The sequence below is a fragment of the Spirosoma migulaei genome (assembly GCF_054776855.1).
Genome location: NZ_BAAHBG010000038.1, coordinates 57672 through 115342 on the forward strand (window position 1 = coordinate 57672; position 57671 = coordinate 115342).

A 57671-nucleotide genomic window follows, 5' to 3' on the forward strand; every position below is an offset into this window, starting at 1 on the left:
CGGACGATTGGGGCCTTTTCTACTAATACGCCCGCCCGCTTAATTGGACTTATTTGTTGCTAAATAACCCGTTCAGCCCGCTACTTCTATTTAACGTTCCACACGATAAATTGTGTGCTGCCAAGCTATAATACTTGGCTAGCGGCTTAGGTTTCGTACTTGATCAGACTATCTTTGTTTGTTAGCTATGACCACCTAAGTATGAACAATTATTTACATTTTCAGTACTGGTTTTTAGTAAATACTGGTAAGAAGCTTGGCTTTACGTTAGTCGGGTTGATGGGTTTTCTAGTGACCACCTGGGCTGCTGATCCTGGTACTCTTGCTGCACCTGCCGATCTAACGCTAACGGTGAGTTCGGCAGCCACTACTGCAACTGTTTGTTCAGGAACAAGTGTAACGCTTACCGCTTCTGGTTGCCCAACTACAGGGGCTCTTCGGTGGTCTACAACGCAGACGGGAAATGTAATTGCCGTTACACCAAAACAAACCACAACTTACACCGCAATCTGCGAAGTAACCAGTACTTCTGCTGTCAGTTCCACGGCTACCAGCTCCACGACTACCAGTTCAACCGCTACCAGCTCTACAGGTATCGTTACAACCATAACGACAACAACTGCCGCGGCTACGGTTCAGGTTTATAGCCCTATCTTAGTCACCCCCGACACGCAATCTCCGTTATGTAATGCTGGAAACGATGGCGTAATATACATGAATAGCACTGGAGGGGTGGGGGCATTGCAGTACCAGATTGGGAATGAGCCATTTAAAGCGCTTAATGTTTTTGGCAATCTGAAGGCGGGGACTTATTTAATGACTGTAAAAGATACAAAAGGGTGTACTGTTCAAACGAATGTCGAGCTAAAACAGCCGCCGGAGATCATAGTTAGTACAACGGTTATTGGTACCAAATGTGTTGGAGGGGGCGATGGTGCGTTGATTGCTTCGGCTATAGGTGGTGTAGGTGATTTTCGTTACTCAATCCTTAATCTGGCAAGCCCTCAGACCAGCGGTACATTTATTAATCTGGTTGCCAACACCACGTACACTGTCATGGTGTCAGACAAAAATAATTGTGTCGTTTTTCAATCGGTAAATATTGGGCAACCAGCTCCCTTTGCCATTAAATTAACGCCTGTTCCAACTCGGTGCGTCGGTACGTCAGATGGAAGCGTATCGGTTAGCGCTACGGGTGGAACGGGGACTTATCAATACCAACTTGGGACTGGGCCATTTCAGACAGGAGCTCAGTTTACTGGCCTGGCTGCCAACACCTACGAGATTACAGTGAAGGATGGGCTAGGCTGTACAGGTAAACAAACCACAACGGTTGGGCAACCGGCTGCTCTTACGCTAACGGCAACCTCAAAGCCCGTTGGTTGCCTTAGTCCGACCAGTGGAGCTATCATCATGACCCCTACGGGTGGTACGGGAGCTGTAACCTATCAGATTACGGCTGGGGCAACACCCCAAAGCAGCAGCCTACTTAGTGGACTAGGTGTTGGTAATTATACTGTGATCGGAATGGATGCCAACGGGTGCACAAGCCTTGCTTCTGTAACAATCGGGAAAGTTGATCCATTAAAAGCCCAGGCAACAGCTATTCCGGCTACCTGCTGTTCATGCCCGACAGGAGCAGTCAGTTTGACAACTACAGGTGGTACAGGCACAGGGCTGCAATTCCAGGTTATCGGGCAAGCGGCCCAGACAACGAATCAGATTACCAAATTAACCCCCAATACATATCGCCTGCGTGTACTGGATGATGGGGGATGTGCTGACTCTACTGTAGCTATCGTGACGGATAAGAATGCGCTTACACTATCCGTTGGTACCATCAAAAATGTTTCCTGCGCAGGTGGCAAGGATGGTCAGGCAACAGTTCAGGTAGCTGGCGGGGCCAAACCATTCACCTATTTCTGGCAAACTGAACGCAAGGATACGCTTAAACCCTTTGTCGCTTCCCAGTCTGCTCTTAGTGAAGGTACTTACACTGTGAGTGTTCGGGATAGCAATCGGTGCACTACATCTACCGTGTTTGTATCGCTGACTGCTACCAATCCTACGCCACCCAAACCAACTGTTAGTCAGGTTGCCAATAGCACTTTAACGGTTAATCAAACGACCGGAGTTCAATGGTATGTTAGCACAGGTACCAGTTCTGCAACGGCGGTTCCGAATGCAACGGGGGCTACATTAGTCCCTTTTGCCAGCGGCCAATATTATGCGGTAGTAACCGTAAATGGATGTCCGTCTCCTCCGTCGGACGCGATAAATTTTATCCTCACCGCTCTTTCCGAACCTATTGCATTATTGTCGGCGCGGGTTGTACCGAACCCGATCGTAGACCGATTACGGGTGGAGATCGAACAACCCGAACGGTCTGCTGTGCAGCTTTACTTACTGGATGCATCGGGTCGAGTCGTAAGAACCTATCAACTACCCGCATTCATCGGTAAAAAACAGGCAGAATGGCCAATAGAAGGCATTTCAACAGGAACCTACCTGCTAAAATTAACCGCCGAATCGCGCCAGTCCGTGTTGCGGGTGGCAGTGGAATGAGGGATGTAAGATGTGTAATATAAGATGTGGCTGGCGCAACAGCAATACATCTTACATTACACATCTTACATCTTACAACCGTTCCTCAAACAGTTTCAAGATTCGCTTGTATTCATCCGTCCAACTGGATGGTTCCACAAAACCGTGATCTTCCATTGGATAGGCGGCAAGCTCCCAATTGTCTTTCTTAAGTTCGATAAGGCGTTGAATCAACCGGACGGTGTCCTGGAAATGAACGTTTACATCGACCATACCGTGGCAGATGAGCAGATAATTCTTTAACCCTTCCGCAAAGTAGATCGGCGATGAACGACGGTAAGATAATGAGTCCAGTTGAGGTTCGTTCAGAATGTTGGCCGTGTAGGGGTGGTTGTAGGCAGCCCAGTCAGTAACGGGGCGAAGGGCAGCGCCGGCTTTGAAGACATCAGGCGTGGTGAATAATGCCATCAACGTAATGAATCCGCCGTAAGAGCCACCGTAAATACCAATCCGTTTTTCATCGACACCCTGGGTTTGCACAAGCCACTTAGCTGCATCCACATGATCCTCTAAATCCTTGCCGCCCATGTAGCGATAGATCCCCGTACGCCAATCTCGACCATACCCTGCACTGGCGCGGTAGTCGATGTCAAGTACAGTATACCCTTTATCGACCAACAGGTTATTGAACATGTACTCACGGGTATATGAACTCCACCATTTGTGAGCATTCTGCAAATAGCCCGCACCATGTACAAACACGACGGATTTACCCGAAGGTCGTTCTGGTTTGTACAGGCGGGCATAAATTAGTTGACCGTCGCGGGCCGGAATCGTGACCATCGTGGGCTCTCGCCAGGGGTAACTCCTGAAGTTTTCGGTTTGAGAATCGGTGAGTTTAAGTGGGGTCAGGCTGGCGGTCTGTGAGGATACAGACTGAGGAGAAGACTTCTTGCTGGCAACTAAGAATGGTTGGTTAATGTCTGCCACATACAGTTCCCACGGCTGATTGCTGGACGAGTAACGAATGGCCATTCGCGTTTCGTTGGGCGCGAGGGTCACATCGTTAGCACCGGTCATATTCGTCAGGCGAACGCGTTCTCCACCTGTAACGGCCATCCGGTAAAAATGCTGCTCGCCAGGATGGACTTCATTCGTTTGAATGAAAAAATGGGTTTTATCTCTTGACAGTTGCACCTGTTGTACCTCAAATTTCCCCGAAGTCAGTTGTTTCTTTTCGCCAGTCAGTACATTAACGGTATAGATGTGCGAGTAGCCATCGGCTTCCGACTGAAACCAGAGTGTCTGATTATCGGCCAGAAAATTCATATTGCCCGAGGCTGTACCCATACCCTGCCAGTTAATGCCGGGTCCGCCAACCCAGGCATCATCGTGTTGCCGATCGAGGGAGGAAAGCTTCAGGGTTTCAGGCTCAAAGCGCATAATCCAGCGATCCTTATTGTCGAGTGATCGCACCACAACAACGCACAACTTACCATCGTCAGACCAGATGGGACCATTGATAACAACCGGACGCGTTTTTTTTGATGTATCCGGCTTTGCACTGGCCACCGATTTTAGATAGGCCGGTTGATCAGAAATGCCCGGAATACTTTTGGTACTCACAGCCCGGACGGTGTCTTTAACGGTATCGTACACAAAAAACTCCTGTGCAGCTGCCGGTGCGCCAACTTTGGTACGAGCCGCAATCTCTTCGGTATAACCCGACTCCGTCACATAATTTGGTACCTGCGTAGTTTTGGAATTGGGCGCACTTTTACTCAGCCGATAGGTGATAAAGCGGCCATCGGGGCTGACTTGCGGATTGAGCAGTTGCTTGTCATCAAGATAAATCTCCTTTGGGCGTTTAGGTCGATCGGCTTTGCTAATGCGCTCGCCTTCATCCTTCTTATCCTTCCGTTCTTTCAGGATTATGGACAAGCGTAACTGATCCTGCTTCAGAAATTTTTCTTCGTCACTCAGCTTCGGATCAGGTTTCTTGGCACCCGCCCGAAAGTCGGTCAGTTGGGTAAGTTCGCCCGATTGAAGATCAATACTGAATAGATTAGCCCCAGCGCCACTTCGCCGGAATACAACCTGTTGTTCATCGCCCGAAAAAACAGGGTCGGCCTCCACCTCCACCGTATTCGTGAGTTGTCGGATTTTACCGGATTTTACATCAATCAGGAATAAGTCACCCTGCCGATCAAAAAGCCGTTTGGTATACGTTTTGTTGTAGGCTGCAACGGGTGCCGTGGGCAGTGCCCGACGCTCTCCGGGTGTTACTTTTACCGGCTTCGAAGGGATCGCTACTTTTCCTTTTGCCGGTACCGAAAAGCTTACTTTATAGAGTGAATCCCCTTTTGCTTTTTCGGGGTTCCAGCTAAAATAAAGGGTTTGAGAATCGTCGGACCAAAATGGGTTAGATGGCGATGTGCCGACCCATACTTTTTGGTCCTGCATAATAGTTTCGACGGTGAGTTGGGGCCGAGCAGTTGTGCCAGTGGGTTTCGGAGCAGGCTGGGCAAACGCCGAGGTGGCAAGCAAAGCCAGCGGCCAGCAGGAAATGTAGTTCATAGAGGAAGAAGTGGTTGTATACAGGAAAAGCCTTAAATTAGGAAGAAAAGGCCGAAACGCTTACTTTTCGGCGTGAAAACGCCCATCAATCCGGAAATAGAGCCCATTATTCGGGAGTTTAAAGAGACGCTGCATAGTCTGTATGGGGATCGTTTACGCAATGTGGTACTCTTCGGTTCCTACGCGCGGGGTGATTACAATGAAGACTCTGACATTGATCTTATGATCGTGCTAAATGATGAGAAGGTTAATACGTATGCTGAGTTATTTCGATTAAGCGAGTTTACAATGGATTTTATCCTTCGCTATGGCAAAGCTGTTTCTGTTTTACCAACATCGGCTCAACGCTATCAACAATCATTTGGTCCAGTTTATCAAAATGCCCGACGAGAAGGACTGCTACTATGAAGGAGCAAATCAACCGGTTTTTAGAGCATGCTGCCGATGCGTTGGATGATGCTAGCTTTCTGCATCAGGACGGAAGAGTACTTGCATTGGCTAACAGATCGTATTATGCTGTTTTTTACTGCGCGTGTGCCTTATTGCTAACAGAAGGGGTAACAACAAAAAAGCATGAAGGTGCACGGGTTAAATTTCACGAACTGTTTATAAAAACCGGCCGATTTACACGGGAAGCGGGCAAGATTATGGAGAGAAATTTTGAAGCTCGTCAGTCTGCTGATTACGATATGGAAGCAGAGCTGGGTGAAGCAGAAGCTATATTGTTACTTGAAGGAGCTAGAACTTTCTATTCACTAACAGTCGCTTTTTTTTTGCAAAATCCAGTAGCCTAAGTATTAGCTAAAAAATGAAATAGGTATCTTGTTAACTAAAATCTCGAATTAGATTCATGCAGTATATCATCCATGCATACGACCATACCGACTCTGATGCTCTTGCCCGACGCATGGCTGCCCGGCCTGCGCACTTTGCCTATGTAAGTGAGTTAAAAGCCAAAGGCCAGTTTGTGCTGGGAGGAGCCTTGCTTGATCCGGATGGGAAGATGATTGGCTCGATGCTCCTGTTGACGATGGAAACCGAAGATCAATTAAATGAGTATCTCAAAAACGACCCGTATATTGTGCAGGGCGTATGGAATACTATTGACGTGAAACCTTTCCGCCAAGCCAGTGTATGACATTGAACCATACAGAAATGAGTGATACTACTGTACGCTTCAGGTATCTCGCAGGTGCTTGCTTACTGATTTTTCTGGTTTCACTTTCCTCATGCGGAGACGCTAATAAAACGAAAACAGCCACAGCTACCGTCGATACAACTGTTGTCGACGATGACACCCTTGAAGTCAATGACGTGCCCACCGTGAAACCGACTGAGCATGCCCGTTGAGTCGGGAATTCAAAAACCAATTGAATACAAACTTGATACACGCAGCAATATTTGATATGGATGGCCTCCTTGTGGACTCAGAACCCCATTGGCGGGCTATGGAGCGGGAGGTATTTGCAACGGTTGGCCTATTTCTGACCGATGATGAATGTAAGCAAACCACCGGAATGCCAATTCTGGATGTAGTTCGTTATTGGTTCGCGCGCGCTCCCTGGATCGATCCGGAGTCGCCGGGTCGTACTGTCCAGGAACTTGCCGATGCTATTACGCACGGGGTTCACGAGCGAATTGCCCATTTGGCCGAACCAATGCCGGGCGCGCTGGAGGCTATTGCCTTTTTTGGTGATCGGGGTATCCCAACGGCCATTGCCTCCGCTTCGCCCATGAGCTTAATTGAGGTCGTTATTGATCGGCTCGGTATCCGCAAGTCGCTGACACTCTGGCATTCGGCAACGCTGGAAGCCCGGAATAAACCAGCCCCGGATGTGTACCTGGGTACGGCTCGTAAACTAGGCGTACTGCCTGCTAATTGTCTGGCATTTGAGGATTCAGGTAGCGGGCTCCGATCTGCCTATGACGCCGGTATGCGAACGGTGGCTGTACCTGGCGCTTTTGAGTACAACGATCCTAAATTTTCGATTGCCGATTGCATCCTGCCTTCTCTTTCCGAATTCTCAGCGGCCCTGATTGATACATTACAAGCAACAGAATACGAGTCCTAACTTCCTAACAGTGCCTTGGCACACCCTTAACTCTCATGCGTATTTATCAACTCGATGCGTTTACCGATCGATTGTTTGCCGGAAATCCAGCTGCTGTTGTTCCCCTAACAGAATGGCTACCGGACGAACAGATGCAGCTGATAGCCTCAGAAAATAACCTGGCTGAAACAGCTTTCTATGTAAAAACCGAGGGAGATGCTACCTATCACATTCGCTGGTTTACGCCAACTATTGAAGTTGACTTATGTGGCCATGCGACCTTAGCTACTGGTCATGTGGTGTTTTATCTGGAAAATAAGCCGGAGGGTGAAGAGACGGCTATTCCTAACGACGAGATTTTTTTTAATTCACGCAGTGGTTTATTAAAAGTTTGCCGGGGCGAAAACGGTTGGTTGACCCTCGATTTTCCCGCCGACACAGTACACAAATCCAATTTGCAACCTCCTGCTTTAGTGGCTAGTGTGGGCGAAAAACCCCTGGCTATTTATAAAGGAAAAACAGATTTCATGCTCGTGTATGAAACGCAGGCGCAGATTGAAGCCTTAGATCCAGATTTCCGGGAAATGAGCACTGTACCGGCACGGGGTATTATCGTTACCGCACCGGGTAATAATACAGGGGACCAGGAGTCGGTTGACTTTGTGTCCCGATTTTTTGGGCCACAAACAGGCATTGATGAAGATCCGGTTACGGGGTCGGCTCATACAACGCTCATTCCCTACTGGGCTGAGAAACTGGGCAAAACGGAATTAACTGCCCGGCAACTTTCTAAACGGGGTGGCTACCTTCGCTGCAAGCTCAACGACGACGGCACCAATCCGCCCCGCGTTGATATTTCGGGCCAGGTACAACTGTATTTAATTGGGGAGGTGAGACTTTAACTTGACAGAAATAGCTGCCTGCCGTGGCATCAGATGTAAGCATCTGATGCCACGGGAACTATTACAGAATGGTTTTAAGGAAAAGACTTTGAATTTATAGATGAGAATTAGTTGATTCAATAATTTGTAATTAATCTAAACAAGCTACCTTTGTTATACAAAACAACAGGTATCAATGAATTCTGATTTTCTCGTTTCAGACGGCTTTGTGTCAACTAATGACAGTAGACCACTTCATCAATCTAGTCCGTTTTTGAGCAATGAGTGTGTGTTGAAGAAGTGCTGCAAAAAATATAAGAAGGGTAAACGCTGCAAGAAATGCCCTGATTGATCGATTAATTTTCGGGAACATACCAGAAGGGTATCTGGCAGTAAGGCGTTGGCTTATTGGTTGAATCGGGAACGGTTAGCTTAAGCATATTTCGGCCTGTTTTAAGATTTGCCGTTATTAGCACGGTTGTCAGCCCGCGCTGGCCGGTATCAACGTGTTGGGTAAACAGAAAGCCCGGCGCTTTGTAGAGTGAGTCATTCAGGTATACCCCGAAATACGTTTCAAATACGCTCAGGTACCAACTGGCCCGTTTTTCGCGTCGTTCTTGTCGGGAAAGACTCACTGGCCAGTTGGGCTCCTGAAATCGCTTGCTTAATTCTGCATCCAATAATTTTGGATAGCTCACAAACAGCCGCAGATAGGGTTCCCGGATTACATCGGCCTGAATACTCGCTTTATCCACCAATTCGCCGGGATTACGTAAATTGTCGAATGAATTGGCATTTGCGGTTTTAGTGGGTGCACGCAGGATCATAAAGGAGCGGCTGTCCAGTACATCAGATGCCCCCAGGCCTTGCACCAGATCTATTACCATAAATGAAAATTCAGCAAGAAAAAAGATCGTTAAAATCCCAATCAATCGCCGTTTTATTACCTGTTTCGGAATTTGACTAAAGAATGTGTAGGCAATATACTGGATGGGCTTCAATGAAAATGCCTTTGTATACTGGAACGTTATTGGCGCAAACCTTGGGTTATCACGAAACTTGGGCAAATTCAATATGGTAGCTGTAAGGCTAATTCCAGTGAGTACAATACCCAAAATCCAGGCCACCAGTTCTCGGACCGTGTTATACAGGGAGGGAGGCAGGAGAACCTGTAGAATAGTTTCCAGAAGAATAAATAGAATATAAGAAGTAGCTATGACCAGCAAGAACAGAACCAGGCTAAATGCCAGGGCGAAAATTATATTGCACCGACGATCTAGTCGAATGATATAATCCTGTAGTGAGCCCATCTCCTGGGCAAACCGTTTCCGGGCGTACTGACTTAGGTTATAGATCTGATCGTAGCGTATACCATCTGGATAAACCGCCAGCAGGCCTACGAGTCCGGCCCAAAAGGCCCGCATGATAAAATGGGCCAGAAATGCACCAAATAAAAAGTAAGATCCCCCCTTTATTAATGCCATCGTCTGCGTTGGTAAGGCTTCATGAATAAAATCTGTATCCGTCATGAGGTTATAGCGATAATAGGCGAGCAGACTATCCAGGAAATCGGGCAGACTCAGCGTTGCAAATAAGGCTGCGCCCGAAATAAGCAACTCCAGATTCCAGCTTTGACTGGTGAGATCGCTAAGTTGATGGGGCTCATTTGCTGTCTCAGTGGGTGGTGTTTCTGGTAAAAATGGTTCAGGGAGGTCCATGCTATAGGAAGGTTGAACTGCAAAATAGTGGTTTTCCCTGTATTTTTACTGCATGGATGTTCGCTATGAAATGATTGACGGATTGCCCCCCGAACCTAAACTTACTGCTCTAATTGATCAACTGGTCATGCTATTCGGCAATCAATCCCGCGCTGCCTTACTTGCCGATCTTACCTATCAACAAGAGCGTACGGGGTTACAACTGGTACTGGCTGTTGAAAACGAACACGTTGTGGGCTGTAAACTTGGCTATGAACGAAAGCCAGGTCATTTTTACAGTTGGCTGGGTGGCGTTCATCCAGACTACAGAGGGCAGGGCATCGCATCCGAACTGATGCGCCAACAGCATGACTGGTGTCGTCAGAATAAGTATCATACTATTCGAACACAGACCTACAACCAGTGGCGTTCCATGCTGATCCTCAACCTCCGCTTTGGTTTCGATATTATTGGTACTGTGCAGGGTACGTATGGACTCATGATTGTTCTGGAGAAAAAGTTATAGAGGGAGGAAAGGGAGGAAGGAGGAGAGGGACGAAAGGGAATAGGTGATAGACGCGTTTCCGAAACACTTACTTTTTCCCTCTCCTCCTTCCTCCCTTTCCTCCCTTTTCTTCTCCCCATTAAACCTATCTCCCCACTTTGTTGTCAATAGGGCAAATGCACCTTTATATACATATACCATTCTGCAAGCAGGCCTGCCATTACTGCGACTTCCATTTTAGTACGAGCATGGGGCAGAAATCGGCTTTGGTGGATGCGCTCTGTACCGAAATACGGATGCAGCAGTCGTATCTGCCGACCCCTGTTCTCGAAACTATTTACTTCGGTGGGGGGACACCCTCCCTGTTAACCGAGGCTGAGTTAGCGCAGATTTTTGAGATCATTCATACCTATTTTACGGTATCTCCTTCGGCTGAAATTACCCTCGAAGCCAATCCGGATGATCTGAGTGCCGAGAAATTGCGGATGCTGCGCCAGTACGTGAACCGCCTGAGTATCGGAATCCAAACTTTCGATGAAGCGACGCTCCACTGGATGAACCGGGCGCACACGGCAACCGAAGCCGAAAACTGTGTCAGGTTGGCACGGGAGGCAGGTTTTGAGAATTTGAGCGTCGATCTGATTTACGGGATCCCCAACCGTGACCAATCTCGCTGGCAACTCGATTTGCAGAAAATCCGTGCGCTGGACGTACCGCACCTCTCCGCTTACGCACTGACCATTGAACCCGACACCGCTTTTGGCCGGTGGCAGCAGAAAGGAAAGCTACCGCCCGCCGATGAAGCGATAGCCGCCGAGCAGTTTGAGGAGCTAACGCAGGCGTTAACACAAGCGGGCTATGCCCATTACGAAATCTCGAATTTTGCCCGAAGCGGACAGGATCAAACAGTTCAATACGCCCGTCATAACACCGCGTACTGGCAACGAAAACCCTACCTCGGGATTGGCCCAAGTGCCCACTCGTATAATGGTCATTCGCGGCAATACAATATTGCCAATAATGTACGTTATATCGCAGATATTCGGCAGGGGAAACTACCCGCTGAAGTAGAGGAATTGACGATTGCTGACCAGGTAAACGACTATTTGCTGACGGGGTTACGGACACAGTGGGGATGCTCACTGACCGAACTGAACGGGTTGCTGAGAACTGATTTTGAGAACCAGCAGGCCTCAGACCTCGCAGCGATGTACGCATCGGGCTGGCTCATCCGCGAAGGCGACCGTCTGCGTTTGACCAATGCAGGTAAGCTGTTTGCCGATCGTGTCGCTGCAACCTTATTTGTGGAGTAGGAAACGAGCGTGTTGTACCGTAGGGCCCCGCTTTTTTCGGGGATTTTAGCTAAAAAGCGGGTTTACATCGACCTTACTATTATTTTCGCGGAATGCTCCTACACCTATGAATCCGCAGCGCCCAGTCAACACATTTCGTACGAGTCCCCCTCAGCAACCACGCCCAAAAGCACCACAGGCGTTTACCCAGCGGGAATCTAAGGTTGGAGGCCGTACTTCCAGCCGACCAGAGCCGTCGCGCTTTCAAAAAGTTCGGCGGTTTATGCGTGAGCAACCTTTGCTGGAAAGCGTTTATGGCTTTTGTGTGAAAGCTTTCCTCTGGCTATTTTTTGGTTCTCTCGTGTATGTAATCGCGCTGAAATATGTTCCCGTTTTAGTAACGCCTTTAGTAGTCTCGCGATGGGTCGATACCATCGGGACGGAGGAGAGCGGTCACGTATACAAAAAATGGCGCTCTTACGATAACATCAGCAAAGAAGCAGCCCTTGCTGTTGTAGCTTCAGAAGATCAGGCATTTCCAACGCACTGGGGGTTTGATTTCGACGAAATTCAGGATGCCATCAAAGAAAATCAGATTGGTAAACGATCACGGGGGGCCAGCACTATTTCGCAGCAGGTAGCTAAAAACGTCTTTCTCTGGAGTGGACACAGTTACGTCCGTAAGGGGTTGGAGGTCTACTTCACCATGCTGATTGAGTTGATCTGGGGCAAAAAGCGCATCCTGGAAGTATACCTGAACGTTGCTGAAACCGGCCCAATGACCTTTGGGGTCGAAGCGGCTGCACAGCGCTATTATGGGCATTCGGCGGCTTCCCTCTCACGGAATGAGGCTGCACGGATAGCGGCAGTACTCCCAAACCCACGCCAGTTTTCAATTAAAAACCCATCGAATTACATCCAGCGACGAACCACTCAAATTGCCCGGCAAATGCGCTACCTGGGCGGACAGAAATACATTCGGAATTTGTGAACAATAGGACGCTGATTTTTATGATTGTTAAGATTTACGCGGATTTATGGGAGATTTTATCCGCGTAAATCTTAACAATCATACGAATCAGCGTTCTATTTACTTCACTGAAAGCTTATACACCGTTGTGCTTTTATACGTCTCATTGGGGCGTAGTACGGTAGTCGGAAAATCCGGGTGGTTCGGCGAATCCGGGAAGTGCTGGGTTTCCAGGCAAACGCCGAAACGCTTACTCAGCGCCACGCCATCCTTATTCATCAGCTTGCCATTCAGGTTATTGGCCGTGTAAACCTGTACAGCTGGTTCGGTCGTGTACATTTCCATAAAACGGCCAGTGGTCGGTTCATACACTGTAGCGCCTAATTTCAGTGTCTTCGCCGGATTGGTAAATACCCAACAGTGGTCGTAGCCTTTGCCATACCGAATTTGCGTATCGGTAGTGTCGTTAATGTGGGTACCGATGGCCGTTGGTTTCGTAAAATCGAATGGAGTGCCAGCAACGGAGACTAGTTCGCCGGTTGGAATCTGTTTGGGATCGGTTGCCAGGTACTTATTGGCATTTACCATCAAAACATGGTTCATGACGTCCTGCTTCATCCCACTCAAATTGAAATAAGTATGATTGGTCAGGTTGATTATGGTCGGCTTATCGGTGGTTGCTTTGTAGTCGATGCGAAGCGCGTTATCTTTTTGAAGTGTGTAGGTTACCTCTACGGTTAAATTGCCGGGAAAGCCCTGGTCACCATCTTTCGATAAATACGTTAACACGACTGCCGGTTCGTTACCGTCTTTGGGCGTGGCTGTCCATAGTTGCTTGTCGAAACCTATTGGGCCGCCGTGAATGTGGTTACCATTATTATTCTGCGCCAGCGTGTATTCTTTCCCATCGATCGTGAATTTTCCGTTGGCAATCCGGTTGCCAAAACGCCCGATAATGGGGCCTAAACTGGGTGTTCCTTTTACATAATCGTCGAAGGTAGGCACGTTCAGGACTATATCTTCCTGTTTACCAGCCTTGTCTGGAGCCGTAAAGGAAACGATATAGCCACCGTAGTTCGTGATTTTTACGACCATCCCTTTGGCATTCCGAAGCGTAAACAGATCGGCTACGCGGCCATCGGGGAATGTTCCATAGTGTGTTTTTTCAATACCTGCTTTGGGCTCAGTGGCTGATTCGTCGGTATCAGATTTATGCATCATACTAGTTAAAAAAAACAGTCCAGATAAGGTAATGATAAGGAGTTTCATACGGTGAACCAATTTAGATAAGGGAGATAATGGCCCTATAAACTCCAATAAGGCCATGAAGCTCCTATTTTACCCCAACTGGCAATCATGAATCTTACGTTATTAACCACAGAGGCACAGAGAACACAGAGTAGTTGACTCACTATTCTCCTGTTTGTGGTTACTGATTTTTGATAAGTGGCTTCGTTTAAGTCGTTGAGCAGTCAATTCTATGTCCTTTTCCAACTGTGGGCACTTGTTTTAATAGCCGATGATAATATCCTATACATTGCCGAAAAAATGATATAGATATTGCCCTATTTTTTAGCCTTATTTTGATGTTAATATACGATCTGAGCAGAAGCTGCCAGCGGAAGATCAAACTGCCTTAAATGAGTCGATACAGCATTCACTCAACAGAAACCCTGTCCAATGAAAAAACTTAGTAGTTCCATTTTACTTTTTGCGGCCCTAGTACTAGGTCAGCAGACTGTTTTTGCCCAGTACCCGACCATTCCGGCGGATGTACAGAAGGAAAGTGATGACCTACTGAACGAATCCCGACGACAGTCGGACATTGCATGGTTAAAAGCCTTGCCAATCATTAAAAAAGAAGCACAGGAAGGCAAACCCTATGTACCCTGGGCTGCTCGCCCCGTTGATCTGCCACAAGCTCATATCCCGGCTTTCCCCGGTGCTGAGGGGGGCGGTGCCTATACATTTGGTGGTCGGGGTGGTAAGGTGATTGTTGTAACCAGTCTGGACGATCGCGGGCCCGGCACCTTGCGTGATGCTTGTGAGCAGGGAGGAGCCCGTACCATTGTTTTTAATGTTGCCGGGATTATTCGCCTGAAAACGCCCTTGATTATCCGAGCGCCTTATATTACGATTGCCGGTCAGACAGCACCGGGCGATGGTGTTTGTGTAGCGGGTGAATCGGTCTGGATCAATACGCACGATGTGATTATCCGTTATATGCGTTTCCGTCGGGGCGAAACCAACGTAGGCCGTCGCGACGATTCCATTGGGGGTAACCCGATTGGTAATATTATGATCGACCACGTGTCGGCAAGCTGGGGGCTGGACGAAAATATGTCGATGTACCGCCATATGTATAACGACAGCACGGGCAAACCGCTGGAAGAGAAGCTCCCAACGGTCAACATCACGATTCAGAATTCGATTTTCTCTGAAGCCCTGGATACCTGGAATCACGCCTTTGGTAGCACACTAGGGGGCGAAAATTGTACGTTCATGCGCAACCTCTGGGCCGATAACGCGGGCCGGAACCCATCAATCGGCTGGAATGGAATCTTCAACTTCACGAACAACGTAATCTTCAACTGGGTGCATCGGTCAACGGATGGTGGCGACTACACCGCGATGTACAACATCATCAATAACTATTATAAGCCGGGTCCTCAAACGCCAAAAGATTCACCAATTGGCTACCGGATTCTAAAACCTGAATCGGGACGTAGTAAATTGGATCATCGGGAGTATGGGCGTGCTTACGTCAATGGCAACATTGTGGAAGGACATGACAAGGTGACGAAAGATAACTGGGATGGGGGTGTTCAGGTGGAAGAGATGCCCAATGCGGGTCAATATACGGCCAGCATTAAATGGAAAGAGCCGCTTCCAATGCCTAAACTCACTATACTGTCGGCGCAACAGGCGTATGACTATGTATTGGCCAACGCAGGCGCTACCTTGCCTAAACGTGATCCTGTCGATGCACGCGTCGTAGAGCAGGTACGTACCGGGAAGATTGCTTACAAAGAAGGTGTTAAATTACCTGAAACCCAGTTTAAGCATCGTCGGCTACCCATTGATTCGTATAAAAATGGCATCATTACCGATCCTAGCCAGGTTGGTGGTTATCCTGACTACAAAGGCACCCCTTACGTTGATTCCGATAAAGATGGTATGCCGGACGCCTGGGAAGCGAAAAATGGCCTCAATCCCAAGGATGCCTCGGATGCCAGTCAGGATAAAAATAAGGATGGGTATACCAATATTGAGGAGTACCTGAACAGTGTTGTTCCCGTTCAACAGGTAAGACCGAGAACGTAGTAGTCAAAAATTCTGCCTGAAACCATGCTCAAACCCAACCGGTTTATTCTCCTGCTCTGTCTGCTGATCGCCATTGGACGTATTGGTGCGGTATGCGCGCAGGGGAATAAGCCGGTTAAAAAGCAACCCGTAGCGCTTGGTCAGGAGGGGCATTTAATCTATACGCCAGACGAGTTGGGTAACCGTATTCCTGATTTTTCATATTGCGGCTATAAAGCGGGCGAACAAGCCATTCCGAACGTGGCCATCAAGATTGTTGTACCCGCTCGGAAGGGGGATGCTACCCGTCGAATTCAGGCGGCCATTGACTATGTGGCCTCGTTGCCGATCAATAATGATGGGTTTCGGGGAGCCGTTCTGCTCGAAAAGGGCGTGTATGAAGTAGCGGGAAGTTTGAAACTAGACGCTTCGGGCGTTGTACTACGGGGCAGTGGAATACAGGCAACAACCCTTCTCGGAACGGGTTTTAGTCGCGACAATCTGATTACAATCTCTGGGAAAAACGACCGACATCTGGCTTCTGGTAGTTCGATTGCCGATGGGTACATACCTGTCAATGCTCTGAAGATTCATGTGGCGAAATCAACAGACTTAAAAGCTGGTGATTTTGTTCAGATACGCAGGCCGTCGACCAGAGAATGGATTCAGAAACTAGGAACCGACCAGTTTGGTGGAGGTGTCTCGTCGCTGGGTTGGAAACCGGGCCAACGCGACATTATGTGGGATCGGCAGGTTACAGCCGTGAACGGCACCGAACTCACGCTGGATGCCCCGTTGACAACCGCTCTGGATTCTATTTACGGCGGGGGCACCATTGCTAAGTATACCTGGTCTGGGCGAATTGCTCAATCTGGGGTTGAAAATCTGAAACTGGAATCGTCGTACGATAAAGCCAATCCGAAAGATGAAGATCATCGCTGGATGGCCATTGTCCTCGAAAACGTTCAGGATGCCTGGGTGCGACAAGTGGTTTTTACCCATTTTGCGGGTTCGGCGGTAAATGTCCAGGAAACGGCAAAACGTGTTACAATTGAGGATTGCCAATCAATGGAGCCGATCTCCGAAATTGGTGGGGAGCGCCGTACTACGTTCCTGGTTCGGGGGCAGCAGGTGCTTTGTCAACGATTGTATGCTGAATTTGGCTACCATGATTTTGCCGTTGGCTATTGCAGTGCCGGTCCGAATGCCTTTGTGCAGTGCGAATCGCATCTACCCTTTAGCTTTAGTGGTGCCATTGATAGCTGGGCGTCGGGCATATTGTTTGATATCGTCAATATTGACGGGAATGCGTTACGTTTTACCAATCTCGGCCAGGATGGGCAAGGGGCTGGCTGGAGCGCTGCCAACAGTGTTTTCTGGCAATGTACCGCTGCCCGTGTTGAAAATTATCAGCCACCAACCGCACAAAACTGGGCGTTTGGTACCTGGGCACAGTTTGCCGGGGATGGGTATTGGGATATGTCCAACGAGCATATTCAGCCCCGAAGCTTGTATTACGCCCAACTAAAGGACCGATTAGGTGACAACATCACAGGTAGAACCATTCTATTACCCGTTGAATCCGAAGCGTCAAGTAGCCCGAAAGTTGAGGTAGCCGCAGCCTTAACCAGGGAATCCGTTCATCCAGCGCCAACATTATACGATTTTATCACGGCGGCTTCATCACGTCAAGCCATTCCAACAACCACAACGGCAAAGTCGATTGAGACAATTGGCTTGCCGAAAGAACTAACCCTACCAAAATCTGCGCCGATGCAGATTCAGCACGGAAAGCTGGTTCGGGGTAGTACGCTTGTGAGCGGTCGTCGCCAGGAAGTGCCCTGGTGGAACGGCAGCGCCCGGCCCTATGGGTTGAACAATGTCAAGCCGCACATCACCCGTTTTGTGCCGGGCATGACGGGGCAAGGGCTGACCGATAATCTGGACGAACTAACCGATTCGTTGACCGTCAGGAATATACAGGCCATTGACCATAACTACGGACTCTGGTACGAGCGTCGGCGGGATGACCATGAACGGATTCGTAGGATGGATGGCGAGGTATGGCCACCCTTTTATGAGCTTCCGTTTGCCCGAAGCGGCAAAGAAACAGCCTGGGACGGCCTGAGCAAATACGATCTGACAAAATACAACAACTGGTACTGGAATCGGCTAAAGCAGTTTGCTGACCTAGCCGACCAGAAAGGATTGACCCTCATTCACGAGAATTATTTCCAGCACAATATCATCGAAGCGGGTGCCCACTATGCCGATTTTCCCTGGCGTCCTGTCAACAACATCAACAATACAGGCTTTCCTGAACCCGTATCCTACGCTGGTGATAAACGGATTTTCATGGCGGAGCAGTTTTACGATGTGTCGCACCCGATCCGACGGGCCTTGCATCGGGCCTACATCCGCAAGTGCCTAACGAATTTCACAACTAACACGGGCGTCATTCAACTCATTGGCGCGGAGTTTACCGGGCCCTTGCATTTTGTCCAGTTCTGGATTGACACCATAAGCGAGTGGGAAAAGGAAACCGGCAAAAAGGTGCTTATTGGCTTAAGTACGACCAAAGATGTTCAGGATGCGATTCTGGCCGATGCCAAACGGGCTTCGGTTATTAATCTGATCGACATTCGGTTCTGGCATTATCAGGCTAATGGTTCGGCCTATGCGCCTGCTGGTGGACAAAATCTGGCTCCCCGCCAACATGCCCGGCTGGTTGCCCCTAAGAAGACATCGTTTGAGCAGGTCTATCGGGCAGTGAGCGAATACCGCCAAAAGTATCCAGATAAAGCCGTACTCTATGCCGCCGACAGTTTCGACTCAATGGGTTGGGCAGTGCTGATGGCGGGTGGATCAATGCCCAGTATTCCAGCGGTTAGAGACCCTCAATTTTTGGCCGATGCTGGCCAGATGCAACCGCTGGATTTGCCTCAGAAACCTACCCGTCAATGGGCAATGGGCGATGAAAAGACAGGCTATATTATTTACAGCGAGTCAACGGCACCCGTTCAACTTGATTTAAGCAAAGTAACGGGTTCTTATTCGGTTAGTTACGTAAACCCGAAAACGGGGCAGATTACAAAATCGAACGAGGTGGTGAAAGGAGGAAACGTAGTTAGCCTCGACAAGCAGCCAGAAAGTACGGAGGTGATCTGGGTGAAAAAGAATAAAGGATTATGAGCGTGGACATAAAGCAATTTCTCACTAGTGGCTTTACCCCTAAATCCCCTAAAGGGGACTTAGCTCGCATGTGGACAAAGTCCCCTTTAGGGGATTTAGGGGTTTTCATACTACTACTCTTCAACTGCTTCACCCAAACCTACGCGCAGGATACCGTCCGTTATAGCGGCCAGACACTCTCCAATGTCGATTATCATCACGGACAGTTAAGTCTGGCGGTGGGTGTGCATAACATCCAGGTCGTTCGGGCAAACCGCGAGCATCCCGAACTGGCGGGCGGCTCTAGCTGGACGTACAACCACGCGCCCATGCTGGCGTACTGGAATAATACGTTCTACCTGCAATACCTGAGTAATCCCGTTGGCGAACATGTGCCACCCGGCCAAACCTTGCTGGCAACTTCGAAAGATGGTTACACCTGGTCCAAGCCAACCATCATTTTCCCCCCCTACAAAATTCCTGATGGCTGGAAGAAAGTAGGTAGGCCGGAAGTGGCGAAGGACCTGTACGCGGTTATGCACCAGCGAATGGGCTTTTTCGTGGCAAAGAACAAGCGGCTCCTGACACTGGCTTTTTACGGCATCGTGATGGGCCCCAAAGACGACCCAAACGATGGGAACGGCATTGGGCGCGTGGTGCGCGAAATCTATCCAGATGGCAAGCATGGGCCGATTTACTTTATCCGGAATAACGCAACTTGGGATAGATCGAAGTCGACGTACCCCTTCTACACCAGTTCGAAAGATAAAGGCTTCGTAGAGGCTTGCGATGAATTGCTGGCCAATCCGCTCATGATGCAGCAATGGGTGGAAGAAGCGGACCGGAACGACCCGCTAATTTCACTCAAAAAGGATGTGAAAGCATTCACCTATTACCATCTTCCCGATAACCGAGTGGTCGGTTTGTGGAAACATGCCCTTACTACGATCAGTAAAGACGAGGGGAAAACCTGGTTGTACAATCCGCTTCGGGCACCGGGTTTTGTTAATAGCAATGCTAAAATCTGGGGGCAAAAAACCTCGGATGGGCAATACGCTACGGTGTATAATCCCTCCGAGTTTCGCTGGCCGCTAGCTGTTTCAACCGGCAAAGACGGACTCAATTACACTAATCTATTACTGGTTAATGGGGAAATCACCTCCATGCGCTACGGGGGTGCCTACAAATCTTATGGACCGCAATACGTCCGGGGTATTGAAGAGGGTAACGGTACACCACCCGATGGCAACCTGTGGGTCACCTACAGCGTGAACAAGGAAGACATTTGGGTAGCTAGTATTCCGGTTCCAATAACCGACGAGGTGAAAACACATCCGAACGAGGTATTTGCCCAACTCCCGGCAGGTGAAGAACTAAACTACTGGAATATCTACAGTCCAATTCAGGCTACGGCTCAACTAGAAACGATTTCCGGTGCCAAAGCATTGGTGCTCCGCGACAAAGACAAATTCGATTTTGCCAAAGCAGAGCGGGTAATTCCCGATTCGAAGAAGCTAACCGTCGAGTTCTCAATCGTACCGCAGCAGGCCAATAAGGGCGTTTTGCAAATTGAATTTCAGGATGCAAAGGGCAGCCCGGCTGTTCGACTGTTGTTCGATGCCGACAGTCTGCTGAAAGCCAAAGTGGGTTACCGGGATTCGGGCATCCAGAAATACGAGGCTGGTAAACAATACGACATTCGGATTGAGCTGGACCGCGACAAGCGAATGTTCGTTACTTATGTGAACGGACAATCCAAAGGTAATCGACTCTTTTTTGCGCCTGTGGCATCGTTCCGTCGGGTGGTTTTCCGCACGGGAAGCGTCCGTCGCTTTCCCGATGCCGATACCCCTACGGATCAGAGCTACGATTTGCCAAAACCGGGCGAGCAGGATGATGAAGCCGTTTTTGTGATCAAGTCATTTAAAACGAGTAGCGTACCAAGTCGAGTGGAGTAATTTTTAAACTACGCTCAACCCTCTAAAGGGGGCTTTGATTGACTTTGGAGAGAGCCCCCTTTAGGGGATTGGGGGTAGTTTAAAGCGAAACTATAACAGTTAATGAATAAGCATAACCTGTTCGCTATCACCTTACTTCTGCTTTCACTCCAATTGAAAGCAGAGATTGTGTTGCCCCGAATTTTAGGGCATAACATGGTGCTGCAACAGGGTAAACCAGTGGTTATCTGGGGTAAAGCGTCGGTAGGGGAAACAGTGAGCGTTCAGTTTGCTGGACAAAATCAGACGACATACACGGATGGAAAAGGCAAGTGGAGTGTAACTCTAAAGCCGCTCAAAGCCTCAGCAATCCCCTTGGAACTGGTTATTTCGGGCACCAATACTATTCGACTGCAAAACATTCTGGTGGGCGAAGTCTGGTTGTGTTCAGGCCAGTCGAATATGGAATACACGATGCGGAAGAATAGCAAAGTGAAGCGGTCGCTGGCCACTCAATTCATTAATGATCATAGTCCGGTCGATGAATTGGACTACGCCAACAATCCGCAGATACGTATCTTTTTGGTCAACCGAAAGGAATTGAGTAAGCCGGATTCGTTGCATCGGGGATGGAACGTGGCGCAGGATTCGGCCTTGCGCTCATTTTCGGCTCCAGCTTATTTTTTCGCGAAAGAACTCTACAAAAGCTTGAATGTACCGATCGGTGTCATCTCATCGGCCATACCAGGGAGTCGGATTGAACCCTGGATTTCGGAAGCAGCTTTTCGGGAGGATGCGTATTATAGTAATCAAAAAGTTGATGGTGAGCCGGGAAAATTCTATGAACCCATGATTCGACCACTGGCACCGTTTGCGCTGAAAGGCTTTCTGTGGTATCAGGGTGAATCGAACTGTTTTTTGAACGAAACGATAACGTATTCGCACAAACTCAAAACGCTCATTACAAGCTGGCGAAGCGCCTGGAATGACCCGAAACTGTCGGTTTATTACACTCAGCTAGCGCCGTTCCGGTATTCAGAATCGAAAGGGAAAGTTGCGCTGACGAAAGAAACACTGCCTGCATTTCGGGAAGCTCAGGAGGCCGTTTTGAGCCTCCCCCGAACGGGCATGATTACAACGACTGATCTGGCCGACGACTTGTCTGACATTCACCCGCCGTTCAAATGGGAAATTGGCCGTCGGCTGGCACTACTCGCCTTGGCCGCTGATTATGAAAAACCAGTTGTTTCTGAAGGGCCGGTTTACGAAAAAATGAAGGTCAGAGGGCGGGCCATTGAATTGCACTTCTCACAAATCGGAACGGGTTTAGTCAGCAAAGATGGGCAACCACTCACCGACTTTACAATTGCCGGTGCCGATGGGGTTTTTGTACCGGCCCAGGCCCGCATTGATGGAAAACACATACTCGTATCAGCGCCTGGTGTACAACGTCCGGTGGCGGTTCGTTTTGCCTGGGAAGAAGCGGCCCAACCGAATCTGGTCAATCAGGAAGGCTTGCCTGCCCGGCCCTTCCGGACGGATAACCCATTAAAAAAGCAACTCGCCGAAACTGGCAAAGCTGGCGAATCAACGCCGTTTGGCAGCTCTGCCATACGAAATTCAACCTCAAAATCGCTATGAAAAAGACCATTAACCGCTGTATAGTTGTGGCCGCTGTCCTGTTTGCATCTCCTGCTTTCTGTCAGGAACAGCCTGCTAAACAGACCACCGAAGTTGACGGAAAAGCCAAATCTGATGCCGAGCTGGAAAAGAAAGCAGCGGACTGGATTGCATCACTGAATCTGAACGATCCTGCCAAAGAAAAACGCCTGACCGACGTTGTGGCTACCCATCTGAAAACTACCCGTGATTGGCACAATGAGCATCCAGCCAGTACGGTTCCGGCGGGCATAAACCCTGTAACGGGGAAACCATTGTCTGACCTTGATCGGCAAGTTATTGCTGATTCGGCCATTCCTAAAACCGTTCACCAGGATCTGATGACTGGGCTACAGAAAGACCTCGATAAGAAACAGGTCGATGCCGTGCTTGACAAATACACAATTGGGAAAGTGGCATTCACGATGGCGGGTTATAAAGCCATTGTACCGAACCTAACTGCTCAGGAGGAAGAAACCATTCTGGGTTTTCTGGAACAGGCTCGTGAACAGGCCATCGACTACAAAAGCATGAAAGAGATCTCGGTCATTTTTGAGATCTACAAAACCAAATCGGAGCAGTATCTGAATGCCAACGGCCGAAACTGGCGGGAAATGTACAATGCCTACACCGCAGCCATCAAAGCCAAAAAAGCAGCTGATAAGAAGCAGGCAACAAATTGATCATGCCGTTTTCGCTTGGCAAAGTCAAGCGAAAACGAAGCAAGTAGGATTCAAAAAGAAACGACTAACCCAACGATGATAAAGCTTTTATACATAACCCTTTTCGCAAGCCTGACCCTAATCAACACGACCTATGCCCAATTGGCTAAATGGCAATCTGGGTTGGTAGTGGATGAATTTGTGGTTGAGAATCCGCCCTTTCCCGAAAGCCACGCAGCCACCATTGCAGAAACACCGAAAGGCCTGGTATCGGCCTGGTTTGGGGGCACGAAGGAACGGAATCCGGATGTCTGTATTTGGGTGAGTCGGCAGGAGAATGGGAAGTGGCTGGCTCCACAGAATGTGGCGAATGGGATCATCAACGATACCCTTCGGTACGCCTGCTGGAACCCGGTTCTGTATCAGATTCCAAAAGGGGATCTGATGCTGTTCTACAAGATTGGCCCCAGCCCGTCTAAGTGGAAAGGCTGGTTGAAAACATCGCCGGATGGCGGGCGTAGCTGGTCGGCCGCGAAGGCATTACCCGAAGGTTATATTGGTCCGGTAAAAAACAAGCCAGTATTGCTGTCGAATGGCAATCTAATTTGCCCCTCCAGTACTGAAGGAGATGGCTGGAAACTGCATTTTGAACTAACACCCGACTTTGGGAAAACATGGCGTAAAATCGGCCCTATCAATGATGGCCGAACGCTGAATGCCATTCAACCCAGTGTGCTGACGTATGGAAATGGTAAACTCCAGATTCTGGCCCGCAGCAGAGACCGCGCCATTGAGGAGTCTTGGTCAACGGATAATGGGGAAACCTGGTCGCCATTGACCAAAACGACCTTACCCAATAACAACTCTGGAACCGATGCGGTAACGCTGAAAGACGGTCGGCAGGTACTGGTATACAACCATGTACTGCCACCGGGTGACTTGGCTAAAGGACCACGGACACCCCTGAATTTAGCCGTTTCAACAGACGGCAGAAACTGGTCGGCAGCCATGATTCTGGAAGATTCACCCATCAGTCAGTACTCGTATCCATCGGTGATTCAAACGAGTGATGGACTGATACATGTGATCTATACCTGGCGTCGGCAGAAGATTAGGCACGCGGTTATTGATCCCCAAAAATTGAAATTAAAGCCAATTGAAAATGGGGTATGGCCTGCATTGGCTGGTTATTCGGCACCTGTTGCAAAGGAAATTACGAAGGATTGATTTTTTGTCATTCCGACCTTAGAAGGAATCTCAAGCTTAATAAATAGAGACTTGAGATTCCTTCTAAGGTCGGAATGACAAAAACCCGGAAAACAATGACACAGGAATTGACAATACACTTTCCCGGCAAACTGGTTTTTGGCAAAGGCTCCCTTGGAAATTTGGCCAATGAAATCATACAGATAGCCCCACAAAAGGTGCTGATCGTAACGATAAGCCCTCTTTTGGAACAGCTTAAAAGCCTGCTGGATACGCTGGAATCGAACAGCATAGCCGTTCAGGTTGACACTAGTATTGTCCAGGAACCCTCGTTTGCGGATTTTGACAAGCTGATGCAAACCGTTTCGCCCTTCAATCCCGATGTGGTGCTGGGTATTGGTGGAGGAAGCGTACTGGATATCGCCAAATTAGTGGCCGCTCAACTGGAAAATGACCAAACCCTGAGCGACATGCTCGGCATTGGCAATCTAACCGGCCGACGCAGAAAACTAATCTGTGTACCAGCCACATCTGGAACCGGCAGCGAGGTATCGCCAAACGCCATCTTGGTGGATGGGGCTGATCATCAGAAGAAAGGTATTATCAGTCCATTTTTGGTGCCCGACATCGTGTATGTCGACCCGTTGCTGACCATCAGTGTACCGGCAGCGATTACGGCAGCTACCGGGATTGATGCGCTGACGCACTGTCTGGAAGCCTACACCAACAAATTTGCGCAACCCTTCATCGACATGTATGCGGTTGAGGGTATGCGACTCATTGCTGCCAACATTGTTCAGGCTGTTCAGGATGGTACCAACGAAGAAGCTCGAACGCACGTTGCGATGGGGAGTTTGCTGGGCGGTTTTTGCCTGGGTCCAGTGAATACGGCTGGCGTACACGCACTTTCGTATCCGTTGGGTAGCCTGTTTCATCTGGCGCATGGACTGTCTAATGCGTTACTGCTACCGTATGTCATGGAGTTTAACATCCCCGAAGCTGTTAGTCGGTATGCGCAGGTAGCCATTGCACTCGGTTGTGAACGAGGTAAGGATGATGCCGAAACGGCGGCAAAGGGTGTCCGAAAACTAAAATACCTGATTCGGGAATGTGGTATTCCAGCCCGTTTACGAGACGTGAATATTCCCGAAGATGTGATTCCTCAGATGGCTGATGATGCCCTGAAAATAACCCGTTTATTGAAAAATAACCCGCGGGAAATAACCCGCGAAGATGCTATCGCTATTTATACAGCCGCTTATTAGCTATGAGTATGAAAAAGAAATACCAGGGTGTTGTGGTTCCGCTGGTTACACCCCTCACCGAAGGGTATCAATTAGATAGAGCGGCTGTCGAGAAGATGATTGCCAATTTACAGGCCAGTAACGCTATGCCCTTTGTACTGGGAACAACGGGCGAATCGTCTTCCTTGCCCACTTCATTGAAAAAGGCATATGTGCTGGAAGCCGTCCGATTAAAATCGGCAGATACAATATTATACGCCGGGATTTCGTCGAACTGCCTGGAAGAGTCGGTTGAGTTTGCCAATTACTGCTTTGATGTAGGTGTCGATGCCGTAGCGGCAACGCTTCCCTCGTACTATGCACTGTCGGAGAGCCAGATGAAGCAGTATTTCGAGCAGTTGGCCGATCAACTGAATGGCCCGCTGATTATCTACAACATTTTCGCCACCACCCGAATGTCGATTCCGTTGCCGATTGTCGATGAGTTGAGCTTTCACCCTAACATTGTGGGAATTAAAGACTCGGAGCGCAGCACCGAACGATTGCACGAAGCCCTTGCCCTGTGGGCCAACCGACCTGATTTCAGCCATTTTATGGGGTGGGCAGCCCGCTCGGCCGATGCGTTGTTGCGGGGTAGCGATGGGCTGGTACCGAGTACCGGGAATCTGCTGCCAGCTATTTACCGCGACATGCTGAAAGCGGTTCAGGAAGGTGATGAAGACAAAGCCTACGGTTATCAAAGTCAATCGGATGTCTTTGGGCATCTGTATCAGGCCGGTCGTACGTTGGGCGAGTCCCTCTGGGCGCTTAAAGTGCTGATGCAGGAATACAACCTCTGCGGAACGACCATGATGCCACCTCTGCAGGCACTATCGACCAGAGAAGAAACCGACTTGAAAATTGCCCTGGCTGAGTTGGTGGAAAAAGAAGAAATACAGCTTTGAGTTAGTAAAGCAGACTGTCCGCGTAACAATATGAACACTGAACACAAACCAATCGTAGGAATCACCATGGGTGATCCCGCGAGTATTGGCCCCGAAATAGCCGTTAAGGCACTGTTGAATCCAACTATTTACGAGATTTGCAATCCGTTATTAGTTGGCGATGCCGGTGTATTTCAGAACATTGCAACCCGATTGGGTCTGCGCGCAGTCATTCACCCGATCAAAGCGGTTCAGGATGCGAACTTCCAGTTGGGTACGATTGACGTGTACGATCTGGCCAACGTTGACCTGGCTACGCTGCAATTCGGCGAAATATCGGCAATGGCCGGAGAAGCTGCTTTTGCGTCGGTGAAAACCGTTATTGATCTGGCTCTGGCCGATGAGGTGGATGCAACCGTTACAGGGCCGATCAACAAAAAATCTATTAATGAAGCGGGCCACCATTTTGCGGGGCATACCGAAATTTATGCGCAGTATACGAATACAAAGAAATACGGCATGCTTCTGGTGGAGGATCAGATGAAAGTGATTCACGTATCCACGCACGTATCGCTTCGGCAAGCCTGCGATCTGGTAAAAAAAGATCGGATTCTTGACGTAACCGAACTACTCTACAACGGCCTGATTTCGCTGGGTGAAACCAATCTGAAAATTGGAATAGCTGGCCTGAATCCCCACGCTGGCGATTCGGGCCTGTTTGGTACAGAAGACGACGAGGAAATCTTACCCGCCGTTGAAGAAGCCAGACGCCGGGGCTACGATGTGGAAGGTCCCGTTCCTGCCGATACGCTGTTTTCCAAGGCGGCTACAGGCTACTATGGGGGCGTAGTGGCTATGTATCACGATCAGGGCCATATTCCATTCAAGCTGACCGGTTTCAAATGGAATGCCGATAAAAAGCAGATGGATAGTGTCAAAGGGGTAAATATCACTATGGGCCTGCCCATTATCCGCACGTCCGTCGATCATGGAACGGCCTTTGAAATTGCTGGAAAGGGCGTTGCCAGTCCCGATGCAATGGTACTGGCCATTGAATCGGCGGTGCGATTGGCGAAAAATTCTGTAATGAGCGAAAGAGTGAATGAGTGAAAGAGCGAGATGACGCGAGTTATTCACTCATTCACTCTTTCGCTCATTAACCTATGATAGCTGTCATTGCAGACGATTTAACAGGAGCGGCCGAATTAGCGGGCATTGGCCTAACCTACGGACTTACCGTTGAACTTGCGATGTCTGTCAATTCGCAGTCACGTGCCGAATTAATCGTTATTGCTACCGATGCCCGGTCAGTTTCTGAATCAGAAGCTGTACAGGAAATGACCGACGTTAGTGAGGCTTTAGGTGCCATGCAGCCGGACCTGATTTACAAAAAGGTCGATTCGGTGCTACGTGGGCATATTATTGCGGAAGTACACGCGCAATTGGTGGTTCTTGGTTTGACAAAAGCCCTGATCGTTCCGGCAAATCCGGCACTGGGCAGAACTCTTGTTGACGGGCATTACTACATTCATGGCGAACGAATTCATACAACTCATTTTGCCGAAGACCCAGAGTTTCCAATAACGGAGTCAGCTATACAAAAACGGTTTAGTGGGGCTACTGGTTTACAGGTACTGGCGGCTCTGTCTATATTGCCAAATGAGGGGATTATCATTGGTGAAGCTGAAAAACAGGCTGATTTGCACAACTGGGTAAATCACCTTGATAAACAGACTTTACCGATTGGCGGGTCAGGGTTCTTTGCCGCGATTCTGGATTCACTACAATTGCCAAAAAAACCTATTGATGAGCTAGTTAGCCTGAATGAATGCCGCCTTTACGTCTGCGGAAGCAGTTTTGGCGATCGGGTTGAGTTAGTGAAAAGTGCGAAAGAAGCTGGACATGCCGTGAGTTATATGCCGAGCCAGCTAACGAATGTGGGTGGTTTAATGTCTGTTGCACTTGCCAATTGGGCAACCGAAATTGCAGGTTATTTGCAACGAAAAAAGCAGGTGATCCTCGCTATTGATCCTGATTCCACGGAGGGTAAAACGGGTATGGCACTTCACTTGCGAACCGTAATGGCAATGGTAGTGAAGGAGGTGTTGAATCAGGTTACAGTTCACGAACTGATCATTGAAGGAGGCTCAACGGCTGCGTCTGTCCTTCGGGAAATCGGTATCACGCGGCTTGAGCCTGTTCAGGAACTGGCCACTGGAGTCGTTCGAACCAGAGCTATTAAAACAGCGGAGTACCGCCCAGCGGGATGCCGCCCAGAAGAATTATATATTACTGTAAAACCGGGAAGCTATCAATGGCCACCGGCATTGTGGTCATTAGGTAGTCATTGACTGTCATTAGTGGTCATTGATAGTTGCTACCACCAATGACAATCAATGCCAATGAAATGACTACCAATGACAATAAAATGACTACTTAATGGCAATATAATGTCAATCCCAACCTTGAGCATCCTCGACTACCTGATCATCGGCCTGGTGCTGATTATCAATTTGTACTTTGGGTTACGGTACGCCAAAAACCAACGGACAACGGAAACGTATTTCGCGGCCAGGGGGCGAGTACCCGCCTGGGCAATTGGTATGTCTTTGCTGGCTACGCTGATTAGTAGCGTTACGTTTCTGGGCTACCCAAGCGAAGGCTATTCGTCGAACTGGATCTTACTGGTACAGGGGCTAATGGTCCCTATCGTGTTGCTCGGAACCATCTGGTTTATCGTGCCTCTTTACCGCAAAGTGATCGGGCTGAGTACCTACGAATATTTCGAAAAACGCTTTGGTTCATTTGCCCGCTATTACAGTTCTACGGCATTCGTTCTCCGGCAGTTTTCCTCCATGGGTACGGTCTTTTTTCTACTGTCGGTGGCGCTCACCAACATGACAGGTGGCGATACGTTTTATATCATTGTTCTGGTCGGTCTCATCATCATTGCGGTGAATTTACTGGGTGGGATTGAAGCGGTTATCTGGCTGGATGTTTTTCAGGGATTTATGCTGTTTGCCAGTGGTATTCTCTGTGTAGTGGTTATTCTTTACTCCGTTCGGGGTGGATTTTCGGAAGTTATTACCATTGCCTCGGCGAATGGGCGGACGGGTTTTGGCCCCTACGACCTCGATTTTACAAAGCTTACTTTCGTTGTAATGGTCATCAACGGCATGTTCTATGCCATTCAAAAATACGGCACCGACCAAACGGTTGTCCAGCGTTACCTGACCGCTAAAACCGACAAAGCAGCCATCAAAGCCTCTATTTTGGGTATCTCACTAACGGTGCCCGTTTGGGCGCTGTTTATGTTTATCGGCACCGCCCTATACGTCTATTACAAGCAACAGCCCTTGCCCCAGGGGATGCGGCCCGATGCCGTTTTTCCGTATTTCATCATGACGAAATTCCCGACGGGCGTAGTGGGATTTATTCTGGCAGCTATGATTTCGGCGGCTATCTGTAGCCTTAGTGCCGACCTAAATTCACTGGCAGCAGTTGGTCTGGAAGATTTCTATAAAAAAGCTCGCCCTGCCCGTACGGATAAAGAATACCTGACGGTGAGTAAAGCGATTGTTGTGATTTCGGGCCTTATCGCTATCCTGATTGGGGCTATCTATTTGCAGGCGGGTAATGAGGGCGTTTTAGGTATTGTATTTACCCTGTACGCCATTTTTTCGGGGGGGATTGTCGGTATTTTTTTGCTGGGCATTTTCAGTGCACGTGCCAACAGACAGGGGGTCAATATTGCCATTCTCGTGTGCATTCTGTTTACCGCCTACGCCTTTCTAACCTCGACCCAGATTGGATATGGGGCCAATAAGAAACTATTGCTGGACATGGGGGATTACAACTTCACGCATCATAAACTGATGCTGGGCGTCTATAGCCATCTGGTCGTTATTGGCGTTGGTTACGTAGCGAGCCTGTTTTTCCCCAAGCCTAAACTGGATACGAATCTTCTGTATAGTGGTTGGCGAAATACGTCGAAAGAAGTATCCCTGGAATCGTCATCTTCCCCAAAGCTTCCAGTTTAAGCTCGCTTAGGTGATCTAAACCTTTACTACTGGCGGGATGGAAATGATGAGGTCGATTTTGTCATTGAGTGCAAAGGGAAACTGATTGGTCTTGACGTGAAAAGTGGACATACCCAGAGCGCCAAAGGTATGGAGGTTTTTCAGCGAAAAGTTGGAGCAGACAAGGTCCTTCTCGTTGGGAATAGCGGCATTCCCTGGCCCGATTTTCTGAAAACAGATGCTAAAACCCTCTTTTGAGTGCCTAAATGGATTTGTCTTTAGTCCTTTCACATCAGTGAAAGTTGATATATAGCCTTGTTGGGTATTTTGTGTCTTATTGGGAGTTTGATACCACGCTAACATCATACAATCTTTAGTGAAAATAATAGATAAGCATAGGCTTTATCTTGGATAGATTTGTACTCTTAGTCGCCTGTTGCCCAAATTGACCTGCGTAATGACCTGCCACCTTTCCCGAATTGTACTCGTTTGCCTGTTACCACTATCCGGTTTTGCCCAATCATCCCGCGTTTCGGATGCACAGATGCAGCGAATTTATGAGGAAGTCAAAACGCCTTTTAAGTATGGGTTGATTATGACACCCGCCGATAACTCGTTGAAGATGGACTGCCCAACGGTCTTTCGGAAGGGGAAAAAGTGGTACATGACGTACCTGATTTATGGCGGAAGGGGGTACGAGACCTGGCTGGCTACGAGTAACGATCTGCTCAACTGGAAAACGATGGGCCGGATCATGTCATTCTCGGATACTACTCAGTGGGATGGGAATCAAAAAGCGGCCTATAATGCCTTACAGGATTACGAGTGGGGTGGGCGCTACGGCCTGAACAAGTACAAGGGGAACTACTGGATGTCCTATATCGGTGGAGCAGCCCAAGGGTACGAAGCAGGTGATTTGTCAATCGGGATTGCCTATACCGCAAAAGATCCGACAACCGTGCACGAATGGAAGCGTACATCAACGCCCGTGCTGACCGCCAAAGACGCCGACGTGCGCTGGTGGGAAAATCGAAAACTGTTTAAAAGCTCAGTCATTCAGGACCTCAACCTACTGACGGGCCATCCTTTTGTGATGTATTACAACGCCAACGGCGATACAACGGGCGTGAATAAAACGCGCTGGTTCGAACGGATAGGCATGGCCGTGTCGGACGATATGCTGCATTGGCAGCGGTACCGGAAAGAGCCCGTTTTGATGCACTCGGCAGGTATTACTGGCGACGCCGTGATTCAGAAAATAGACGATCTGTATGTAATGTTCTATTTTGGAGCCTTCTGGGAAGATCGGAAAGGGGCCTTTAACCGCTTTGCTGCTTCAACAGATTTAGTCAACTGGACCGACTGGACGGGAGCCAACCTGATTGAGCCCTCAGAATCGTATGACGATTTATACGCTCATAAATCGTTCGTTCTGAAGCATAAAGGCGTTGTATATCACTTTTATTGCGCAGTTAACAAAGCCGATCAGCGCGGTATCGCCGTGGCCACATCGGTCGATTTAGGGAAGAGTAAGAAGCGTTTTGTAGCCGCACCTGCCACAAAGAAACCATGAGGAACGCAGGGCTTTTTCGTGACAAGTGTGGTGCCAGATATTTACATCTGACGCGCGAGATTTCTAAAAACCTATCGCTTATAACCTGGTTAAATACCCCTAAATCCCCTAAAGGGGACTGTGCTTACTCTTTGATAAAGTCCCCTTCAGGGGATTTAGGGGTATTTAACCAGGTTTTGACGACACGAGGTTTTAAGAAACCTCACCTGTCGATTATAAGTAACCAACATCACGTCAGCCTTCTATATTTACTATTAACCCTGTTAACCTACCCAGTTTTTGCCCAAAACGAGCCACGGACTATCCTGGATTTCAACAAAGGCTGGCAGTTTTATCTGGGCGATAATGCTAAGGCGAAAGACATAGCGTTTGACGACTCAAACTGGCGAGTTCTAACCTTACCACACGACTGGAGTATTGAAGGGCAGTTCAGCGAACATCACCTGAGTACAACCCAGGAAGGTGCCCTTCCCACTGGATTTGGCTGGTACCGAAAAACGTTTGCTGTACCAGTTTCATCAAAAAACAAGGTTGTCTTTGTTGAATTCGATGGGGTTTATCGGAATAGCGAAGTCTGGATAAACGGACACTCACTGGGCATTCGGCCCTATGGCTACAGCTCGTTTCGGTACGAACTAAGTACGTATTTGAAATTCGGTAGTGAGAAAAACGTTCTGGCTGTCCGGGTCGATAACGCAGCGCAACCCAATTCTCGCTGGTACACAGGCTCAGGCATTTATCGGAATGTGCGACTGGTAACGACCTCAACCATAGCCGTAGATCAGTGGGGTACGTTTGTTTCGACGCCCACTGTCACAAACCAAAAAGCGCAGGTTTTATTGCAGGTTAGCATCCGTAACGTGGTTGGCCGGCATTCCAGTGGTCGGCACTCAGGTGGAACCCCACAATCAGTTAACATCACCAGCGTTATTCTGGATGCTTCGGGGAAAGAGGTAGCTACGCAAACGAGAACGTCTGTTCAACTCATTGATACACTCACGACGGTTGCCCAACAGGTTGATCTTCTGAACCCAACGCTTTGGTCAGTCAACAAGCCCTATTTATACACCGTTATCACCCGCGTTTATCAGCAAAATAGACTGGTGGATAGCTACCAAACACCCCTGGGTATTCGTTACTTCAGATTTGATCCGGCAACCGGTTTTTCATTGAATGGGCAACCCACAAAAATTCTGGGCGTTTGCCTTCACCACGATCTGGGGGCCTTAGGTGCTGCCGTAAACCGACGGGCCATACAACGCCAGCTTGAACTCTTGAAGGCCATGGGCTGCAATGCCATCCGCACTGCGCATAATCCACCCGCCCCCGAATTCCTGGACTTGTGCGACGAGATGGGCTTCATTGTTATGGACGAAGCCTTCGATATGTGGAAGAAAAAGAAATCGAAGCAGGATTATGGCCTTAACTGGGATGCCTGGCATAAGACCGACCTCGAAGATATGGTCCGTCGCGACCGAAATCACCCGTCTATTTTCATGTGGAGTATTGGTAACGAAATTCGGGAACAGTTTGATTCAACAGGGCTTACGATCACGAAAGAGCTAGCCGGAATTGTTAAAAAACTGGATACAACCCGGCCTGTTACGTCGGCGCTGACGGAGAATATACCCGATAAAAACTTTATTTATCGCTCAGGTGCCTTAGATCTTTTAGGGTTCAATTATAAACACGAAGCCTACGCCGAATTCCCCAAAACGTTCCCGAATCAGGCCGTTCTTGCCTCCGAAACAGGTTCGTCCCTGCAAACACGCGGGCACTATGATATGCCTTCCGACTCCATACGCATGTGGGGCAAAGGCGGTCCCGCCAAATTCACAGATGGTAACCCCGACTGGACTGCTTCGGCCTATGATAACGAAGCTGCTTACTGGGGTTCCACACATGAACAAACCTGGAAAGCCATCAAAAAACTGCCGCACATGGCGGGACTTTTCGTCTGGACTGGCTTCGATTATTTAGGTGAGCCGCATCCCTATCCCTGGCCTGCACGCAGTTCCTATTTCGGCATTCTTGACCTGGCTGGTTTCCCTAAAGATAGTTATTATCTGTACCAGACCGAGTGGACAGACAAGCCGGTCCTGCATATTTTCCCGCACTGGAATTGGCAAAAAGGGAAAACGGTTGATGTATGGGCCTACTATAATCAGGCCGATGAGGTCGAGCTTTTTCTCAATGACAACTCATTAGGTATTCGAAAAAAAAACGGGGATGACTTGCATGTCATGTGGCGCGTTCCGTACGAACCCGGTACCCTGAAAGCCGTCTCCCGAAAAGACGGTAAACCCGTATTAACTCGAACGATTTCGACGGCTGGCAAAGCTGCTAAAATCCAACTGATTGCGGATCGGAATACACTCAAAGCCGATGGCAAAGACCTGTCGTTCATTACGGTTAACATAGTGGATGAGCAAGGGAATCTCGTGCCAGATGCTAACCATCTAATTACGTTTGCTATAGTAGGAGAGGGCACGATTGCTGGTGTTGATAATGGTTACCAGGCCAGTCTTGAACCGTTTAAAGCTAGCTACCGAAAAGCCTACAACGGAAAGTGTCTGGCTATTATTCAGTCAACCGAAAAAGCAGGAAAGGTAACTGTAAAGGCTAGGGCAGAAGGGTTGCATGAAGCAGAAGTTGAGTTGGTTAGTAAATAATAGGGGTAGTTTTTTATGACGTTAACGCCACCTTTTGCACTGCATGTGGTGTCGGATTTTAGAACCTGGCCTCACTAAAAGATAATGAATCATGAATGGTATAAAGAAACCATCCGGCATACTTCTGATTATCTGTTTGTTACAAACGACGGTTTGTGTCGGGCAGTCGGGTAAGGTACTGACAACTGATAAGCTCAAAAATTACGTTTCGTACTTTAATTCCATAGACGAAGAAGCCGTAAAAAACTATGTGCCAAATGACCAGTCGTTTGACTGGCTTGCAAAGAATATTCCGCTATTCGATTGTCCGGATTCGGTAGTACAGGAGGTGTACTATTACCGCTGGTGGGCGTTTCGGAAGCATTTAAAAGAAACGCCGGAAGGTTACGTCTTCACCGAGTTCATCACCAACGTAAATCATGCCGGGAAGTACAATGCCATTAGCAGTGCCCTGGGACATCATATTTACGAAGGCCGATGGCTGCATAATCCGCAGTACATTAACGACTATATTTCGTTCTGGCTGTACATCGACCCAAAGCATGTAGCGCAGCGGTTTCATGGGTTCAGTAGCTGGGTCGACGATGCGGTGTATAATCGATACCTGGTCAATCTGGATAAGTCCTTTATCCAAAAGAATCTTCCGGCTTTAGATGCTGATTACCGGAAATGGCAGCAGGAAAAGCAGCTACCCAGCGGCTTGTTTTGGCAATTTGATGTGAAAGACGCCATGGAAGAGTCGATCAGTGGATCGCGAAAAGAGAAAAACCGACGTCCTTCCATCAATAGCTACATGTACGGCAATGCCAAAGCTCTGGCCACCATGGCCGAACTTGCCCAAAATGACACCCTCCAGCGCCGATACCAACAGCAGGCGGCCGAACTAAAAAAGCTAACGCTGGATAGCTTATGGGATGAATCCGCCGACTTTTTTGAAGTGAAGCTGGAAAAAGGCGGTTTCTCAAATGCCCGCGAAGCCATCGGATTTATTCCCTGGTATTTTAACCTGCCTGACGATAAGCCAGCCTATGCCCGTCAGTGGAATCAGCTTACCGACACTACCGGATTCAAGGCTCCCTGGGGCATTACCACCGCCGAACGTCGGCATCCGCTTTTCCGCACTCATGGGTCGGGGCACGGGTGTGAATGGGATGGTCCCGTCTGGCCATTTGCCACCACACAAACCCTGAAAGGACTGTCGAATCTGCTCACGAACTACAGGAATCAGGGGCAGATGACGAAGTCGGTATTTTATGATGAGTTGCTGAAATACGCCCGGTCGCACAGTATGAACGGCAAAATTTACCTGGGGGAATATCAGGATGAAAAAACGGGCGAATGGCTGAAGGGAGATAATCCAAGAAGTAAATTTTACAACCATTCGGGCTTTGCTGACTTAATCATCAGCGATTTAGTAGGCCTGAAGCCGCGTGCCGATAACGTACTGGAAATTCATCCGTTAATACCCGAAACTAAATGGGAGTGGTTTTGCCTCGATAATGTGCTGTACCATGGAAAGATACTGACCATTTTATACGATAAAACCGGAAAACATTACGGCAAAGGCAAAGGCTTCATAGTCTTTTCTGATGGAAAACAAGTAAGTAAAGGGAAGACGCTTGGCCCATTGACAACTCGGCTATAAACTTCCCCGATTGACCCTTTACCCTATTCCTGCTACATGAAAAACCTACCCTTATTCGACCTGGCTGTCATTGCTGCTTACCTCGTGGCGATGGTGCTGGTTGGCGTTTACTTTTCCCGAAAAAACAAGAATACCGACCAGTTCACTAAAGCGTCCGGCCAGATTCCGGGTTGGGCGTTAGGAATGTCGATCTATGCTACCTTCCTGAGCAGCAACACCTTTCTGGGTGTGCCGGGGAAAGCGTTTGGCGGCAACTGGAATTCCTTTGTATTTAGCCTGTCTATGCCGCTCGCGGCTTATATGGCATCGCGTTTTTTTGTACCCTTCTACCGGCAAACCGGCGAAATTTCCGCCTATACCCACCTCGAACACCGCTTTGGTCCTTGGGCCAGGACCTACGCCGTTGTTTGTTTTTTACTGACGCAGTTAGCCCGAATGGGGTCAATTTTTTTGGGGATAGCCATTAGTTTACAGGCACTTACGGGTTATTCTATGCAGATGATCATGATCGTAATGGGTGTTTGTATCATCATTTATACCGTTATGGGTGGGATGGAGGCCGTGATCTGGACCGAAGTGGTGCAGGCTGTTATCAAAACCTTTGGGGCTCTGCTGATTCTGTACCTGATTGTTCAGTCGATGCCGGGTGGCGTTTCTAAAATTGTCGACATTGGTGTTAGCCACGATAAGTTTAGCCTGGGGAGCTACGCACCCGATTTTACGCAATCGTCGTTTTGGGTGGTGCTGTTGTATGGGTTCTTTATCAACCTAAATAATTTTGGGATGGACCAGAATTACATTCAGCGGTATCATACGACTTCATCGGCCAAAGAGGCCTCGAAATCGCTCTGGTTGTGCGTTTGGCTCTATGTTCCTGCTTCACTCATGTTCTTTGTGATCGGCTCCTGCCTGTTCGCGTATTATCAGGTCCATCCTGAGTTTATTGAAGCCATCAAGCAAAAAGTAGCGATGGATCGTTTGCCCACAACGGCTTCGGCGGCCGAAGTGACCCAACTCATGGCCACGCTTCAACCCGCTGATTACGGCGATAAAGTGATGCCTCATTTTATGGTGACTAAAGTACCGGCAGGGCTGATGGGATTGATCATTTCGGCCATACTGTCGGCAGCTATGAGCACCATCAGTTCGGGTATGAATGCATCGGCTACCGTATTTACGGAAGACATCTACAAACGGTACATCAACGCCGATATATCGGACAAAAAGTTATTGCGCCTTCTTCACCTGACTACCGTAGTGGTTGGTTTATTAGGATTAGGAACCGGACTGGCTATGATTGGGGTGAAAAGTATTCTGGATACCTGGTGGACACTCTCCGGTATTTTTGCGGCTGGTATGCTCGGATTATTTTTGCTTGGCCTGATCAGCCGACGTACCAACAGCCATGAAGCGCTAACCGCCACCTGCATTGGTGTGCTGGTCATTGTCTGGATGACATTCTCCAGTAATCTCCCCGATCAATTCAGTTATCTACGCAATCCGCTGCATAGCAACATGATTATTGTGATCGGTACGCTCACCATTTTTCTGGTGGGATTGATCCTGACAAAATTGAAAGGCCGCTCGTTGGAGCAAGTCAGAAAAGAAGTAATTGTAAATGAATAATGTAAAATGGATAATGGGTAATGTAAAATGGATAAAGTAAAATGTGTAATGATCTGATTAGTAGTCATTATGCATTTTACATTGTCCATTTTACATTACCCATTACTTAGTCAATATGAAAACAGTAGAAAAGGGATTTATTCCGGTGATGCTTACGCCGTTTACCACAACGGGTGCCATTGATTTTGATGCCCTGACCCGGCTCACCGAGTTTTACCTCCAGGCTGGTGCCGCGGGTATGTTTGCCAATTGTCTGTCGAGCGAAATGTTCGAATTGAGCGAACAGGAGCGGATTCAGATCATCGAGCACGTTATCAAGGTGGTAAATGGCGCGGTTCCCGTGGTGGCTACAGGCACATTTGGTGGGCCAATTGAGCAGCAGGCTGAATTTGTTAAAAAGGTAAACAACACAGGTACCCAGGCCGTCATTCTGATTACGGGCTTGCTGGCCGATGAAGCCGATTCGGATGCGGTCTTCAACGAGCGGGTTTTACACTTGCTGGACCAGACCGAAACAATTCCGGTTGGGTTTTACGAATGCCCTGTTCCCTATAAACGTCTGATTTCACCCGATCAGCTAAAGTTATTTGTCGATACAGGTCGGGTTATTTATCATAAAGATACCTGCCTTGATCTTCAGCAGATTAAAGAGAAACTGCGATTGGCTTCCCGCCCAGGATTTGGCTTATATGATGCCTACATGGCTCACGCGGTTGAGTCACTAAAAGCAGGATCGGCAGGACTTTCCTGTATTCAGGGGAATTACTTTCCTGAGTTGATCGTCTGGCTTTGCCGGAATTACGACAACGCCGATTTACAGGAAGAAGTGGCTAAAGTACAGCAGTTCCTGATCGACAAAATGGATGTGATGCATAACGTCTATCCCATCGTTTCAAAATACTTCCTACAGCTACGCGGCTTCGACATGACCACCTTTACGCGTCGGAGTGTAGGTACGTTTACGCCAGACATTGCCAAACAGGTAGAGGGATTATATGAAGACTACACCCAATTGCAGAATGAGCTGGAGTTGAGTGTGGTTTGATGATGGCGCAAGGCTCTGGCCTTGTGTCTACTATTCCCCGGCCTCTGGCCGGATTGTGATAAATGTTAATACCGGCCAGAGGCCGGGGAATAGTAGACACAAGGCCAGAGCCTTGCGCCATCGTTACGCCAGCACCTTCCCCTTTTTCAAATATTGCCGTTTGTACTCAAGCGGAGTTAAGCCTGTTACTTTTTTGAAGTGACGGTAAAAGTTCGATACGTTATTGAACCCGCAGTCGAAACAGATAATTTCGGTGGGTGTTTTATCTTCTATGAGTGCCCGGCAGGCATGACTAATACGGATTTCGATCAGGAAATCGTAGTACGTCTTATTTGTCATTAATTTAAAATACCGGCAAAACGAGGTAACGCTCAGATTGCTGATGGCCGATATTTCTTCCAGGGTAATATCCTTCTTGTAATTCTCCAGTGTATAACTGCACACGTTGTTCAGGCGGAGCGTATCGGTTTCGTTGGATTGGTAAAATACCGCCCGCCCATTCACGATCATCTCGTACTCATTCGTTTCGGAGAGTATCTTCAGTATAGACAATAGAATAATCAGCTTGTCGAGGTTTGTGGCATCAACGGCCCGATGCATGAGTTCGGCTAGTTTCTCGTTTGTTTGGCCCGTTATGACCATACCACTCTTTGCCCGTTCATACAGCTTTGGAATTAAATAAGCTTCGGGCAATTTCAATAGATACTCACCCAGACAGTCGGGCAGAAATTGAATAACTATGACTTCAATATTGAGGTCTGGATCATTGTGGAAATATTCCTCATTACTACGCCAGGTATGCGGTAAATTTTCGCCGACCAACACGATTTCGCCGGGCGAGAAATTACTGATCTTATCCCCAATAAACCGAACCCCTTCACCTTTGAGAATATAGTGCAACTCAAGTTCAGGATGGTAATGCCAGATGTTCTTAAAATGAGGTAAGACGTTGTGTCGAACCGTATATGAACTCTCCAGATTGGCAGTTACTTTTCGAAATAGTGGTTTCATGGCAATTGGCAAATGTATCCAATAGAGTCAGCAGGTACGCCGAAGGTCTTGTACTATATAAGCATGACTGGTAGCTAGCCTACTGACTAATTGTCTGCTGCAGGTCAAGTATATCTTCTCCGGTTAGAGCCAGAAATGTGCTCAGGTAATCACACTACAAACCTAAACGAAATATCGTAGATAAGTCATATTTATTCTATGATAATTTCCTATAATAAATTGACAAAAAAATGCAGTTATTGCCCTAAAATGTACTATATTTTTGTATCATGTTATAGAAAAGTATTGTTTATTCCTGCTTTTGTCTGCTTTTAATGCCCACTTAATGACGGTTTTTGCCTACCCTGAACGTTACGCCAAAACCTGCCCACTTACCGTAGAAATGAACGTTTTTAATCAATTTCAGAGATGATCTATAGGCTAAAAAATCTCTTAGTAAGCAGTCTCCTGACCCTGCTAGTTGCGCTTACTGCATTAGGGCAAGATCAGACAATAGAAAGTAAAGAAGCGGCTTATACACGAGTGATCAACGAGCGCGCGGCCAGGATTGTAGATACCCTTGGCCTTACAGATCCGCAAGTTGCCGAGCGTGTAAAAACAGAAATTGCACAACAGTATCGAAGCCTGAATACCATCCATGAAAGCCGGAAAGAAGCCCTGGCAGGTATCACGGAACAAACCCGGAAAGAAGCTATTGAAGCAGGTGTCAACAACAAACTGACGGCTTTACATCGTGAGTATCTGGCGGTGCTTTCCCATGATTTAACGGCTCAGCAAGTAGACATGGTAAAAGATGGGATGACGTACGGGGTATTGCCCATTACATACAAAGGGTATCAGGCTATGTTGCCGGATTTAACGGACACCCAAAAAGCACAGATTCTCGCCTATCTGACAGAAGCGCGTGAGCGGGCCATGGACGAAGGCACATCGGAGAAAAAACATGCCCAATTTGGCAAGTATAAAGGACGGATCAATAACTACCTGTCGGCTGCCGGAATCGACATGAAAAAGGCGAGCAAAGAATGGGAAGAACGGATTGCCCGGGAGAAAGAAGCCGGAAAATCAAAGGAATGAAGCATTCGTGGTGTCGGATACTTTCATCTGACATCACAAGAAGAACCCACAGAATCCTACCAGCAATAAACATCATTTTAAAACAACGCATCCTTAATCACACACGCATGGTATCGCCTTTACGAACACAAAAACTGCTCACCAGTGCTATAAAGCTGGTCTGCGCGCTTCTCCTGGGCGGGGTTACGGAGGAGGTCTGTTACGCAGAGAAGGGAACTCCTTTTTCTGGAACGGCTTCTGCCCGGAAAGCCCCGCTGGAAAATATTACCGGCACGGTTAAGGATGCCAAAGGCGAGCCGCTACCAGGGGTAAACGTCTTATTAAAAGGAACGAAAACCGGAACGGTTACGGACATAAAAGGAATGTTTCGGCTTAATTTGCCAACCGGAGGTGAGACCTTGATCTTCAGCTACATCGGGTTTAAAACGCAGGAAGTTCCGGTTGGTGGACGAACTGCCCTCACCGTTCAACTGGAAGAGGATGCCGCTGCCCTGGGCGAAGTGGTCGTCGTTGGCTACGGTACCCAGAAAAAAGCAAGCCTGACCGGCGCTGTCGCCACGGTTGATATGAAAGCCGTTCAGGACCTGCCCGTTAATAACCTGTCAGCGGTGTTGGCGGGTCAATTGCCTGGTGTCGGTGTTTCGGGAGGTACCAGCCGACCTGGCGAAAATGCAACCATTACCATTCGTAATCCGATCATTTTATCGAAAGATGGCGGAACCCTGCAACCGTTGTATGTTATTGACAACGTGGTTCGGTCAGCCGACGATTTCAACGCGCTCGACGTATCGGAAGTAGACGCTATTTCGGTTTTGAAAGATGCTGCCGCTGCCATTTATGGGGCTCGCTCTAATCAGGGCGTAGTGGTGGTGCAAACAAAACGTGGGAAAGCGGGTGCGCCTAAATTCAGCTACAGCGGCTCGACGGGTGTTTCCGATGCTACGCTGCCGACCATGATGAACGGTGTTCAACAGGCTACGTACCTGAACGACATGAACTATGCGGCTGGTAAACTGCCAACTGACCCGCTCATTTACACCCCCGATGAGCTGGCTTATTTTAACGATCATAACACCAACTGGCTACGTCAGGCCTGGCAGCCGTCAACCGTTCAACGGCATGCCCTGAATGTGAGTGGTGGTAACGATAAGGCTACGTATTTCGCGGGGGCTTCGTACAATGCTCAGAATGCCAACTTCGATAACATCAATACTGGGAAGTGGACATTCCGCGCCAGTGCCGATATGCAGGTGACCCGGGGACTAAAAGCCGCTTTGTCCTTGAGCAGCTACATTGGCAACAAACGCATGTACTACCTGAAGCAAGGGGGCGAAAACGCAGAGAACGACATGAAAAGTCTGCTCTACACCTCTCAGTTCAATCCGCCTTACGTGAACGGGCTGCCGGTTCTGCTCTCGAATTCCAGCAACACGAATACAATTGATGCCTTTAACTTTTTCGAGGTTCAGAATTCCAATAACTACACCCAGACCAAAACAACGGGCCTGAACGTAACGGCCAATGTGGAGTACACCATTCCGGGTATCAAAGGGCTGAAAGCCAGAGTCCTGTACAGCCGCACCTTCGATAATAGCTTTGGGAAACAGTACGGTACGAAATACAACGTGTACAGCTTCTCGATGCTGGGCGACCATAAGCATATTTACGGTGGCGATGTGATCAAAACAACGTCCCTGAACAATGGGGATCGGGTCAGGATCAATCCAGGTTACATTGATACGTACCAGTTTAACGGCTACCTGAATTATGATCGTCAGTTCGGGAAACACCAGATTTCAGCCATCGCCTTCTTCGAGCAGGCCGAAACGCATACCGACAACGTAGCAGCCATGGCCGAAGGGGTAATTATTGGTGGCCTGGATAATATGCGCTACGCCATTGGCACCCAGACCACATCTGAGACCGAGTCGGAAACGGGTTTTCTGTCTTACGCAGGTCGTATCAATTACAATTATGCGGGTAAGTATCTGTTCGAGAGTGCGATACGCTACGATGCCTCTACCAACTTCGCTCCTGAATATCGCTGGGGTCTGTTCCCCTCGTTCTCGGCGGGTTGGGTGATTTCTGAGGAGCCATTCTTTAAAAACAATGTTCGCGGAATTGACTACCTGAAACTGCGCGGTTCGCTGGGCTTTATGGGAGGAGATGCTACCAAACCCTATAACTGGCTGACCAGCTATTCGATCCAGACGGGTAAAGGAGCGGTGTTCGGTGGTAACTCAGACCGTCCATTGATCGTATCACCTAACAATGCCATGGCTAACCGTCAGGCTCGCTGGGACAACAACACGAAGTACAACATCGGGCTGGATGCGCAATTCCTGAAAAGCCGACTGTCGTTCACGATGGATGCGTTCTACGATCATCGGTACAACATGCTGACGTCCCTGACATCGTCCGTTCCGCTGCTGGTTGGTGCTACGCTGCCTTCGGAAAACTTTGCCAGTGTAGATGGATTTGGAACAGAGATCTCCCTCGGATGGAACGATAAAATTGGTAGCGACTGGTCCTATAAAGTTAACACGTTCCTGAGCTGGAGCGATAACAAACAAATTCTGGTGGACGTGAACAAGGGTGTTCTTGGAACCTATTTAGACCCAACCGGGCGATCAACGGACGTTGGCGTACTGGGTTACCATTATCTGGGTATGTTCAGAACGCAGCAGGATGTAGATACTTATCTGGAGAAAAATCCCGGCTATACGCTCTTTGGGGCTGCCCCAAAACCAGGTATGCTGTTTTACCAGGATGTAAGAGGACCTAAAGATGCATCGGGACAATATACCGCTCCTGATGGGAAAATTACGACCGACGATCTGGATTATCTGAACAAAAAGGCCAGCAATCACTTCGGATTTGGGTTCAATTTCAGTGCGTCTTACCGAAGTTTCTCAGTTGCCGCTGTGATTGGTGGTGCGTTCGGCGGGCAGGCGCTGGTGGAAGGGGATGCTCGTTCACAGGCCACCCCCACAGCAAACCGGCCTGTATTCTGGTCGGATCACTGGACGCCCGAAAACCCGAATGCTGCTTACCCAAGTCCTTATTACAAAGATACCTACACCGTTGATTCCGAATTCTGGTATAGAAGCGCGACACAGGCATCGGTTCGTAACCTCAATATTTCCTACGGATTGCCCGCTCGTTTGGCAGGGAAAGCAGGGTTAAGTACGGTACGCGTTTATCTGGTTGCCACCAACCCCCTGAACCTGTACAATCCGTACGATTACAAATCCTATTCGGGTAATTACAACACCTATCCTGTACTTCGTTCATTCTCGCTGGGCTTAAACCTTGGTTTGTAAAATTCCCTCAGATACTATGAAACTCTCCTATAAATTCCTTGTCGCCTTCTGCTCATCGCTTGCCCTGACGGGCTGCATGGAGGTGCTCGATAAAACCGATCTGAGTTCAACCAGCGGGGCGCTGATCTTTAAAGATTCGACGCTGACCCAGATGAACCTCGATTACATTTACGATCAGAACCTGCCAGTTCCCATTGGCTCGTTAGGACCGGAACCAACGGGTTTAAGCGGCCTGTCGGATGAGTCGTATGCCGATAGTAAGTTGTTACAGGGCTCCTTGCTGATCAATGAAATTGGTGATTTCGGTACTAAACTCGATGCAACCAACAACTATGGCAAGATTCGGGTCATCAACACGTTTTTGAGCGATGTAAACGCTGGAACCTTACCTCAGTTTACCAAGAACAAACTTCGGGCTCAGGCGCAGTTTTTCCGGGCCTGGCGGTATTTCGATCTGGTACGTTTATACGGAGGGGTACCGCTGGTTTTGTCGCCCCTGGCAGCTGTTGGTGTCGAAGCCAAACAACTTGACTTTCTGCCACGAAATACGACCGCCGAATGTTTTGCCCAGATTGTCAGTGATCTTGATTCAACGATTGCATCGGTACCAGGCCGTTGGGCTGCTTCCAGTGATTGGGGGCGGATTACGAAAGGGACTGCGGCTGCGTTGAAGGGACGAGTCCTGTTGTATGCGGCAAGTCCTCAGTTTAATCCATCCGACGATCAGGCAAAATGGCAGGCATCTTATACCGCCAATAAACAGGCTTATGATGTATTGACGGCCAATGGATTTGGACTGCACGCGTCGTTCGATCAACTATGGTTCCAGGAAGTCAATAACCCCGAAGCGGTTTTCATCACCGGGTATAACACGGCAACAGGCGATCAGTTGAGGAAAAACAACGGCTATGACAATAGCACCCGCCCGTCGTATGCCGGAACAGCCGGTGGTTCAAATCAGCCATCGTGGGAAATGGTGAAAGCCTTCCCGATGCTGGACGGAAAAAAAGTAGGTGAGTCGACCAAATACACCTATACCGATCAGTTGTTCTATAAAAATCGTGATCCTCGTTTCGACAAAACTATTGCTTATAATGGTGCAACCTGGCCGCTCAATGGAAACACGGCCAATAAAGTATGGACGTATTTCGTAGGCGGAAAAACCGTTGAATCGAAAGCGAGCAACACAGGTTTTTATACGCGCAAAGCGATAAATCCATCTGTTTCGGCGGGAGATGTCCAGTATTCGGGTACCGATTGGATTGAAATTCGGTTTGCCGAAGTACTGCTGAATCTGGCTGAAAGTGCCGTTGGTATTAACCAACCGGACGAAGCCTACACGCAACTGAAAGCCATTCGTAAACGGGCAGGTATTGAAGCTGGTACAGATGGACTCTACGGTCTACAGGCCAACATGAGCCGGGCTGAACTATTTGATGCGATTCTGTACGAACGTCAACTGGAATTCGCCTTTGAAGGTAAACGGTTCTGGGATCTGCGTCGTTGGAAACTGATCGAAAAAACATTGAATGGTAAACGCAGAACCGGTGTAACGATCAATCTGAAAACGACGGGTGTTCCCGCCGATTTTGCCACCACCCGCGACAATGTTAGTCTGGATAAGGCGTATACGGACTACTTCACCCTTGCCTTCAAGCAATTGGATACGAAGTATGATATTGCCTGGAAACCAGAGTATTATTTCTTTGCTATTCCGCAAACGGCAATTGACAACAACCCCAAATTGATTCAGAACAATACCTGGGGTGGTGCCTTTGACCCATTGAAATAAGAAATTGGATAAAGTTTAACCACAGAGGCACAGAGTACACAGAGATAATTTATCCTTTTAAACTCTGTGTACTCTCTGCCTCTGTGGTTAAACTTTATTCGTCTCTAAACAGGATCATGCCAGGGTGAGACAAATTACCATGCTGAAAGTTGCCATCAGCGTTTAAGCGATGACACTTTCTGCGTCAAAACCAGTCGAAACGGTCATAGCTTTCCAATTTTCCAGCTCATTCTTAACGGCATTTATTTTCGTGTACGCCATGTCATACGCATCCTGGCCAAGGAATAAGTGCAGCGGAGGGTTTTGTTCTGATGCAATCCGGATCAGCGCTGCAACTGCCTTTTCAGGATCGCCGGGTTGGTTGCCGTTGATCTGAGTTTGGTGCGCCTGCTGGCTTGCCCGTACCGCTTCGTATGCGTCAATCTGGCGACTGGGAACGCCGAGGGAACTGGCGGTCAAAAAGTCCGTTCGGAAATAACCGGGTGAAACAATTGTCACATTGATGCCAAACGCTTTAGCTTCGGCCGCCAGCGATTCCGAAAAGCCTTCTACGGCAAACTTGGTTGCACAGTAGATCCCAAATCCCGGAAAGTTACCTGTGAAGCCGCCGATGGACGATATATTAATGATATGTCCCGACTGTTGTTCTCTCAGATGGGGCATCGCAGAACGGACCACGTTCAGGGAGCCAAATACATTGACATCGAAATTTTCGCGGGCTTCCTGATCGGTTAACTCTTCAATACTGCCTAGTAAGCCATAGCCCGCATTATTCACCACCACATCAATACGCCCGAACTGTGCAATAGTAGCGTTTATGGCTGCTTCAACACTTGCTTCAGTTTTCAGATCAACCGATAGTGGCAGGAAGTGGTTGTCTGCCTGACCGACAGCCCGACTCAGATCTTCGATGTTTCGGGAGGTTGCCGCAACGTTGTAACCCTGTTGTAGTAGTTGTTTGACCAGTGAAAGCCCTAATCCTTTTGACGCTCCTGTAATAAACCACACGTTTTTGGTATCCATAATTTTGCTCGTTTAACGGGAACAAAAGTAGTGGGCTTACCAGGACAGTACATTGCGGCATCCAAACCAATACTTGCCAAATTCAAACATTTCGATAAGCAGAGGGTGTCAGGTGGATCTGTTTCTTGAAAAAGTGATTGAAATGAGCTGGCTCGTCAAAACCAAGACTGTAGCTGATTTCCGCTATAGTCCAGTCAGTATGTTTCAATAACGCTTTCGCTTCGCTGATCAGTCGTTCGGCAATGTAATCCGTGGTCGTTTTGCCGGTCGTTTCCCGAATAGATCGGTTCAGGTGGTTGACGTGGATGGATAACTGATTGGCAAAATCACTGGCTGAACGCATCTTAAACCGTTGTGCAGGCGATTCGATTGGGAACTGACGTTCCAGTAACTCGGTAAAAACGGCTGTGATCCGTGATTTGGCGTCCAGATGCTGGTGCAGTGTTTCCGAAGGTTGCATCTTCAGCGCGTAATGAATCAATTCCGTTACATAATTGCGAAGCAAGTCATACTTATATTGATAATCAGAGCCAATTTCGTCGATCATTTTCAGAAATAACGTGCTAACGTGTTCATCCTGAGTAGCATTTAGGATATAGGCTGGTTTGCTCCCTGCCATGAACATTGGCAACTCACTCAGGCTCCCCCTGATTTTTTCGGTGAAGAACGCTTCGGTAAAAATGCAGAAGAAGCCGGTTTTATCGTCAGATAATGACTCCCAGGTATAGGGTACCTGTGGGTTGAAAAACATGAGAGTCGCGCCGTTGATCTGAATACTTTTATCGGCATAGTGGTATACGTTTTCTCCCCGGATCAGGCTGATCTTATAAAAGTCCCGACGGCTGTATTGCACGCCGGGAACGCCTAAACCCAGGCAATCCTCGAGTCGAAATACATTAAAGTGGCCAATACCCCGTTGCAGGTTATCGGGCAGCCAGTTGAACTTCTTCTTATAAAACTCTTCGAGAGATTCCGTCTTTTCCATGTGGCAAAATTACGGAATTCAAATCATTGTTTGGCGCAGAACTATAATCTGTCTTACAGACGAAAGGTATTAGTAACCATAGAGGCACAGAGAACACAGAGAAATAACTATAGTATGACCTATTTCTCTGTGTTCTCTGTGCCTCTGTGGTTACTATATTTTAACACAAAACTAGGAGAGCGCTTCTTGTATCGGAGCAGTTTCTGATGAGGCTGTAGCTGTAGCTTTCAATTTCTTATGATAGAAAATATACGAGCTAAAGCCCAGCGCCACAAAAATAAAGATAGGCGCCCACTGGCTGACAGCTTTACCACTATTTGCGACGGAATACGTAGCACCCAGCAGATCGAATATAAGCCCGGCATAGGCCCACTCTTTAAGGCGAGGAAAACCCGGAACCAGAATGGCAATTGCACCCAATAGCTTGGCCCAGCCCAGAAATGGAATGATGTACGTAGGGTACCCCATCTCAGTAAAACCTTGCACCGACATGGGGTTGACCATAATATTGGGAATAGCCGAACCCGCCATAACAAATGCGAACAGACCCGTTAGTACCCAATACGTGATTTTTGTCTTTTTCATGGCTGGAGAAGTTGAATTTTTAGATTTGAGTTGTGTCATGTGTAGTTGTTGTTTGGCTGATTTACTAGACAAATTTACTGCCCATCAACCACTTCGATAGGGGGTGTAAACGGCATTTTTGGGGTGAATTGCGACATTTTTCCGGGCTTACTTCTCTCCCGAATTTTCGGCTGGACTTAACCCATTCCCTGATCAATTCCTGACTGAAAAAATCTTGATAAATTGGATTTAGCTGAGAATTGGTAGGGGAGGTTGTATGTAGAAATCACGATAACGATGAAGCCCTGACCTGCGATCAGGGCTTCATCGTTATCGTGATTTCTACGTAAACTGGGCGTTTATAAGTTGGGGCTTATCCTTTTACGCTGCCAACAACTTCCTCGGCCTTTGCAATTGTCTTATCCCACTGCTCACTTAGGCTGCTGGTCAATTCTTTGGCCTGTTTATCAAGCGCTTTGACAATTTTTTTACGCGTTTTCTTGCCGGAATTAGGGGCCGTCATGTAGCCAATTAGTAACCCTGCCGCAATGCCGGACAGAACTCCTTTGATGTAATTTTTCATAGTTAGCTAAATTAATGATGAATGGTTACTGACTGGTTTTTGAAACCTACTACCAGCCATGGAAAAAAGAACTCCAGACGGTTTAAACGCAGCTAAAGCATTAGTTGTGCCTACAGTTTAGAAATTAGTAAACCCTGAAAGGGGATTTAGTACCCAAAAATGGGAATTTCTCTGGAAGACTAAAAACAGATTCGGTCAGTTAGCCTGAAAATACCGTTCAGTGCCCTAAAATGCCGATGCTGTTTTCGTGAGTGCTGGCCACTGTGTCAGACAGGTGGAGCCACTTCGGGAGCCAGTTGTTCAGGCAAAGTGGATACTGTTTGCCTGGGTTTGTTTGTGTGCAGATGGCGAAGGTGTAGCACACCAATCCCAAGTGCCAGAATGCCTTCTCCCAGTACAGTAGCCTGTACGCCAATGTGTTCTGATAGGGTTCCAACAATCAGACTACCAATCGGTAAGGCACTGGCATACACCATAACGAACATGCTAATGACCCGACCCCGCATGGCAGGAGCCGCCTGGGTTTGAAGCAAGGTATTGCTGATCGTAATCTGCGACATCATCCCGAACGCGCCAATCACGAGAAAGAACAGTGCCAGTGGATACCAGGGCGTGTACGAAAATAAGATGAGCCCTGCCCCAAAAACAAAGGTATTAATGGCCAGTATTTTGCTCAGGTTGCCCCCGGGTTTTAGGGAAGCCAGAAAAATGGCTCCGATAAATGCCCCAAGTCCAATGGCACTGTCGAGCAGACCAAAGGTTGACGCTGTACCACGAAACACATCCTTTGCATAAACAGGCATCAGGCTGGTGAAGGGCAAGACCAGTAAGCTAACCAGTGCCAGCATGATAATAATAAACCGTATGGATGATGTTTCTTTTACATAGGCGAACCCCTCGGCCAACTCTCCCAGAATATTCTTTGTATGTAGCCTGGGGACGTAGGTTGGCAGTTTCATGAGCAGGAGCGAGCTAACTACCGCAATGAAGCTGATGGCATTCAAACCGAAACAGACCACTTCGCCTAATTTTTCGATGGCAATACCGGCAATGGCTGGGCCAATCAACTTGGATAAATTGACCATCGAAGAATTCAATGCCACTGCATTGGGTAAGTCTTTTTTGTCGTCGACCAGCTCATACACCAGCGACTGACGGGCGGGTACATCGAACGCATTGATCAAGCCTAAGATGACGCTTAGTAGAATGATCTCCCAAACCGCATAGTTCTTGAAGAACACAACCGTGGTAAGCAGGATTGCCTGTACCATGGATAAAACCTGCGTGAGCAACAGAACCCGATACCGATTGTATCGGTCTGAAAAAACACCGCCAACGGGTGTCAATAAAGCCGACGGAAATAGGGTGGCAAACACACTAACGCCCAGCATGAGCTTGGAATGGGTCTGCGAATAGATCACCCAGCTTACCGCCGTTTTTTGCATCCAGGTGCCGAGCAGGGAAATGGATTGCCCGGCAAAGAACAGCCTGTAATTGCGACTTTTAAACGCATTGAATGTAGTTACGGTCATAACGCGAGTGTTGAATACTGTTCTTTGAAATTGACTGAAAATCAGGGCTTCATCTTGTCCATGAATGAACTACTTGCCATTAGTGAGAGAGCTGTAAAGCCTAAAAACAGCAGGAACATCAACAGCTTGTGCTGAGGAGAAGCCTTACTTACCCGAAGCAGTATATAGCCGATAAACAGGTTGAAACAGGCCCACAAAACATTGATCATTGGCGAAGACAGACCCTTGCCGGGGGGATTGGCAAACGGACTCGGAAACGGATCGCCAGAAACGCCGTTCACATAATGAGGCACTACATTAGCCAGGAAAGCACCGGCAAAAAATGCAGCTACATACTGATACCATTTCATGATTCGATGAGTAAGTTGTGTATAAGAATTTTAACGTCAGATACTTACGCGATTCAGTCGACTTCCAATAGCTTGCTTAAGGGGACCAGTGCCTGACGAAGGATTGCTTTGTCTTCGGTGGAGCAGGTTTCCTGTATGGCTTTAGTCAACCACTCATCTACCTCATTTCTGACAGCATGTAAAATGGCCTCACCTGTTTCCGATAGTGAGATTAGAACTTTTCGCTTATCGATTTTTGAGGGGTTCCGGGTAATGTAGCCAAGCGCCAACAGATGATTCAGAATCTGCGACATCGACTGTGTCGTCACCTTTTCCATTTTAGCAATTTCGTTGGGCAGCATTTCTTTCTGCTTATCGAGCAGCTTAATAACAGACCGTTCGGTAAGCGAAAGTTTTGCATGAGTCGGCGACTGGGTGCGTAGCTTTTTAATGAGCCGGGTCACAACCGTTCGTAGCTCGGTTGATAGCTCCTGATCATGTTGGGGTGGCGAGGTCATATTTGTAAAGTAAACTTGTTAAGTAACTTTACAAATATAGAACTAGTTCAGGGTTTGTTAGAAAAAAGTAAGATAGAATAGAGGGTGTTCCTGCTTTTATTGTAGTGCCGACCGGGACGGTCGGGAAAGAAACGCTTATAAGACACCCGACCGGGACGGTCGGCACTGCAATTGCCAAAAATACTCCTGATGAAAAGACGTAAGTTCGTAAAGGCATCCTTACTCACAAGTGCCGTTATTTCTCCAGTAAGCGCGGCTATAGCTGCTTCCGATGCTCAGCAAAATGCAAGCCCGGAGTTTTATGAATTGCGGATTTATAGCCTGAAAAATGCCAGACAGCGAAAAGCGGTCGAAACCTATTTTCAGAATGCCCTCATTCCGGCGCTTAATCGGTTAGGTAGCAAAAACATTGGTGTATTCACCGAATATCTTCCGCAGGGATTTACGAAACTGGTTGCCGTTATCCCCTTCAACGCGCTGGACGATTATTTTTCAATGCCCGATAAACTGGCCAACGATACCGCTTACCAGCAAGCCGGAACCGATTATTTAACAGCCGAAGCCACCGCGCCTGCCTACGAACGTATTGAAAGTTCCTTACTGAAAGCCTTTGCCTTAATGCCCAGGCTGGAAGTGCCCGAAAAAAAGTCGCGCATTTTTGAGTTACGTCGCTATGAAAGCCATAACGAGACGGCAGGAAAGAAGAAAATCGAGATGTTTAATCAGGGGGGCGAAATCGCTATTTTCAAACGGGTAGGCCTGACTCCTGTATTTTTCGGTGAAACGCTGATTGGCCCCATGCGCCCCAATCTGACCTATATGTTAACCTTCGACAACATGGAGGAGCACGACCAGAACTGGAAAACCTTTGGCAGTGATCCGGAATGGAAAAAGATCAGCTCCGTGCCCGAGTTTACCGATGCCCGAATTGTGTCCAATATCACCCGAATGTTCCTGATTCCCGCGGCTTTCTCCCAGGTATAATACAGACTAATTTTTTAGTGATTGCAACCTTCGAACACGAGTAAAGCTCTACCTATCAATATGAACAACGGGCATTATGGAACGAAGTGTGCTTCTGATTTTACTACTGATAGGAGTAGGGGTATCTTGCCAAAAAGATAACTTGCCTATACCACCATCGGCTAACCCAGCTTGTTTTGAGTCTAATCCCGTTACCCATCAGGCCAAAAGCCTCAAAGGTATGGTCGGGTATCGGCAGGATGTAGCTATGTACACCGTCAATTATCATCTTCCCGGGACTATAGATAGTCAATGGACAGGACTGGTCTGTAATCTTCCTTCTGACTATCAGATTGTTGGAAAACAGGTGCAGTTTAGCGGAGAATACCGAAGTACTTTAGGAAACGTTAAACCTCTTTTTGGCGGAGAGGAGATCTATTATCTTTATCTGTCATCAATTAACTAGCTACTTTCTCCTGATTGCCACTAATCAATAAGAATGATGAAGCAAATCGTCTTCGCCTTTGTACTTATCGGATTGAATTCAGGCTGCGGAGGAAGTCGTTGTGAACTGGATGCAGAAAACTACCGGGCCAGAGAATGTGCTATCAAAGTAGAAGCACGAGACTTTACCGGTAAGTGGTTTAGTATAACGGGCAGGAATGTAAACAAGGGTGGTCAAGTCAAATATGCTGACCTGGGGAGTTGGTATCCTTTATTTGAGGATCACATTGATATTGGGGATACGGTTGTTAAACGGAAGAACGAGCTGGTGTTTTATATCCACAAAAAAGACACAGTGCTAACGTTCCCTTTTAAATGTGAAGGCCAGGTTATCAAATAAGCCACCGGGGCTTGCTTTTACACTAGTTGTACCACTTAGAATCAATCTGTTAGGATCTATCGCTTTTGAAGAAAAAGGCGAAATCGCTCCACTTCCGCTTCGTACTCCCGGTCAAAGTCCTGGTCATTTGATACGTCTTTTTTGAACCCAGGCTCAACGAAAAAGTTTCCGTTCTGATTCGAGATGTTAACCCACCCGATGATGTCGTCTCGCCAGAGCATCGGCATGGCATAATACCCCAGTTGCCGTTTGGCAGGAGGGGTATAAGCCTCAAACCGGTACAACCAGTCCCAGAAATGCTCAAACCGTGCGCGATCCCAACTCAGTGGATCGAAAGGAGCCAGAAAGCGAACGGTTTCATTGGGTCGGTTGTCAATTGCCCACCAACCAGGCCAGACATACCGAATAGAATCAACAACAGCATAGGCAAGCTCGCCAGATTCGATCAGCTTTTTTACACTGGACTGCCTTCCTTCCAGGGTTGGTGCGCCACGGGACAGATGCTGCACAACAGCGCGCAGACTACGATCCGATAGCGGACCCAGTAGGTTTGCAATCAACAAGACGAGCTGACGCAAGCGTTCCGATGGCTCCATCGGCTCATGCTGCCGGTTGGCCAACGCATATAACCGAATACCATTGGCCCGTTCTGCCACCCGCAAGGCACCGTGATAGTGGAGCGATTGCAGGGTTCGGGTCGTTGTTTTTGAGAAACCACCCCAATCATTACGCTCACGTCCTGCACCGAGGTGTGCTTCCAGTTCGCGCGGGTGAATACGTTTTTGACTAGCAACAATAGCGAGTACGCGTTGTTCATCTGAACTGAGTTCACGTTCGTGCCTCGGATGGAGCAACTGCCAGGTTGAGAGTGGCATAAAGCCATAGGCGTACAGAAAATCCTCTTCTAACAGAATAGTCGAATAATTTTGTTCAAGATCGCCTACCCGATAATTTTCCACCCGATGACGCAGGATAAGATCCTGAGCCCGTGCCGGTGACCGGATCGGGTCAGCCTGAACAAATCCAAGCTGCTCAACTGCCTGACTTAATGAAGTAGGTTTGAATAGCGATGCTGAGATGGCCTGATGCCGTAAGTCTATTCTCGTCAAGTTCATATTACTTTCAACTCCCCATTTAGCTTATAAGTTTTTCCCGATTCAGTTGTCAGACTTACTTGTTTATCGCCATAGCGGAGAATGCAGGGTTGACCGGCTTTGGAGGTAATGTCAACGCCACTCAGATGACCATTTTGCCAGCGAAGGTTCAGTACGAAACCACCCTGTGCACAGATGCCGTTGATGTAGCCCGTTGGTAAGGAGGAGGGAAGAGCGGGCAGTAGGTCAATGGTTTTACCTTGACTTTGTACCAACATCTCCGCGATACCGCTGGCACCACCAAAATTGCCGTCGATCTGAAAGGGTGGGTGCGCATCGAAGAGGTTGGGGTAGGAGCCTCCCCCCGTAATACCTTCCGGCGAAATAGCGGGCCGGAAGAGGAGTTTGAGCATGTTATAAGCATGATTACCATCGTGGAATCGCGCCCAGAAATTGATTTTCCAGGCTAAACTCCAGCCTGTCCCTTCATCGCCACGCTCCACCAGCGATTGGCGGGCGGCTTTCATCAGATCGGGCGTGCTGTCCCAGGTAATGTCGGTGCCGGGGTGAACACCCCAGAGGTGCGACACGTGTCGGTGCGTGTCTTTAGGGTCGTCAACATCCTGTAACCACTCCTGCAATTGTCCGCGCTTGCCAATCTGATTCGGTGCAATCTGGGTGTACATGGTCTTCAGCGTATCCCGGAAAGCGGCATCGATACCCAGGATTTCACTGGCAGCAATGCAGTTTTTGAACAGATCGCGGATAATCTGGTGATCCATCGTCGGACCAGCCACCAGACCACCGTGTTCAGGCGAATTGGAGGGCGTACTGATGAGCCAGCCGGTTTTTGGGTCTTTAATGAGAAAATCGACGAAGAAGCGGGCGGCATCTTTCATCAGCGGATACCCCCGTTTTTGGAGGAAAGTCCGATCCTGCGTATACCGGTAATGCTCCCAGAGGTGATGCGATACCCAGGCACCCCCACTCACCCAGATACCATGATTCGATGCGTTGATAGGTGCCGTTCCCCGCCAGAGATCGGTGTTGTGGTGCAGCACCCAGCCGCGGGCATTATAGTGCGCTTTGGCCGTCTTCCGGCCTGATTCGGCCATTTCTTCGATGGCGGCTAACAACGGTTCGTGGCAGGCCGATAGATTCAGCATTTCGGCGGGCCAGTAGTTCATTTCCAGATTTATATTGGTCGTGTATTTACTGCCCCAGGGAGGGGTGAGCAAGTCGTTCCAGATACCCTGCAAATTGGCCGTTTGATTGCCTGGCCTTGAACTCGAGATCAATAAATACCGACCATACTGGAGGTATAAAGCCGCTAACGATGGATCGTACGATTTCTCGAATTGTTGCAGTCGTTCATCGGTAGGAAGTCCCTCATTGGGCGAGCCGCCCAGATCGATTGTCAAGGTATTGAAATAAGCCTGGTATTCCCGTATATGAGCCGCTTTAACGGTTTCGAAGCGTTTTGTGCGTAGGGCTTGCAAGGGTCGCTGGCTCATCATGGCCGGATCACCGGAAACGTCTTTGTAGTTTTTGAAATTGGTGCCTGCGGTTAGGTAGAGCGTCGCTTCATCCGCTCCCGAAACAATGAGCTTTCCGTCCGACACGCTTATCTGGCCTTTCTGCGTCTGTATATGCAGCAGACTTTCGCCTTTTAATGCGCCATTTCTGACCTGCACCGACAAGGCAATCGTCTGATTATCAATGCGCCGAACGGAGCTGCTTTTATGCAGGCTGGTCAGGGTTGTCTCGAAACTAATTTGACCTGGCTTACTCGCCGTTAGGTGAATGGCAATAGCCTGGTCGGGTGCGCTGGCGAGGTATTCGCGGGTAAATCGAACCCCATCGGCCGTGTACGAAACGCGAGAGAGTGCCTTTGTTAGATCCAGTTCAAAGCGATAGTTCATGGCTAGACCATGTTCTTTAAATCGTAACCAGAGATCACCGAAGGGTTGATAATCAGCCTGATAACGGGGGGCGGCAGGGGGCGCATCGTCCTGAATCCAATACTTGAATGGGTTAGCGAGTGGAACGCCGTCCGTTGGTTGCTGACCTTCGGGATAAACGACAAAGGTTGGCTCATTGGTTTTGACACCGATAAACCCGCCTTTATCGAAGAGGTTAATGACCTGAATGGCCAGTTGATTCTTGCCGACGCGCAGTTTTGCCGCCGGAATGGTATAACGTCGGTTTTTGGCGATGCCTTCGGCTGTACCAATAAGTTCGCCGTTCAGGTACGTAAAATCCTGGTCGCGGATTCTACCCATATCCAGTATAACATCCTTGCCTGCCCAGGCTGCGGGTAATTCAAACGAGGTACGAAACCAGACGGCCCCATCCAGGCCTTCAAGGCCAGATTTTTCCCAGCCATCAGCCGTTGGAACCGACATTGTTTTCCAGGCCTGATCATCAAATTCAGCCGATGCAGGGCTCGTTTTTTTGTTTATTACATCGCGAACGCTGGCAAACCAGGCATCTTTTTTCTGGGTATAATCTGATTCATGGCTCTGCTTGCCCATGAATTTCTCCTGAGCTAACTTTTCGGCTTCTGCCTGTTTGCCTTCGGTCAGGAGCTGGCGAATCTGGGGCAGGTACTGAACTGCTCCTTCCCGCTGATACTCACGCGGTTCCCCTGTCCAGAGGGTTGCTTCGTTGAACTGAATATGATCCTCCAGAATACCTCCGAATACCATGCCGCCCAATCGGCCATTGCCAATAGGGAGCGCTTCTACCCACTGATTCGCAGGTTGTTTGTACCACAGAACAAGCGACGGCGGAACAGGAGGTTGCGCCTGCGTTGACAGGGTTAGACAGCT

Annotated in this window: 46 protein-coding genes and 1 pseudogene (2 of these 47 cut by a window edge); 34 read left to right on the plus strand and 13 right to left on the minus strand. The window is 48.4% G+C overall.

Features of this window, described 5'->3' with window-relative positions; translation table 11 throughout:
• Together ACYVGO_RS33925 and ACYVGO_RS33930 are read left to right on the plus strand one after the other, a co-directional pair.
• Positions 1 to 26 carry the end of a hypothetical protein gene (locus ACYVGO_RS33925; RefSeq protein ID WP_246859163.1) on the plus strand. Its footprint begins 505 nt before the window's first position, so only the last 26 of its 531 coding nucleotides appear in the window; its start codon lies off the left edge, out of view; the stop codon is at positions 24 to 26.
• 175 nt (positions 27 to 201) lie between these two features.
• A complete protein-coding gene (locus ACYVGO_RS33930) occupies positions 202 to 2565 on the plus strand; it encodes a T9SS type A sorting domain-containing protein (RefSeq protein WP_460973153.1) in 2364 nt (787 codons plus the stop codon).
• A 72-nt stretch (positions 2566 to 2637) separates the two neighbouring features.
• On the opposite strand, the gene ACYVGO_RS33935 is transcribed toward ACYVGO_RS33930, so the two are convergent.
• Positions 2638 to 5121, minus strand: a complete 2484-nt coding sequence (locus ACYVGO_RS33935; RefSeq protein ID WP_460973154.1) for a S9 family peptidase — start codon at positions 5119 to 5121, stop codon at positions 2638 to 2640.
• Positions 5122 to 5193: 72 nt separating this feature from the next.
• Here ACYVGO_RS33935 and ACYVGO_RS33940 point away from each other — a divergent pair, with 72 nt between their 5' ends.
• From ACYVGO_RS33940 to ACYVGO_RS33965, 6 genes are read left to right on the plus strand one after another with little or no spacing between them, the layout of a single operon-like run.
• Positions 5194 to 5529 (plus strand): nucleotidyltransferase domain-containing protein, encoded by a 336-nt coding sequence (locus ACYVGO_RS33940; protein WP_460973155.1) that lies wholly within the window; start codon positions 5194 to 5196, stop codon positions 5527 to 5529.
• Complete coding sequence (locus tag ACYVGO_RS33945) at positions 5526 to 5915, plus strand: HEPN domain-containing protein (RefSeq protein ID WP_460973156.1); 390 nt, start codon at positions 5526 to 5528, stop codon at positions 5913 to 5915. The genes ACYVGO_RS33940 and ACYVGO_RS33945 overlap by 4 nt, the downstream gene beginning before the upstream one ends.
• Positions 5916 to 5971: 56 nt before the next feature.
• Positions 5972 to 6259: a YciI family protein gene (locus tag ACYVGO_RS33950; RefSeq protein WP_460973157.1), complete on the plus strand. Its 288-nt coding sequence runs from the start codon at positions 5972 to 5974 to the stop codon at positions 6257 to 6259.
• Positions 6260 to 6276: 17 nt separating this feature from the next.
• Positions 6277 to 6471 carry a hypothetical protein gene (locus ACYVGO_RS33955; RefSeq protein ID WP_460973158.1) on the plus strand — a complete coding sequence of 65 codons (195 nt, stop codon included), beginning with the start codon at positions 6277 to 6279 and terminating at the stop codon, positions 6469 to 6471.
• A 32-nt stretch (positions 6472 to 6503) separates the two neighbouring features.
• On the plus strand, positions 6504 to 7193 hold the full coding sequence (hxpB, locus tag ACYVGO_RS33960; protein WP_142773679.1) for a hexitol phosphatase HxpB: 690 nt from the start codon (positions 6504 to 6506) through the stop codon (positions 7191 to 7193).
• 35 nt (positions 7194 to 7228) lie between these two features.
• Positions 7229 to 8074 carry a PhzF family phenazine biosynthesis protein gene (locus ACYVGO_RS33965; protein WP_142773678.1) on the plus strand — a complete coding sequence of 282 codons (846 nt, stop codon included), beginning with the start codon at positions 7229 to 7231 and terminating at the stop codon, positions 8072 to 8074.
• A gap of 335 nt (positions 8075 to 8409) precedes the next feature.
• Here ACYVGO_RS33965 and ACYVGO_RS33970 read toward each other — a convergent pair whose 3' ends face one another.
• Positions 8410 to 9771 carry a hypothetical protein gene (locus ACYVGO_RS33970; protein ID WP_460973159.1) on the minus strand — a complete coding sequence of 454 codons (1362 nt, stop codon included), beginning with the start codon at positions 9769 to 9771 and terminating at the stop codon, positions 8410 to 8412.
• Positions 9772 to 9823: 52 nt separating this feature from the next.
• On the opposite strand from ACYVGO_RS33970, the gene ACYVGO_RS33975 reads away from it, so the two are divergent.
• From ACYVGO_RS33975 to mtgA, 3 genes are all read left to right on the plus strand, one after another.
• The gene (locus ACYVGO_RS33975) at positions 9824 to 10276 is read left to right on the plus strand and encodes a GNAT family N-acetyltransferase (protein ID WP_460973160.1); all 453 of its coding nucleotides are present in this window, start codon (positions 9824 to 9826) and stop codon (positions 10274 to 10276) included.
• A gap of 155 nt (positions 10277 to 10431) precedes the next feature.
• On the plus strand, positions 10432 to 11568 hold the full coding sequence (hemW, locus tag ACYVGO_RS33980) for a radical SAM family heme chaperone HemW (RefSeq protein WP_460973161.1): 1137 nt from the start codon (positions 10432 to 10434) through the stop codon (positions 11566 to 11568).
• 106 nt (positions 11569 to 11674) lie between these two features.
• A complete protein-coding gene (mtgA, locus tag ACYVGO_RS33985) occupies positions 11675 to 12538 on the plus strand; it encodes a monofunctional biosynthetic peptidoglycan transglycosylase (RefSeq protein WP_460973162.1) in 864 nt (287 codons plus the stop codon).
• A gap of 99 nt (positions 12539 to 12637) precedes the next feature.
• On the opposite strand, the gene ACYVGO_RS33990 is transcribed toward mtgA, so the two are convergent.
• Positions 12638 to 13786: an aldose epimerase family protein gene (locus ACYVGO_RS33990; RefSeq protein ID WP_142773674.1), complete on the minus strand. Its 1149-nt coding sequence runs from the start codon at positions 13784 to 13786 to the stop codon at positions 12638 to 12640.
• Between the two features lie 411 nt (positions 13787 to 14197).
• On the opposite strand from ACYVGO_RS33990, the gene ACYVGO_RS33995 reads away from it, so the two are divergent.
• The 17 genes and pseudogenes from ACYVGO_RS33995 to ACYVGO_RS34075 all read left to right on the plus strand — a co-directional run bounded on the left by ACYVGO_RS33995 (position 14198) and on the right by ACYVGO_RS34075 (position 39202).
• Positions 14198 to 15841: a pectate lyase family protein gene (locus ACYVGO_RS33995; RefSeq protein ID WP_460973163.1), complete on the plus strand. Its 1644-nt coding sequence runs from the start codon at positions 14198 to 14200 to the stop codon at positions 15839 to 15841.
• Positions 15842 to 15865: 24 nt separating this feature from the next.
• Positions 15866 to 19012, plus strand: a complete 3147-nt coding sequence (locus ACYVGO_RS34000; RefSeq protein ID WP_460973164.1) for a DUF6298 domain-containing protein — start codon at positions 15866 to 15868, stop codon at positions 19010 to 19012.
• Complete coding sequence (locus ACYVGO_RS34005; protein ID WP_460973165.1) at positions 19009 to 20949, plus strand: six-hairpin glycosidase; 1941 nt, start codon at positions 19009 to 19011, stop codon at positions 20947 to 20949. Before ACYVGO_RS34000 ends, ACYVGO_RS34005 begins: the two co-directional genes overlap by 4 nt.
• A 102-nt stretch (positions 20950 to 21051) precedes the next feature.
• On the plus strand, positions 21052 to 22569 hold the full coding sequence (locus ACYVGO_RS34010) for a sialate O-acetylesterase (RefSeq protein ID WP_460973166.1): 1518 nt from the start codon (positions 21052 to 21054) through the stop codon (positions 22567 to 22569).
• Complete coding sequence (locus ACYVGO_RS34015) at positions 22566 to 23270, plus strand: DUF3826 domain-containing protein (RefSeq protein ID WP_460973167.1); 705 nt, start codon at positions 22566 to 22568, stop codon at positions 23268 to 23270. The genes ACYVGO_RS34010 and ACYVGO_RS34015 overlap by 4 nt, the downstream gene beginning before the upstream one ends.
• A 75-nt stretch (positions 23271 to 23345) precedes the next feature.
• Positions 23346 to 24476, plus strand: coding sequence for a sialidase family protein (locus tag ACYVGO_RS34020; protein WP_460973168.1), 1131 nt, complete (start codon positions 23346 to 23348; stop codon positions 24474 to 24476).
• A gap of 95 nt (positions 24477 to 24571) precedes the next feature.
• A complete protein-coding gene (locus ACYVGO_RS34025) occupies positions 24572 to 25720 on the plus strand; it encodes an iron-containing alcohol dehydrogenase (RefSeq protein WP_460973169.1) in 1149 nt (382 codons plus the stop codon).
• Positions 25721 to 25728: 8 nt separating this feature from the next.
• Positions 25729 to 26643: a dihydrodipicolinate synthase family protein gene (locus ACYVGO_RS34030; RefSeq protein ID WP_460973170.1), complete on the plus strand. Its 915-nt coding sequence runs from the start codon at positions 25729 to 25731 to the stop codon at positions 26641 to 26643.
• A gap of 30 nt (positions 26644 to 26673) precedes the next feature.
• Positions 26674 to 27732, plus strand: coding sequence for a 4-hydroxythreonine-4-phosphate dehydrogenase PdxA (gene pdxA, locus ACYVGO_RS34035; protein ID WP_460973171.1), 1059 nt, complete (start codon positions 26674 to 26676; stop codon positions 27730 to 27732).
• A 53-nt stretch (positions 27733 to 27785) separates the two neighbouring features.
• A complete protein-coding gene (locus ACYVGO_RS34040; protein ID WP_460973172.1) occupies positions 27786 to 28973 on the plus strand; it encodes a four-carbon acid sugar kinase family protein in 1188 nt (395 codons plus the stop codon).
• Between the two features lie 99 nt (positions 28974 to 29072).
• The gene (locus ACYVGO_RS34045; RefSeq protein WP_142773664.1) at positions 29073 to 30662 is read left to right on the plus strand and encodes a sodium:solute symporter family protein; all 1590 of its coding nucleotides are present in this window, start codon (positions 29073 to 29075) and stop codon (positions 30660 to 30662) included.
• 60 nt (positions 30663 to 30722) lie between these two features.
• Positions 30723 to 30899 (plus strand): annotated as a pseudogene (locus ACYVGO_RS34050) (AAA family ATPase); the annotation flags it as partial.
• Between the two features lie 199 nt (positions 30900 to 31098).
• Positions 31099 to 32214, plus strand: coding sequence for a glycoside hydrolase family protein (locus tag ACYVGO_RS34055; protein WP_460973173.1), 1116 nt, complete (start codon positions 31099 to 31101; stop codon positions 32212 to 32214).
• Between the two features lie 176 nt (positions 32215 to 32390).
• On the plus strand, positions 32391 to 34886 hold the full coding sequence (gene galB, locus ACYVGO_RS34060; protein ID WP_460973174.1) for a beta-galactosidase GalB: 2496 nt from the start codon (positions 32391 to 32393) through the stop codon (positions 34884 to 34886).
• A 91-nt stretch (positions 34887 to 34977) separates the two neighbouring features.
• Entirely contained in the window at positions 34978 to 36531 is a 1554-nt protein-coding gene (locus tag ACYVGO_RS34065) for an MGH1-like glycoside hydrolase domain-containing protein (RefSeq protein ID WP_460973175.1), read from the plus strand.
• Positions 36532 to 36567: 36 nt separating this feature from the next.
• Entirely contained in the window at positions 36568 to 38157 is a 1590-nt protein-coding gene (locus ACYVGO_RS34070; protein ID WP_142773660.1) for a sodium:solute symporter family protein, read from the plus strand.
• A gap of 115 nt (positions 38158 to 38272) precedes the next feature.
• Entirely contained in the window at positions 38273 to 39202 is a 930-nt protein-coding gene (locus ACYVGO_RS34075) for a dihydrodipicolinate synthase family protein (RefSeq protein ID WP_460973176.1), read from the plus strand.
• 123 nt (positions 39203 to 39325) lie between these two features.
• Here the strand turns inward: ACYVGO_RS34075 and ACYVGO_RS34080 are convergent, their stop codons facing one another.
• Complete coding sequence (locus tag ACYVGO_RS34080; protein ID WP_142773658.1) at positions 39326 to 40213, minus strand: AraC family transcriptional regulator; 888 nt, start codon at positions 40211 to 40213, stop codon at positions 39326 to 39328.
• Between the two features lie 408 nt (positions 40214 to 40621).
• Between ACYVGO_RS34080 and ACYVGO_RS34085 the strand changes: the two genes are divergently transcribed.
• The 3 genes from ACYVGO_RS34085 (at position 40622) to ACYVGO_RS34095 (ending at position 46405) form a co-directional block, all read left to right on the plus strand.
• The gene (locus ACYVGO_RS34085; RefSeq protein ID WP_460973177.1) at positions 40622 to 41290 is read left to right on the plus strand and encodes a DUF3826 domain-containing protein; all 669 of its coding nucleotides are present in this window, start codon (positions 40622 to 40624) and stop codon (positions 41288 to 41290) included.
• A gap of 107 nt (positions 41291 to 41397) precedes the next feature.
• Positions 41398 to 44613, plus strand: coding sequence for a SusC/RagA family TonB-linked outer membrane protein (locus ACYVGO_RS34090; protein WP_460973178.1), 3216 nt, complete (start codon positions 41398 to 41400; stop codon positions 44611 to 44613).
• Positions 44614 to 44629: 16 nt separating this feature from the next.
• The gene (locus tag ACYVGO_RS34095; protein WP_460973180.1) at positions 44630 to 46405 is read left to right on the plus strand and encodes a RagB/SusD family nutrient uptake outer membrane protein; all 1776 of its coding nucleotides are present in this window, start codon (positions 44630 to 44632) and stop codon (positions 46403 to 46405) included.
• A gap of 162 nt (positions 46406 to 46567) precedes the next feature.
• On the opposite strand, the gene ACYVGO_RS34100 is transcribed toward ACYVGO_RS34095, so the two are convergent.
• The 7 genes from ACYVGO_RS34100 to ACYVGO_RS34130 form a co-directional block, all read right to left on the minus strand.
• Complete coding sequence (locus tag ACYVGO_RS34100) at positions 46568 to 47428, minus strand: oxidoreductase (protein ID WP_460973182.1); 861 nt, start codon at positions 47426 to 47428, stop codon at positions 46568 to 46570.
• An 82-nt stretch (positions 47429 to 47510) separates the two neighbouring features.
• On the minus strand, positions 47511 to 48413 hold the full coding sequence (locus ACYVGO_RS34105) for a helix-turn-helix domain-containing protein (protein WP_460973183.1): 903 nt from the start codon (positions 48411 to 48413) through the stop codon (positions 47511 to 47513).
• A gap of 171 nt (positions 48414 to 48584) precedes the next feature.
• Positions 48585 to 48998 carry a DoxX family protein gene (locus tag ACYVGO_RS34110; protein WP_460973185.1) on the minus strand — a complete coding sequence of 138 codons (414 nt, stop codon included), beginning with the start codon at positions 48996 to 48998 and terminating at the stop codon, positions 48585 to 48587.
• A 352-nt stretch (positions 48999 to 49350) separates the two neighbouring features.
• Positions 49351 to 49560 carry a YtxH domain-containing protein gene (locus ACYVGO_RS34115; RefSeq protein ID WP_142773651.1) on the minus strand — a complete coding sequence of 70 codons (210 nt, stop codon included), beginning with the start codon at positions 49558 to 49560 and terminating at the stop codon, positions 49351 to 49353.
• 266 nt (positions 49561 to 49826) lie between these two features.
• Positions 49827 to 51092, minus strand: a complete 1266-nt coding sequence (locus tag ACYVGO_RS34120) for an MFS transporter (RefSeq protein WP_460973187.1) — start codon at positions 51090 to 51092, stop codon at positions 49827 to 49829.
• 41 nt (positions 51093 to 51133) lie between these two features.
• On the minus strand, positions 51134 to 51442 hold the full coding sequence (locus ACYVGO_RS34125; RefSeq protein ID WP_142773649.1) for a hypothetical protein: 309 nt from the start codon (positions 51440 to 51442) through the stop codon (positions 51134 to 51136).
• A gap of 53 nt (positions 51443 to 51495) precedes the next feature.
• Positions 51496 to 51939 (minus strand): MarR family winged helix-turn-helix transcriptional regulator, encoded by a 444-nt coding sequence (locus ACYVGO_RS34130; protein WP_460973189.1) that lies wholly within the window; start codon positions 51937 to 51939, stop codon positions 51496 to 51498.
• A gap of 189 nt (positions 51940 to 52128) precedes the next feature.
• Between ACYVGO_RS34130 and ACYVGO_RS34135 the strand changes: the two genes are divergently transcribed.
• The 3 genes from ACYVGO_RS34135 (at position 52129) to ACYVGO_RS34145 (ending at position 53746) form a co-directional block, all read left to right on the plus strand.
• Positions 52129 to 52923, plus strand: a complete 795-nt coding sequence (locus tag ACYVGO_RS34135; protein WP_142773647.1) for an NIPSNAP family protein — start codon at positions 52129 to 52131, stop codon at positions 52921 to 52923.
• 76 nt (positions 52924 to 52999) lie between these two features.
• The gene (locus tag ACYVGO_RS34140; protein ID WP_460973191.1) at positions 53000 to 53368 is read left to right on the plus strand and encodes a hypothetical protein; all 369 of its coding nucleotides are present in this window, start codon (positions 53000 to 53002) and stop codon (positions 53366 to 53368) included.
• A 33-nt stretch (positions 53369 to 53401) separates the two neighbouring features.
• A complete protein-coding gene (locus ACYVGO_RS34145) occupies positions 53402 to 53746 on the plus strand; it encodes a hypothetical protein (protein ID WP_460973193.1) in 345 nt (114 codons plus the stop codon).
• A 56-nt stretch (positions 53747 to 53802) separates the two neighbouring features.
• On the opposite strand, the gene ACYVGO_RS34150 is transcribed toward ACYVGO_RS34145, so the two are convergent.
• Complete coding sequence (locus ACYVGO_RS34150) at positions 53803 to 54861, minus strand: DNA glycosylase AlkZ-like family protein (RefSeq protein ID WP_460973195.1); 1059 nt, start codon at positions 54859 to 54861, stop codon at positions 53803 to 53805.
• Positions 54858 to 57671, minus strand: partial view of a glycoside hydrolase family 95 protein gene (locus ACYVGO_RS34155; protein WP_460973197.1) — the 3' portion only. 27 nt of this gene lie beyond the right edge of the window; 2814 of the gene's 2841 nt are visible here — the last part of the coding sequence; its start codon lies off the right edge, out of view; its stop codon occupies positions 54858 to 54860. The genes ACYVGO_RS34150 and ACYVGO_RS34155 overlap by 4 nt, the downstream gene beginning before the upstream one ends.

Excerpts from the sequence above, each read along its gene's own strand:
- ACYVGO_RS33930 (WP_460973153.1), top strand. The coding sequence starts at position 202 with ATGAACAATTATTTACATTTTCAGTACTGGTTTTTAGTAAATACTGGT.
- ACYVGO_RS33935 (WP_460973154.1), bottom strand. The coding sequence starts at position 5,121 with ATGAACTACATTTCCTGCTGGCCGCTGGCTTTGCTTGCCACCTCGGCG.
- ACYVGO_RS33945 (WP_460973156.1), top strand. The coding sequence starts at position 5,526 with ATGAAGGAGCAAATCAACCGGTTTTTAGAGCATGCTGCCGATGCGTTG.
- ACYVGO_RS33950 (WP_460973157.1), top strand. The coding sequence starts at position 5,972 with ATGCAGTATATCATCCATGCATACGACCATACCGACTCTGATGCTCTT.
- ACYVGO_RS33955 (WP_460973158.1), top strand. The coding sequence starts at position 6,277 with ATGAGTGATACTACTGTACGCTTCAGGTATCTCGCAGGTGCTTGCTTA.
- ACYVGO_RS33965 (WP_142773678.1), top strand. The coding sequence starts at position 7,229 with ATGCGTATTTATCAACTCGATGCGTTTACCGATCGATTGTTTGCCGGA.
- ACYVGO_RS33970 (WP_460973159.1), bottom strand. The coding sequence starts at position 9,771 with ATGGACCTCCCTGAACCATTTTTACCAGAAACACCACCCACTGAGACA.
- ACYVGO_RS33975 (WP_460973160.1), top strand. The coding sequence starts at position 9,824 with ATGGATGTTCGCTATGAAATGATTGACGGATTGCCCCCCGAACCTAAA.
- hemW (WP_460973161.1), top strand. The coding sequence starts at position 10,432 with ATGCACCTTTATATACATATACCATTCTGCAAGCAGGCCTGCCATTAC.
- mtgA (WP_460973162.1), top strand. The coding sequence starts at position 11,675 with ATGAATCCGCAGCGCCCAGTCAACACATTTCGTACGAGTCCCCCTCAG.
- ACYVGO_RS33990 (WP_142773674.1), bottom strand. The coding sequence starts at position 13,786 with ATGAAACTCCTTATCATTACCTTATCTGGACTGTTTTTTTTAACTAGT.
- ACYVGO_RS33995 (WP_460973163.1), top strand. The coding sequence starts at position 14,198 with ATGAAAAAACTTAGTAGTTCCATTTTACTTTTTGCGGCCCTAGTACTA.
- ACYVGO_RS34000 (WP_460973164.1), top strand. The coding sequence starts at position 15,866 with ATGCTCAAACCCAACCGGTTTATTCTCCTGCTCTGTCTGCTGATCGCC.
- ACYVGO_RS34005 (WP_460973165.1), top strand. The coding sequence starts at position 19,009 with ATGAGCGTGGACATAAAGCAATTTCTCACTAGTGGCTTTACCCCTAAA.
- ACYVGO_RS34010 (WP_460973166.1), top strand. The coding sequence starts at position 21,052 with ATGAATAAGCATAACCTGTTCGCTATCACCTTACTTCTGCTTTCACTC.
- ACYVGO_RS34015 (WP_460973167.1), top strand. The coding sequence starts at position 22,566 with ATGAAAAAGACCATTAACCGCTGTATAGTTGTGGCCGCTGTCCTGTTT.
- ACYVGO_RS34020 (WP_460973168.1), top strand. The coding sequence starts at position 23,346 with ATGATAAAGCTTTTATACATAACCCTTTTCGCAAGCCTGACCCTAATC.
- ACYVGO_RS34025 (WP_460973169.1), top strand. The coding sequence starts at position 24,572 with ATGACACAGGAATTGACAATACACTTTCCCGGCAAACTGGTTTTTGGC.
- ACYVGO_RS34030 (WP_460973170.1), top strand. The coding sequence starts at position 25,729 with ATGAAAAAGAAATACCAGGGTGTTGTGGTTCCGCTGGTTACACCCCTC.
- pdxA (WP_460973171.1), top strand. The coding sequence starts at position 26,674 with ATGAACACTGAACACAAACCAATCGTAGGAATCACCATGGGTGATCCC.
- ACYVGO_RS34040 (WP_460973172.1), top strand. The coding sequence starts at position 27,786 with ATGATAGCTGTCATTGCAGACGATTTAACAGGAGCGGCCGAATTAGCG.
- ACYVGO_RS34045 (WP_142773664.1), top strand. The coding sequence starts at position 29,073 with ATGTCAATCCCAACCTTGAGCATCCTCGACTACCTGATCATCGGCCTG.
- ACYVGO_RS34055 (WP_460973173.1), top strand. The coding sequence starts at position 31,099 with ATGACCTGCCACCTTTCCCGAATTGTACTCGTTTGCCTGTTACCACTA.
- ACYVGO_RS34065 (WP_460973175.1), top strand. The coding sequence starts at position 34,978 with ATGAATGGTATAAAGAAACCATCCGGCATACTTCTGATTATCTGTTTG.
- ACYVGO_RS34070 (WP_142773660.1), top strand. The coding sequence starts at position 36,568 with ATGAAAAACCTACCCTTATTCGACCTGGCTGTCATTGCTGCTTACCTC.
- ACYVGO_RS34075 (WP_460973176.1), top strand. The coding sequence starts at position 38,273 with ATGAAAACAGTAGAAAAGGGATTTATTCCGGTGATGCTTACGCCGTTT.
- ACYVGO_RS34080 (WP_142773658.1), bottom strand. The coding sequence starts at position 40,213 with ATGAAACCACTATTTCGAAAAGTAACTGCCAATCTGGAGAGTTCATAT.
- ACYVGO_RS34085 (WP_460973177.1), top strand. The coding sequence starts at position 40,622 with ATGATCTATAGGCTAAAAAATCTCTTAGTAAGCAGTCTCCTGACCCTG.
- ACYVGO_RS34090 (WP_460973178.1), top strand. The coding sequence starts at position 41,398 with ATGGTATCGCCTTTACGAACACAAAAACTGCTCACCAGTGCTATAAAG.
- ACYVGO_RS34095 (WP_460973180.1), top strand. The coding sequence starts at position 44,630 with ATGAAACTCTCCTATAAATTCCTTGTCGCCTTCTGCTCATCGCTTGCC.
- ACYVGO_RS34100 (WP_460973182.1), bottom strand. The coding sequence starts at position 47,428 with ATGGATACCAAAAACGTGTGGTTTATTACAGGAGCGTCAAAAGGATTA.
- ACYVGO_RS34105 (WP_460973183.1), bottom strand. The coding sequence starts at position 48,413 with ATGGAAAAGACGGAATCTCTCGAAGAGTTTTATAAGAAGAAGTTCAAC.
- ACYVGO_RS34110 (WP_460973185.1), bottom strand. The coding sequence starts at position 48,998 with ATGAAAAAGACAAAAATCACGTATTGGGTACTAACGGGTCTGTTCGCA.
- ACYVGO_RS34115 (WP_142773651.1), bottom strand. The coding sequence starts at position 49,560 with ATGAAAAATTACATCAAAGGAGTTCTGTCCGGCATTGCGGCAGGGTTA.
- ACYVGO_RS34120 (WP_460973187.1), bottom strand. The coding sequence starts at position 51,092 with ATGACCGTAACTACATTCAATGCGTTTAAAAGTCGCAATTACAGGCTG.
- ACYVGO_RS34125 (WP_142773649.1), bottom strand. The coding sequence starts at position 51,442 with ATGAAATGGTATCAGTATGTAGCTGCATTTTTTGCCGGTGCTTTCCTG.
- ACYVGO_RS34130 (WP_460973189.1), bottom strand. The coding sequence starts at position 51,939 with ATGACCTCGCCACCCCAACATGATCAGGAGCTATCAACCGAGCTACGA.
- ACYVGO_RS34135 (WP_142773647.1), top strand. The coding sequence starts at position 52,129 with ATGAAAAGACGTAAGTTCGTAAAGGCATCCTTACTCACAAGTGCCGTT.
- ACYVGO_RS34140 (WP_460973191.1), top strand. The coding sequence starts at position 53,000 with ATGGAACGAAGTGTGCTTCTGATTTTACTACTGATAGGAGTAGGGGTA.
- ACYVGO_RS34145 (WP_460973193.1), top strand. The coding sequence starts at position 53,402 with ATGATGAAGCAAATCGTCTTCGCCTTTGTACTTATCGGATTGAATTCA.
- ACYVGO_RS34150 (WP_460973195.1), bottom strand. The coding sequence starts at position 54,861 with ATGAACTTGACGAGAATAGACTTACGGCATCAGGCCATCTCAGCATCG.